The 43,269-nt window shown below is 74.0% G+C and carries 40 protein-coding genes; 21 read left to right on the top strand and 19 right to left on the bottom strand.

Annotated elements, in window-relative coordinates:
- The first annotated feature begins 225 nt into the window (after nt 1-225).
- From ACZ4WH_RS35920 to ACZ4WH_RS35895, 6 genes are all read left to right on the top strand, one after another.
- Nucleotides 226-1,842, top strand: a complete 1,617-nt coding sequence (locus ACZ4WH_RS35920; protein ID WP_468188764.1) for an adenosine deaminase family protein — start codon at nt 226-228, stop codon at nt 1,840-1,842.
- Nucleotides 1,843-2,043: 201 nt separating this feature from the next.
- Nucleotides 2,044-2,700: a maltokinase N-terminal cap-like domain-containing protein gene (locus ACZ4WH_RS35915; protein WP_468188752.1), complete on the top strand. Its 657-nt coding sequence runs from the start codon at nt 2,044-2,046 to the stop codon at nt 2,698-2,700.
- Nucleotides 2,701-3,292: 592 nt separating this feature from the next.
- On the top strand, nt 3,293-5,152 hold the full coding sequence (locus ACZ4WH_RS35910) for a M1 family metallopeptidase (RefSeq protein WP_468188750.1): 1,860 nt from the start codon (nt 3,293-3,295) through the stop codon (nt 5,150-5,152).
- Nucleotides 5,153-5,240: 88 nt separating this feature from the next.
- Complete coding sequence (locus ACZ4WH_RS35905) at nt 5,241-6,098, top strand: lysozyme (protein WP_468188748.1); 858 nt, start codon at nt 5,241-5,243, stop codon at nt 6,096-6,098.
- Nucleotides 6,095-7,270, top strand: coding sequence for a PP2C family protein-serine/threonine phosphatase (locus ACZ4WH_RS35900; protein ID WP_468188746.1), 1,176 nt, complete (start codon nt 6,095-6,097; stop codon nt 7,268-7,270). Before ACZ4WH_RS35905 ends, ACZ4WH_RS35900 begins: the two co-directional genes overlap by 4 nt.
- A gap of 44 nt (nt 7,271-7,314) precedes the next feature.
- A complete protein-coding gene (locus tag ACZ4WH_RS35895) occupies nt 7,315-7,830 on the top strand; it encodes a molybdenum cofactor biosysynthesis protein (RefSeq protein WP_468188744.1) in 516 nt (171 codons plus the stop codon).
- A 40-nt stretch (nt 7,831-7,870) separates the two neighbouring features.
- On the opposite strand, the gene ACZ4WH_RS35890 is transcribed toward ACZ4WH_RS35895, so the two are convergent.
- Complete coding sequence (locus tag ACZ4WH_RS35890; RefSeq protein WP_468188741.1) at nt 7,871-9,019, bottom strand: FUSC family protein; 1,149 nt, start codon at nt 9,017-9,019, stop codon at nt 7,871-7,873.
- Between the two features lie 735 nt (nt 9,020-9,754).
- Nucleotides 9,755-12,079: a heavy metal translocating P-type ATPase gene (locus ACZ4WH_RS35885; protein WP_468188761.1), complete on the bottom strand. Its 2,325-nt coding sequence runs from the start codon at nt 12,077-12,079 to the stop codon at nt 9,755-9,757.
- Nucleotides 12,080-12,179: 100 nt separating this feature from the next.
- On the opposite strand from ACZ4WH_RS35885, the gene ACZ4WH_RS35880 reads away from it, so the two are divergent.
- Both ACZ4WH_RS35880 and ACZ4WH_RS35875 read left to right on the top strand, forming a co-directional pair.
- The gene (locus tag ACZ4WH_RS35880) at nt 12,180-12,578 is read left to right on the top strand and encodes an ArsR/SmtB family transcription factor (RefSeq protein WP_468188739.1); all 399 of its coding nucleotides are present in this window, start codon (nt 12,180-12,182) and stop codon (nt 12,576-12,578) included.
- A 41-nt stretch (nt 12,579-12,619) separates the two neighbouring features.
- On the top strand, nt 12,620-13,168 hold the full coding sequence (locus ACZ4WH_RS35875) for a hypothetical protein (protein WP_468188737.1): 549 nt from the start codon (nt 12,620-12,622) through the stop codon (nt 13,166-13,168).
- 340 nt (nt 13,169-13,508) lie between these two features.
- On the opposite strand, the gene ACZ4WH_RS35870 is transcribed toward ACZ4WH_RS35875, so the two are convergent.
- Nucleotides 13,509-14,666, bottom strand: coding sequence for an FAD-dependent monooxygenase (locus ACZ4WH_RS35870; RefSeq protein ID WP_468188734.1), 1,158 nt, complete (start codon nt 14,664-14,666; stop codon nt 13,509-13,511).
- An 87-nt stretch (nt 14,667-14,753) separates the two neighbouring features.
- Here ACZ4WH_RS35870 and ACZ4WH_RS35865 point away from each other — a divergent pair, with 87 nt between their 5' ends.
- Nucleotides 14,754-15,311: a TetR/AcrR family transcriptional regulator gene (locus tag ACZ4WH_RS35865; protein ID WP_468188732.1), complete on the top strand. Its 558-nt coding sequence runs from the start codon at nt 14,754-14,756 to the stop codon at nt 15,309-15,311.
- 73 nt (nt 15,312-15,384) lie between these two features.
- On the opposite strand, the gene ACZ4WH_RS35860 is transcribed toward ACZ4WH_RS35865, so the two are convergent.
- The 4 genes from ACZ4WH_RS35860 to ACZ4WH_RS35845 all read right to left on the bottom strand — a co-directional run bounded on the left by ACZ4WH_RS35860 (nt 15,385) and on the right by ACZ4WH_RS35845 (nt 19,104).
- The gene (locus ACZ4WH_RS35860; RefSeq protein ID WP_468188759.1) at nt 15,385-16,560 is read right to left on the bottom strand and encodes an AI-2E family transporter; all 1,176 of its coding nucleotides are present in this window, start codon (nt 16,558-16,560) and stop codon (nt 15,385-15,387) included.
- A gap of 360 nt (nt 16,561-16,920) precedes the next feature.
- Nucleotides 16,921-17,379 carry an ANTAR domain-containing protein gene (locus ACZ4WH_RS35855; RefSeq protein WP_468188730.1) on the bottom strand — a complete coding sequence of 153 codons (459 nt, stop codon included), beginning with the start codon at nt 17,377-17,379 and terminating at the stop codon, nt 16,921-16,923.
- A 238-nt stretch (nt 17,380-17,617) separates the two neighbouring features.
- Nucleotides 17,618-18,052, bottom strand: coding sequence for a DUF2267 domain-containing protein (locus ACZ4WH_RS35850; RefSeq protein WP_468188727.1), 435 nt, complete (start codon nt 18,050-18,052; stop codon nt 17,618-17,620).
- Nucleotides 18,053-18,612: 560 nt separating this feature from the next.
- Nucleotides 18,613-19,104 carry a DUF1360 domain-containing protein gene (locus tag ACZ4WH_RS35845; RefSeq protein WP_468188725.1) on the bottom strand — a complete coding sequence of 164 codons (492 nt, stop codon included), beginning with the start codon at nt 19,102-19,104 and terminating at the stop codon, nt 18,613-18,615.
- Nucleotides 19,105-19,260: 156 nt separating this feature from the next.
- Between ACZ4WH_RS35845 and ACZ4WH_RS35840 the strand changes: the two genes are divergently transcribed.
- The 10 genes from ACZ4WH_RS35840 (at nt 19,261) to hypE (ending at nt 30,143) form a co-directional block, all read left to right on the top strand.
- Nucleotides 19,261-20,520 carry an FAD-dependent oxidoreductase gene (locus ACZ4WH_RS35840; protein WP_468188723.1) on the top strand — a complete coding sequence of 420 codons (1,260 nt, stop codon included), beginning with the start codon at nt 19,261-19,263 and terminating at the stop codon, nt 20,518-20,520.
- 529 nt (nt 20,521-21,049) lie between these two features.
- Nucleotides 21,050-21,574 carry a hypothetical protein gene (locus ACZ4WH_RS35835; RefSeq protein ID WP_468188721.1) on the top strand — a complete coding sequence of 175 codons (525 nt, stop codon included), beginning with the start codon at nt 21,050-21,052 and terminating at the stop codon, nt 21,572-21,574.
- A gap of 167 nt (nt 21,575-21,741) precedes the next feature.
- Nucleotides 21,742-22,110, top strand: a complete 369-nt coding sequence (locus ACZ4WH_RS35830; RefSeq protein ID WP_468188718.1) for a hypothetical protein — start codon at nt 21,742-21,744, stop codon at nt 22,108-22,110.
- 66 nt (nt 22,111-22,176) lie between these two features.
- Nucleotides 22,177-23,886: a hydrogenase maturation protein gene (locus ACZ4WH_RS35825; protein ID WP_468188717.1), complete on the top strand. Its 1,710-nt coding sequence runs from the start codon at nt 22,177-22,179 to the stop codon at nt 23,884-23,886.
- Nucleotides 23,883-24,461, top strand: a complete 579-nt coding sequence (locus ACZ4WH_RS35820; protein ID WP_468188715.1) for a hydrogenase maturation protease — start codon at nt 23,883-23,885, stop codon at nt 24,459-24,461. Before ACZ4WH_RS35825 ends, ACZ4WH_RS35820 begins: the two co-directional genes overlap by 4 nt.
- A 58-nt stretch (nt 24,462-24,519) precedes the next feature.
- The gene (gene hypB, locus ACZ4WH_RS35815; RefSeq protein ID WP_468188713.1) at nt 24,520-25,239 is read left to right on the top strand and encodes a hydrogenase nickel incorporation protein HypB; all 720 of its coding nucleotides are present in this window, start codon (nt 24,520-24,522) and stop codon (nt 25,237-25,239) included.
- The gene (gene hypF / locus ACZ4WH_RS35810) at nt 25,236-27,635 is read left to right on the top strand and encodes a carbamoyltransferase HypF (protein WP_468188711.1); all 2,400 of its coding nucleotides are present in this window, start codon (nt 25,236-25,238) and stop codon (nt 27,633-27,635) included. Before hypB ends, hypF begins: the two co-directional genes overlap by 4 nt.
- Before the next feature lie 3 nt (nt 27,636-27,638).
- Nucleotides 27,639-27,929 (top strand): HypC/HybG/HupF family hydrogenase formation chaperone, encoded by a 291-nt coding sequence (locus tag ACZ4WH_RS35805; protein ID WP_468188709.1) that lies wholly within the window; start codon nt 27,639-27,641, stop codon nt 27,927-27,929.
- Nucleotides 27,926-29,071 carry a hydrogenase formation protein HypD gene (gene hypD, locus ACZ4WH_RS35800; protein ID WP_468188707.1) on the top strand — a complete coding sequence of 382 codons (1,146 nt, stop codon included), beginning with the start codon at nt 27,926-27,928 and terminating at the stop codon, nt 29,069-29,071. The genes ACZ4WH_RS35805 and hypD overlap by 4 nt, the downstream gene beginning before the upstream one ends.
- Entirely contained in the window at nt 29,064-30,143 is a 1,080-nt protein-coding gene (hypE, locus tag ACZ4WH_RS35795) for a hydrogenase expression/formation protein HypE (protein WP_468188705.1), read from the top strand. The genes hypD and hypE overlap by 8 nt, the downstream gene beginning before the upstream one ends.
- A gap of 20 nt (nt 30,144-30,163) precedes the next feature.
- Here hypE and hypA read toward each other — a convergent pair whose 3' ends face one another.
- From hypA to ACZ4WH_RS35745, 10 genes are all read right to left on the bottom strand, one after another.
- Nucleotides 30,164-30,520, bottom strand: coding sequence for a hydrogenase maturation nickel metallochaperone HypA (hypA, locus tag ACZ4WH_RS35790; RefSeq protein WP_468188703.1), 357 nt, complete (start codon nt 30,518-30,520; stop codon nt 30,164-30,166).
- A 7-nt stretch (nt 30,521-30,527) separates the two neighbouring features.
- Entirely contained in the window at nt 30,528-30,662 is a 135-nt protein-coding gene (locus ACZ4WH_RS35785) for a hypothetical protein (RefSeq protein ID WP_468188701.1), read from the bottom strand.
- 95 nt (nt 30,663-30,757) lie between these two features.
- A complete protein-coding gene (locus ACZ4WH_RS35780; protein ID WP_468188700.1) occupies nt 30,758-30,964 on the bottom strand; it encodes a hypothetical protein in 207 nt (68 codons plus the stop codon).
- A 26-nt stretch (nt 30,965-30,990) separates the two neighbouring features.
- Nucleotides 30,991-31,578 (bottom strand): DUF5947 family protein, encoded by a 588-nt coding sequence (locus tag ACZ4WH_RS35775; RefSeq protein WP_468188698.1) that lies wholly within the window; start codon nt 31,576-31,578, stop codon nt 30,991-30,993.
- The gene (locus ACZ4WH_RS35770; protein WP_468188696.1) at nt 31,575-32,117 is read right to left on the bottom strand and encodes a NifU family protein; all 543 of its coding nucleotides are present in this window, start codon (nt 32,115-32,117) and stop codon (nt 31,575-31,577) included. The genes ACZ4WH_RS35775 and ACZ4WH_RS35770 overlap by 4 nt, the downstream gene beginning before the upstream one ends.
- Nucleotides 32,110-33,909, bottom strand: a complete 1,800-nt coding sequence (locus ACZ4WH_RS35765; protein WP_468188694.1) for a nickel-dependent hydrogenase large subunit — start codon at nt 33,907-33,909, stop codon at nt 32,110-32,112. Before ACZ4WH_RS35765 ends, ACZ4WH_RS35770 begins: the two co-directional genes overlap by 8 nt.
- Nucleotides 33,910-33,957: 48 nt before the next feature.
- Nucleotides 33,958-35,046, bottom strand: a complete 1,089-nt coding sequence (locus tag ACZ4WH_RS35760) for an NADH-quinone oxidoreductase subunit B family protein (protein WP_468188692.1) — start codon at nt 35,044-35,046, stop codon at nt 33,958-33,960.
- A complete protein-coding gene (locus tag ACZ4WH_RS35755) occupies nt 35,043-35,588 on the bottom strand; it encodes a hemerythrin domain-containing protein (protein ID WP_468188690.1) in 546 nt (181 codons plus the stop codon). Before ACZ4WH_RS35755 ends, ACZ4WH_RS35760 begins: the two co-directional genes overlap by 4 nt.
- Nucleotides 35,575-37,095, bottom strand: a complete 1,521-nt coding sequence (locus ACZ4WH_RS35750; RefSeq protein WP_468188688.1) for a hypothetical protein — start codon at nt 37,093-37,095, stop codon at nt 35,575-35,577. The genes ACZ4WH_RS35755 and ACZ4WH_RS35750 overlap by 14 nt, the downstream gene beginning before the upstream one ends.
- A gap of 116 nt (nt 37,096-37,211) precedes the next feature.
- Nucleotides 37,212-38,108, bottom strand: coding sequence for a LysR family transcriptional regulator (locus ACZ4WH_RS35745; RefSeq protein ID WP_468188686.1), 897 nt, complete (start codon nt 38,106-38,108; stop codon nt 37,212-37,214).
- Between the two features lie 62 nt (nt 38,109-38,170).
- Here ACZ4WH_RS35745 and ACZ4WH_RS35740 point away from each other — a divergent pair, with 62 nt between their 5' ends.
- On the top strand, nt 38,171-38,521 hold the full coding sequence (locus ACZ4WH_RS35740; protein ID WP_468188757.1) for a DoxX family protein: 351 nt from the start codon (nt 38,171-38,173) through the stop codon (nt 38,519-38,521).
- A 396-nt stretch (nt 38,522-38,917) separates the two neighbouring features.
- On the opposite strand, the gene ACZ4WH_RS35735 is transcribed toward ACZ4WH_RS35740, so the two are convergent.
- Nucleotides 38,918-39,496 (bottom strand): P-loop NTPase family protein, encoded by a 579-nt coding sequence (locus ACZ4WH_RS35735; RefSeq protein ID WP_468188684.1) that lies wholly within the window; start codon nt 39,494-39,496, stop codon nt 38,918-38,920.
- 538 nt (nt 39,497-40,034) lie between these two features.
- On the opposite strand from ACZ4WH_RS35735, the gene ACZ4WH_RS35730 reads away from it, so the two are divergent.
- Nucleotides 40,035-41,573 (top strand): hypothetical protein, encoded by a 1,539-nt coding sequence (locus ACZ4WH_RS35730; protein ID WP_468188754.1) that lies wholly within the window; start codon nt 40,035-40,037, stop codon nt 41,571-41,573.
- A gap of 40 nt (nt 41,574-41,613) precedes the next feature.
- Here the strand turns inward: ACZ4WH_RS35730 and ACZ4WH_RS35725 are convergent, their stop codons facing one another.
- The gene (locus ACZ4WH_RS35725; RefSeq protein ID WP_468188682.1) at nt 41,614-42,930 is read right to left on the bottom strand and encodes a hypothetical protein; all 1,317 of its coding nucleotides are present in this window, start codon (nt 42,928-42,930) and stop codon (nt 41,614-41,616) included.
- Between the last annotated feature and the right edge of the window lie 339 nt (nt 42,931-43,269).

The following is a 43,269-nucleotide window of genomic DNA, read 5'->3' as shown; positions in this document are numbered from 1 at the left end:
ACCCCCCCCCCCCCACAGCAACCCCAGCCACCCCCCCCCCCCCCCCCCCCCCCCCCCCCCCCCCCCCCCCCCCCCCCCCCCCCCAGGCCTGTGCGGGAAGTGTGCGGAACAGGGGCGGTACCGGATGCCGGGGTTCACGGCGATGCGCCGGTGCGTCACCCGGTCGGGTGCTCTCCGGCCGGTATGCGCCGGATCAGAGCACGCCGCCGTGATCTTTCCGTGATCATGCCCCCTGTGAGTCTGCAACGTCGAAGTGCCCTGAGCCGGCCGGTCGTTCCGGCCGTGCTCGGCACCCTCAGTGTCCTGTCCCTGCTCACCGCCCTGCCCGCCGCCGCCCAGCCGGCGCAGCGGGACCCCCGGCCCGCCGCGCCACCGCCCCGGCACGTCACGGCCGCGGAGGCGCGCACGGACGCCCGTCTCCGCTCCCTCCACGACCGGCCCGCGGCCCTGAGGGAGTTCTTCCGGCAGCTCCCCAAGGGCGGAGACCTGCACAACCACCTCTCCGGCGCGGTGTCCACGGAGTACCTGATCGAGCTGGCCGCCGAGGACGGGCTGTGCGTCGACACCACGACGCTGACCGCGGTGGCCCCGCCCTGCGGGCCCGGCACCCGGCCCGCCGCCGACGCGCGCACCGACCGCGCCTTCCACGACGCGCTGGTCCGCGCCTGGTCCATGGAGGACTTCCCGCCCGGCGAGAGGGGGCACGACCACTTCTTCGACACCTTCGGCAGGTTCGGCGAGGTCACCTGGCGGCACCGGGGCAAGCTGCTCGCCGACGTCGCCGACACCGTCGTCCGCAACAACCAGTCCTACCTGGAGACGATGGTCACCCCGGCCTCCGACGGCGCGAAGAAGCTCGCCGCCGAGGTCGGCTGGGACGGCGACCTCGCCGCCCTGCACCGCGCGCTGGTCGCGGACGGCAAGCTGGACAAGCTGGTCGCCGAGGCCCGCGAGGAGGCCGACGACGGGGACGCCGAGTTCCGCGCCACCGAGCGGTGCGGCACCCCGCGGGCGCGGCCCGGGTGCGGCCTCACCGTCCGCTGGATCTCCCAGGCGTCCCGGGGCAGTTCACCGGAGCGGGTCTTCACCCAGCTCGCCCTCGGTATGCGGCTGGCCGAGGCCGACCCGCGGTTCGTCGCCGTCAACCTCGTCCAGCCCGAGGACTGGGACAGCTCCCTGCGCGACTACGGCCTCCAGATGCGCATGGTCGGCTATCTGCGCACCCAGTACCCGAAGGCGCATGTCACCCTGCACGCGGGCGAACTGTGGCCCGGGCTGGTCAAGCCGGAGGACCTGAAGTTCCACATCCGGGAGGCCGTGGAGGTGGCCCGTACCGAGCGCGTCGGGCACGGCGTCGACCTCGTGCACGAGGACGACTGGCGGAGCACCGCCCGCAGCATGGCGGACCGCCGGGTGGCCGTGGAGGTGCCCTTCTCCAGCAACGCCCAGATCCTCGGCGTCAAGGGAGCCGACCACCCCTTCAGCACCTACCGCCGCTACGGCGTCCCGGTCGTCCTCGCCACCGACGACCCCGGGGTGTCCCGCATCGACATCAGCCACGAGTACCAGTACGCCGCCGCCACCTACGGCCTGCGCTACCCCGAGCTGAAGGACCTCGCCCGCGCCTCCCTGGAGTACGGCTTCCTGCCGGGCGCGAGCCTGTGGCAGGGCAACCCCACCGCCAGGGGCTACCAGCCGGTCCCCGCCTGCCGTGCCGAGCAGCCCGGCCTCCCCGTGCGCGGCGCGGCCTGCCGCCATCTGCTCGCCGACAGCGCCAAGGCCCGCCTCGAATGGCGCCAGGAGGCCGCCTTCGTGGCCTTCGAAAGGACACACAGGGGCTGACCGCACCCGACCGGCGCCGGGACAACCGACCGACGGCCGTCCCGGCGTCCCCGCGGCCCTCGTCCGGGCCGGTGACGGGTGAACCTCCCGACTTCTGGGCCGACTTGACGCCCGCGCCGGCCGGGGCGGACCGCTGAGTCGCGGAACCGGTGTGCGAGGCTGCGAGGGTCCGCGTCCGCCGCACGGAAGAGAGCCGCAGGCATGGCCGTCGTGCACCACACCACCCTCAGGCCCAGCAAGCTCGAACTGCTCACCGGCTGGCTGCCCGGCCGCCCCTGGTACCACGCCGGAACCGGCCTCCCGGCCCTGGAGAAGTCCGGCGGCTTCCGGCTGGACGACCCCGCCGGCGAGGTCGGCATCGAGTTCCTGGTGATCACCGACACCGCCACCCCCGAGCCGACCGTCTACCTGGTGCCGCTGACCTATCGAGGCGCGCCGCTGCCGGGCGCCGAGCACGCCCTCGTCGGCACGATGGAGCACGGGGTGCTGGGCACGCGCTGGGTGTACGACGGCTGCCACGACCCGGTGCTGGTCGCCGAGTTGCTCGCCCTGATCGAGGGCCGGGCCGAGGCGCAGGACCAGAACGTCAGCGAGGCACCCGCCCGGGAGGTGACCCGCTCCTGCACCGGCGCCCCGCTCACCCGGGACCCGGTCACACCCGAGCCGGCCGACGACGCGGACTGCACGCGTCTGCCCGCACCTCACGGCACGGTCCTCCGCGTCCGCCGGGTCCTCACTCCACGGCCGGAGCACCCGCCCGTGCGGCCGGACGGGGCGGTCGGCCATGTGGCGAGCGGCTGGCAGGCACCGGACGGCAGCCGGGTGCGGGGGGTCATCGCGGTGCTCGCTCCGAACTGAGCCACGGCCCGCCGATGGGGCCGGGGCATGGCCGTGCTCGATCGGCACTTGGCCATCGAGCGCCGTCGTGCTCGATGGGCACTTGGCCACTGAGCGCCGCTGTGCTCGAACAGAACTGAGCCACCGAGCGCCGCCGTGCTCGATCGGCACTGAGTCATCCAGCGCCGCCGTACTCGATGGGCACTTGGCCATCGAGCGCCGCTGTGCTCGAACAGAACTGAGCCACCGAGCGCCGCCGTGCTCGATCGGCACCGAGGCATCCAGCGCCGCCGTACTCGATCGGAACCGAACCGCGGGCCGCCGCCGTGGTCGATCCCCCTCAGCCGGCGTCCTGCCCGTACTCGATCGGCACCGAGCCACCGCCCGCCGCCGTGCCACCGAGGCGTGCACGGCCCCGATCGCGGTGACCGACCATCTGGCATGGCCCCGACAAATCTGTCACTCTTTCGGCAGTCCGCGCCCCGACCCACAGAGGCGCGGCGCACCTCCGCACGGCGATCGCGCAAGCCCCACCCCGACCGCCCCGGCACACCCCAGCCGGCCGGGCGGTCCTCGAGCAGGCCGGACCCCGGCCGCCGCAAAGGAGTAGCGTGTGAGACCGACCCCGCACAGGGCCCTCGGCGTCGGCGCGGTCGTCGTCGCGCTGGCCGCCCTCTCCCTCCCCGGTACCTCCGCCGCCGCCCGGCCCGCCACGGCTCCCGTGGCCGCCGCCTGCACCCCGGCGCAGGTGGTCGCCAACGGCGGCTTCGAGAGCGGCACTTCGCCCTGGACGCAGTCCGCGTCCACCGTCATCACCAGCCGCTCCGGACAGACCGCCCACGGCGGCAGCTCCTACGCCTGGCTGGACGGTGTCGGCGGCACCCACACCGACACCCTCGGCCAGAGCGTGACCATCCCGTCCGGATGCGGCGCCGCCACCCTCACCTTCTGGCTGCACATCGACACCGCCGAGACGACGTCGTCCACCGCCTACGACAAGCTCACGGCCAAGCTCGGCAGCACCACGCTGGCCACCTACTCGAACCTGGACAAGAACACCGGCTACGTGAAGAAGTCGATCGACGTGTCGTCCTTCGCCGGCCAGACCGTGAACCTGTCCTTCACCGGCACCGAGGACTCCAGCCTCCAGACGAGCTTCGTCCTGGACGACATCGCCCTCGACACCTCCGGCGCCACCACACCGCCGCCCACCGACTCCACACGGACGCCGTCCGCGCCCTCGTACACCGTGAACCTGAGCAGCGACACCAGCGGCACCGTCTGGACCGGGCGCGAGAGCGTGACCTTCACCAACGCCTCCGCCACCGCGCTCGGCGAGGTCTACCTGCGGCTGTGGGACAACTACCACGGCAGCTGCGACGCGATGCCCATCAAGGTCGGCAACGTCAGCGGCGGCACCGCCGGCGCCCTCTCCGTCGCCTGCACCGCGCTGAAGATCGACCTGCCGAGCCCGCTCGCCCAGGGCCAGAGCGCCACCCTCGGCTTCGACCTCGGCATCACCGTGCCCAGCGGCGCCGACCGCTTCGGCCACGACGGCGCGTTCAGCTTCGTCGGCAACGCCCTCCCCGTCCTCGCCGTCCGCGACAGCGCGGGCTGGCACCTGGACCCGTACACCAACAACGGCGAGTCCTTCTACTCCCTGGCCGCCGACTTCAAGGTCACCCTCGACCACCCCAGCACCCTGCTGGTCCCGGCCACCGGCACCTCCACGGACACCCCCGGCTCCAGCGGCCGTACCGTCACCACCGCCACCGCCTCCAAGGTCCGTGACTTCGCCTGGGCCGCGGGCCCCTTCACCAAGATCTCCGGCACCTCGGCCGCCGGCGTCCCCGTGAACGTCTACTCCGTCTCGGGGATCAGCTCCACCAGCGCCCAGTCGATGCTCAGCACCGCCAGGACCGCCGTCGACGCCCACGCCTCCCGGTTCGGCGCCTACCCGTACGGCGAACTGGACGCCGTCATCGACAACAACTACTGGTTCGGCGGCATGGAGTACCCCGGCTTCGTCCTCGACGTGGTCAGCACCACCGCGCTCACCCACGAGATCGCCCACCAGTGGTGGTACGGCATCGTCGGCGACGACGAGTACACCAGCCCCTGGCTGGACGAGTCGTTCACCGACTACGCCACCGACCTGGCCCAGGGCAGAACCGGCAGCAACTGCTGGAGCGGGGTCTCCTGGACCTCCAGCGCCGAGAAGATCAGCAACTCGATGGCGTACTGGGACGCGCACTCCTCCCGGTACTCCACCGTCGTCTACGGCTACGGCAAATGCGCCCTGCACGACCTGCGGCGCGTCCTCGGGGACACCGCCATGGCCACACTGCTGAAGGACTACGCGAGCGCGCACTGGTACGGCGTGTCCACCACGGCCGAGTTCAAGGCGGCGGCCCAGGCCGCCACGAGCACGGACCTGACCTCCTTCTGGACGCAGCACCGCATCGAGGGATGACGGACGGACACCCACACGGGTTGAAACCGGCCGCGGACGGGCCCGTTGGGCGCAACCCCGAGTGCGCGAGGACCCGGCCCCGGGTCAGATGGATTCCGTGCGAATCCCCATATCCCGCTTCCGCGGCCGGTCCCGCCTGCGCCTCACCGGCACCCTGACCTGCCTGCTGCTGTTCCTGTCCAGCCCCCCGGCCGCGTCCGACGCGGCCGGGGGCGCACCCGTGCGCGGCAGCGCCTACATGGGCATCGGCGTCCTCGCCCACGACGGCGACTTCGGCGACCCGCCCCCGGACCCCCGCGCCTCCCAGACCGAGGGAGTCGACGTCTCCAGCCATCAACGCGACGTCGACTGGCCGACACTGTGGGACGACGGCACCAAGTGGGCGTACACCAAGGCCACGGAGGGCACGACCTACACCAACCCCTACTTCACCCAGCAGTACGACGGCTCGTTCGACGTCGGCATGGTCCGCGGCGCCTACCACTTCGCCACCCCGGACACGGGCGGCGGCGCCGCCCAGGCCGACTGGTTCGTGCAGCACGGCGGCGGCTGGTCGAACGACGCCCAGACCCTCCCCGGCGCCCTGGACATCGAGTGGAACCCGTACGGCGACGCCTGCTACGGCAAGTCCAAGAGCGGCATGGTCAGCTGGATCCGCGACTTCCTGGACCGCTACAAGTCCCGCACCGGCCGGGACGCGGTCATCTACACCGCCACCAACTGGTGGGTCCAGTGCACCGGCGACTACGCCGGCTTCGGCGAGACCAACCCGCTGTGGGTCGCGCGCTACGCCTCGACGGTCGGGCCGCTGCCGGCGGGCTGGACGGCGTACACGATGTGGCAGTACACCTCCAGCGGAAAGACGGTCGGCGACCACGACCGCTTCAACGGCTCCCCGGACGGGCTGCGGGACTTCGCCACCGGCGGAGCGCCGGCCGTGTCGTGACGGCGGAGCCGAGCGGGGCGCCGCTGGAGGAGTTCCTCGCCGACCCCGCCAACTGCATCCTCGACCTGTCGGCCGCCGTCTCGCAGTGCGCGAAGTCGCTCGGTCTGCGGCACGCGGTGGTCTACCTCGCCGACCTCCAGCAGCGACACCTCGTGCCGCTCACCGACGTGGCCCCCACCCTGCCCATCGACGACTCGCTCGCCGGGTGGTGCTACCGCACCCAGGCCCTGCGCGTCGAGGAGTCCGACCGGGACGGGATGACGGCCTGGTTCCCGCTGCTGGACGGCGCCGAACGGCTCGGCGTCCTCGCCGTCCACGCACAGGCGATCACCGCGGCCTCCCTGCGCCAGGGCCGCGCCCTCGCCGCCCTCCTGTCGATGATGACCACCTCGAAGCGGGCGTACGAGGACTCCTTCGTACGGCGGACCCGTACCCAGGCCATGCACCTGCCCGCCGAGATGCTGCGGGCCTTCCTGCCACCGCGCACCATCGGCAACGGCCTGGTCGTCTCCACCGCCGTCCTCGAACCCGCCTACGACATCGGCGGCGACGCCTTCGACCACTCCCTCACCACCAGCGCCCTGCACGCCGTCGTGCTGGACGCCATGGGGCACAACCTGCTCTCCGGACTGACCAGCGCCGTCGCCCTCGCCGCCTGCCGCAACGCCCGGCGCACCGACGCCGATCTGCGCACCCTCGTGGACAGCGTGGACGAGGCGCTCACCCAATGGCTGCCGGACCAGTTCTGCACCGGCATCCTCGCCCGGCTCGACTTCAGCACCGGGGTGCTGCAATGGAGCAACTGCGGGCATCCCGCGCCGCTGCTCATCCGTGACCAGCGGCTGATCGTCGACGCGCTGGCCCGCGAGGCCGACCCGCCCATGGGCCTGCGCTCCCTGCTCTCCTCACGGGGCCGGCGGGTGCACGAGACCCGCCTACGGCCCGGCGACCGGGTGCTGCTCCACACCGACGGCGTCACCGAGGCCCGGATGGCCGACGGCAGACTGCTCGGCCTGGAACGCTTCGCGGACTACGTCATCCGGGCCAGCGCCACCGGCGAGATCGCGCCCGAGACACTCAGACGCCTGATCCACTCACTGCTGGACTCCCAGGACAGCCGGCTCCGGGACGACGCCACGATCCTGATGTTCGAGTGGCAGCCGGACCGCTGAGCACCGGGCACCGGAAACGGACCGGCCCTGGTTAGGCTCGAGGCGTGCCGCATGTCGAGATCCTCCAGCTGCTGGTGTCCCCGGTGCACCGCTTCGCCGGCCGGCCGGGCGACGGCCCGCCCGAGCTGCCGCCCGGCGAACTGGTCACGACGGCCGAGGTCCGCGCGGGCCTCGGCATCGTCGGAGACCGGTACTTCAACCACCCCGCCCACCGCAACGCGTCGATCACCCTCATGGCCGTCGAGCGACTGCCGCAGTCGGGGCCGTACCCCGCCGACCTGCTGCGGACCCGGCGCAACGTCCTGCTGCGCGGGGTCGACATCGACGCCTGGATCGGCAAGACGGTCTTCCTCGACTCCGGTTCCGGACCGGTGGAACTGGACGTGCGCAGCGCCGCCCGGCCCTGCGCCTGGATGGACACCACCCTCGGCCCCGGCGCCCAGCGCGCCCTGCGCGGCGGCGGGGGAGTGCGCTGCCGGCCGCTGACCGACGGCTTCCTCACCGTGGGCCCGGCCGTGTTCGGGGTGCGGGAACCGGGGGACACGACGCCCGGCGTGTGAGAACGACGACGCGTGCGGCGGCGACCGACCGGGACGGCGCTCACGCGCCCGAGGTGACCAACTGGTCGGCCAGCCGGTGGGCCTGGGCGAGCAGCGCGCCGTAGGTGGCGACCTCGTCGGGGTCGTCCGTCGTCGAGCGGGCCAGGTCCCGGCGCAGGTCGCCCAGCGTGCCGCGCAGCCGCGCCACCGCCTCGCGCAACTCGTCCTCGCACTCGTCGCCGAACCGGCTGTGGCTGTAGAGCCGCAGCGCGCGGGCGGTCTCGCACAGGAACTCCGCGTACCGCTTGGCGAGCCCCGGGTCGGGCCGGGGCGCCGCGCGGTCCTCGGCGGCGGCCTCCAGCACCGTGCGGGTCACCCCCGCGGTGTGCACGGCCGCGTAGTCCAGCACCACGAGCGCGTCGTCGTACTCCTTGCCGGGCAGCGGCACGGCGAGCTTGCGGCGGCCTCGCAGGTTGACGCGCAGGCTCTCCCGGCTCCACTCGACCGCCGAGCGGGCCTCCTCCACCAGCCCGTGCAGCCGCAGCGCCCGCCCGTGCCAGGCGTCGGCCTCCTCCGCGTCCCAGCGGCTCTCGGCCAGCCCGTCGGCCACGTCCCGCAGGATGTCGTGGGCCTCCTCGGTCGCGTCCCGCAGCACCGCACGGGTGTCGCGCAGATACAGCGGCGGCCGGACCAGCGCGTTGACGGCGATGCCGACCACCGCCCCGAACAGGGCCTCGGCGAGCCGGGCCGCGGAGGTGGCCACGGTGACCGATCCGTTGGTGAGGACGAACAGGGCGCCCGTGGCCGCGTAGATGCCCTGACTGCCCAGGCGCCGCCACTGGCCCAGCAGCATCGCGAGGGGCAGCACCACCGCCATCGCCGCCACCGTGCTGTGCAGCAGCAGTCCGACCGCGGTCGCCGCGACCGTGCCGGCCGCGATCGCCGCGAGCTGTTGCAGACCGTGCGCGATCGACCGGTACACGGTCGACTCGACCAGGACGACCGCCACCCACGGCGCCACGAACGCCACCGGCGCCCGCAGCCACCAGCCCGCCACCGCCCACGCCACCCACGCGGCCAGCGCCGCCTTCCCCGCCTGCACGGCCAGATCCCGCTCCCGGCACGGCCCCGCCCAGGCCCGCCGCGCCGCACCCACCGCGGCCACCGCATCCCGCCGCACGCTCTGCCAGCTCAGTCGAATCCCACGCACGGCGCCCCGGGTGCCACCGTGGACACCACCTCATGCCGCCGACACCAAACGGAGCGCCGGCGCGGCGGGTAGGGGGCGGCCGGGAGCGTCCGGTCGGGCGGGGTGCGTGGCTGCCGATGTCGTCTGGGTTCAGGGCGAGTGTCGCGGGGGATGGGGGCGGGGCAATCGGCACTGTCCGGTGGGACGGGGGCCGTGCGTGCCGACGTCGTCTGGGGTCAGGTCGAGTGCTGCGCGGGGGCAATCCACTGTCCGGTCGGGCGGGGTCCGCGCCTGCCGGCGCAGCCTCGATCCAGGCCGAGCGTCGCGCGGGCGGGTGGGTGGGGCTGTCGGGATGGTCCGGTCACACGGGGCCGCGCCGCCTCAGCCGAGGTCGAGCGTCGTACCGGCGGTGGGGAACGTCCGGTCAGGCGGTTCGTGCCCGCCCGCGTTGCCTCGGTCCAGGCCGAGCGTCGCGCGGGCGGTGGGGCTGTCGGGACGGACGGTCCGGTCAGGCGGTTCGTGCCCGTCGGCGTTGCCTCGGTCCTGGTCGAGCGCCGCGCGGGCGGTGGGACTGTCGGGACGGACGGTTCCGTCAGGCGGGGTTCCTGCCCACCTGCGCCGCCTCGGTCCAGGCCGAGCGTCGCGCGGGCGGCAGAGCTGTTGGAAACGTCCGGTCGGGTGCCGTCCGCACCTGCGCTCACCGCCTCTGTCCAGGTCGAGCGTCGCGCGGATGGCGAGGCAGTCGGGGCCGCCCGGTCAGACGAGGTCCGTGCCCGCCCGTGCCGCCTCCGTCCAGGCCGCCTCGCGCAGCAGCCGCAGGCCGTTGAGGCCGACCAGGACGGTGGAACCCTCGTGGCCGAGGACGCCCAGCGGCAATGGGAGCGTGCCGATGAGGTCCCAGACGACCAGGCCGGAGATGAACACCGCCGCGATGACGAGGTTCTGCACCACCAGGCGGCGGGCGCGGCGGGAGAGGGCGACCACCGCGGGCACCGCCGCCAGTTCGTCGCGCACGATCACCGCGTCGGCGGTCTCCAGCGACAGATCGGAACCGGCGCGGCCCATCGCGACGCCGGTGTGCGCGGCGGCCAGCGCGGGCGCGTCGTTGACACCGTCCCCGACGACCAGCACCCGGTGGCCGGCGTCCTGCCGCTCGCGCACGGCGGCCACCTTGTCCTCGGGCAGCAGCCCGGCCCGGACGTCCCGGATGCCGACCTCGTCGGCCAGCCGGGCGGCGGCCCGCGCGTTGTCCCCCGTCAGCAGCGTCGGGCGGGTGCCGGTGAGCGAGGAGAGCGCGGCGACGGTGGCGGCGGCGTCCGGCCGCAGCCGGTCCGCGATCCCGAGCACCCCGACCGGAACACCGTCCACCGCGACGAGCACGGCGGTACGGCCACCGGCTTCGATCTGCGCGACGCGGGCCGGGGCGGCGCGGTCGTGGGCGTGCCGGGTGGCGACTGGGGAGCCGGTGGTGGCCTGCGCGGCGGTGGCGGGGGTGAGGGAGCGAGTGGCTGCGGAGTCGCCTTGCCGGGCGGTGACGGTGGTGGCGTCGGCCTGTTCAGCGATGATCGGGACGGTGGCGTGGCTGCGGGGCTCGTTCGCCGCGGAGTCGCCATGCTGAACGGTGACCGGGGAGTCGCCGTGCGGCGCGGTGACTGGGGTGTCGGCGTCGCTGCCCCGCCCGGTAGCCGTGGAGTCGTCCTGCCGGGCCGTGTTCGGGGCGGCGGCGCGGGCGGGCGGTGGGTCGGTCGGTGTGCCGTCGTCCGGCGTCGCGTTCGTATCGCTCAGCAGGCGGGCCGGGGTGCCCACCGTGACCGTGCGGTCCCCGACCGTGGCGGTGACGCCGACGCCCGGCGCGGAGCGGAAGCCGTGGGCGGTGGGGACGGTGAGCCCACGGGCGCGGGCGGCGTCCACCACGGCCCTGGCAAGCGGGTGCTCGCTCGGATGCTCGGCCGCCGCCGCGAGCGTGAGCAACTCCCGCTCGGTGAGACCGGCACCGGGCAGCGGTACGACGTCCGTCACCCGCGGGGTGCCCTCGGTGAGGGTGCCCGTCTTGTCCAGCGCGACCGCGTCCACCTGCCCGAGGCGTTCCATCACCACCGCCGACTTCACCAGCACCCCGTGCCGCCCGGCGTTGGCGATCGCGGACAGCAGCGGCGGCATCGTCGCGAGCACCACCGCGCACGGCGAGGCGACGATCATGAAGGTCATGGCCCGCAGCAGCGACCCGGTCAGCGCGGCGCCGAAAGCGAGCGGCACCGCGAACACGGCGAGCGTCGCGGCGACCATGCCGAGCGAGTAACGCTGCTCGACCTTCTCGATGAAGAGCTGGGTCGGCGCCTTGGTCTCGGACGCCTCCTGCACCAGGCGCACGATCCGGGCGATCACCGAGTCGGCGGCGTCCCGGCCGACCCGCACCCGCAGCGCGCCGGTGCCGTTGAGGGTGCCGGCGAACACCTCGTCGCCGGTCTCCTTGGCGACGGGCAGCGGTTCACCGGTGATGGTGGCCTGGTCGACCTCGCTGGTCCCGTCCAGCACCCGGCCGTCGGCGCCGATCCGCTCCCCGGGCCGCACCAGGACGGTGTCGCCGACGGTGAGGTCCGCCGGCGCGACCGTCTCCTCGGTGCCGTCGGCGCGGAGTCGGGTCGCGGTGGCGGGGGCGAGGTCGAGCAGGCCGCGAACCGAGTCGGCGGTCCGGGCGGTGGCCAGCGCCTCCAGCGCCCCGGAGGTGGCGAAGATGACGATCAGCAGGGCCCCGTCCATCACCTGGCCGACCGCTGCCGCCCCGAGCGCCGCCACGATCATCAGCAGGTCGACGTCCAGGGTCCTCCCGGCCAGCGCCCGCAGCCCCGCCCACGCGGGCTCCCAGCCGCCGGCCACGTAGGCGAGCGCGTATGGCACGCCCCAGGCCCAGCCGGGCGCGCCGGTGAGCTGGAGGGACAGGGCGAGCAGGAACAGCACCGCGGCCGCCGCCGCCCAGCGGGCCTCGGGCAGTGCCAGGACCCGGGTGCGGCGCCGGGGAGCGGCGGGCGCGGTGCGGGCGGCCCCGGGGGACAGGGGGCGGTCGGTGAGGACGGAGGGCATGGCGCGGGAACCCTTCGGCAGGACGGACGATCTGGCAGCGACGTCCACCATACAGGTACATATGAAGAACTCTTCAAGTGTCATCTGTATGATGACTGACATGGGCCATGGAGCAACTCCCGCGCGGACGGCGGTCCCCCGCACGCGCCTGGACGCGGACAGCGCCACGCGCGTGGCGACCACCCTCCAGGCCCTCGCCACTCCGTCGCGGCTCCTGATCCTGTCCCGGCTGCGCGAGGGCCCCTGCGCGGCCACCGAACTCGCCGCCGAGGTCGGCATGGAACAGTCCGCGTGCTCGCACCAGTTGCGGCTGCTGCGCAACCTCGGTCTGGTGGTCGGCCGCCGCCAGGGCCGTTCGGTGATCTACGCCCTGTACGACGGCCATGTCGCCGAACTCCTCGACCAGGCCGTCTATCACATCGATCATCTGCGGCTCGGCCTGAGCGACGGCGCGGACGCCGGTCTGCCGGAGGAGACGCCGTCCGGCACCGCGCGGTAGCGGTTCACCGGAAAGGGATTTCGCGGGAGGGGAGTCGGGCGATGGGCTGGGGGACACGGAGCGCCGAAGCGGACGAGGAGGCGCTGCGCAGGGCCGAACAGGCCGCCGCCGCCCACGGGTTGGGCGAGCGTACGCACACGCAGCGCATCGGGAGCCGGATCACCGGCCTGGGCTGCGTGTCGCTGATGCCCGCGCTGCTCTGCCTGATCTTCGGCGTCGGCACCTTGACCGGCCCCTACGGCCCCGGGGCGAAAGCCGTCGCCGTCGGCCTCCTCCTCCTGATGGTCGCCCTTCCCGTGGCCGGTTTCCTGATCGAGGGCCGGCTCACCCACCGGGACACCCGGCTCCATGTGTTCGCCGGGGGCGTCGTCGTGACCGTGGGCGTGGCCCGTACCAACGCCCTCACCTGGCTCCGGCTGAGCGTCACGGAACGGACGGAGACCACGTCGTACGGCCAGAACAGCCATGGTCCCACCGTCCACTGGCTGTATCTGACCGGCCCGGACGGCACCCCACTGGCCCGGATCAGCACCCGCAACCCCGCCGGCGCGGCCATCGCCCGCGCGAAGGCCGAACGGAGCGGGACCTGATCGGTTGAACCGGTGCCGGGTGGGCGTGCCGCCGGCCTGCGCGGTGTCGCTGAAGCCGGCCTGCGTCCGTCCGAGCCGGGAGGAGGTGGACCCGCCGGCATCGAGGGACAACCGGCACTGAGGAGCAACCGGCGTCGAGGAGCAACCGGCACCGAGGGGCCGCCGGCGCCGAGGAGCGACGGAACCGGGTGAGCGCAGGCGCCCCGCGCAGCGGCGACCTGATCCGCGCCGCCGGTCTCGTCGCGGCGGCATCCCGCCCGCGCTGCCCGGCGCTCCTGGCCTGGAGCCCGCGGATCCGGCACGACCCGCACAGCCCACCCGCACAGCCCCCAGCCGCTCGTCACCCCAGGCTCGGCGGCGTCCAGTCGGCGTGCCGCAGGATGGCCCGCATCGTCGCCCGGGACGGGGCGAGGCGCAGCCCGGTGTCGCGCAGGGCGACGGCCAGCGGGTGGGACAGTTGCTGCCCCAGCCGGCCGGCCTGCCGGGCGGCGCGGGCGACCGCCTGGGCGCGGGGGCGGCGCTCGGCGTCGTACCGGGCCAGCGCCGCGCCGACCGAGGGTTCCCCGGCGAGCGCGGCGGCCAGGGTGACCGCGTCCTCCAGGGCCTGGCAGGCGCCCTGGCCGAGATGCGGCGTCATGGCGTGGGCGGCGTCGCCCAGCAGCGCCACCCGTCCCGCCGTGAACGACGGCAGGGGCGTGGCCAGTTCGTGGATGTCGTGGTGCAGCACGGCCTCGGGCCGGGTGGCGGCCAGCAGCGCGGGGACCGGGTCGTGCCAGTCGCGGAAGCGGTGGCGGAGCATGCCGAGCGGGTCGGCGTGGCGGACCCCGGGCGGCGCGGTGAGGACCGCGTGCCACTCGGCGCGGCCGTCGGTGAATCCGATGTGCCCGAACTCGGCCCCCGCGCCCCAGGTCAGCTCGAAGTCGGTGGCCACCTCCAGCGGGCCCTCGGTGAGGGCTCGCAGCACCGTCGAACCCGCGTACACCGGACCGGGATGGTCCGGGAACAGCAGCCCGCGCAGCCGGCTGTGCACGCCGTCCGCCGCGACGACCAGGTCCGCCTCCAGGACGCCGTCCCCGACGGGCACGGCCACCCGGTCGGGGGCCGAGAGGCCGAGCGTGTCCACGGTCGCGCCGACGAGCAGGCACTCCTCGGGCAGCGCCGCGCGCAGCAGACGGTGCAGCACCGCGCGCGGGATGCCCACGATGGAGGAGCCCAACTCGCGCTCCAGCAGGGCGCCGTCCATCCGCGACAGCCACCGGCCCGCCGGGGTGCGCGTGCCCCCGGTGTACTGGGGGCGCGCCGCCGCCCGGACCGCCGCGCCGACGCCCACGGCGTCCAGCGCGCGCAGCCCGTTGGCGTGCAGCGAGATGCCCGCGCCCGCGTCGGCCAGGACGGCGGCCCGCTCCACCACCCGGACCTCCCAGCCGATCCGGCGCAGCCCCAGTGCCGCGGCCAGCCCGCCGATCCCGCCCCCGACCACCACCGCCGTACCGCCCATGCCGGTCCCCTCCCGTGCGTTCTACATCTGTAGAAGCACCGTAGCGCGCCGCTCTACAGCTGTAGAAGGCGGGTGTAGAAAGAGGGGGTGGCCACAGACCGACGTACTCTCCTCGCCGACACGGCGATCACCGTGCTCGCCGACAGCGGCATGCGCGGGCTGACGCACCGCGCCGTGGACCGCGCGGCCCAGCTGCCGCCGGGCACCACCTCCGCGTACTACCGCACCCGGCAGGCCCTCCTCACCGCCCTCGTCCGGCGTCTGGTGGCGCTCGACCAGGCGGAGCTGGAGGAGAGGGGCGCCGCCACGCCCGTACCGCGGACCGCCGACGACCTGACGGCGGGCATCGCCGCGCTGGTCGCGGTACGGCTCACCGGGGAGGGCCGCCGGCGGTCCCTCGCCCGCTACGCCTGTGCCGTCGAGAGCGCGCGCCACCCCGAACTGCGCGAGATCCTCGTGCCGCGCGACAACCAGGGGCGGCGGGTCGTGCGCGACTTCCTCGCCGCGCAGGGCGTCGCCGACCCGGAGGACCGCACGGTGACCCTGCTGACCTGCGTGGACGGGCTGGTCTTCGACCGCCTGGTGTACGGCGGGAGCGTCCAGGAGGAGGAGATCCGCGGCCTCGTCGCGGCCGCGCTGCGCTGAGCCGTACGGCGGCGTCGGCTCCTTACGACGACGGCGCCGCGCCTCTTCGGAGCCCGCCCCGCCCGGGTTCCCGTCACGGTGGCCTCGCGCGCAGCGCGCGCAGGACCGCCCAGACGACCGAGACCAGCGGGACCGCGACGACGGCGCCGATCACCCCGGCGACGATGCTGCCCGCGATGACCGACACGGCCACGACGAGCGGATGCAGCCGCACCGCCCAGCTCATCACCAGCGGATGCAGTACATGCCCCTCCAACTGGCCGATCACCACGATCAGCACCAGCACGCCGACGGCCGTCAGCGGGCCCCGCCCGGCGAGCGCGACGATCGTGGCGACCCCCAGCGCCACCGGTGAGCCCACCAGCGGCACGAACGCGGCGAAGAACTCCAGCAACGTCAGCGGCAGCGCGAGCGGCACCCGCAGGGCCAGCAGGACCACTCCCACGAGTACGGCGTTGGTGGCGGCCACGATGATGATGCCGCGTGTGTATCCCGCGAAGGTCCGCCAGGCCGCCCGCCCCGCCCGGTCCCACACCGGACGGGCACCGCTCGGCAGCAGCTCGTCCCGCGCCCAGCTCCACAGGTGCTCGCCCGAGTGCAGGAAGAAGACCGAGGCGAACAGTGCCAGCGCGCCGCCCGTGACCAGCTCCACCACCCGGCCCAGCTCGCTGACCGCGCTGCTGAGCAGGGCCGCCCGGTGCGTGGAGATGTAGTGCGTCACCTGGCGCTGGAGCCCGGCGAGCGCGTCGGCACTGAGCCGGAACGGCGGCCGGCGCAGCCACTCCTCGATGCGGTGGACACCGCCCCGGAACTCACCCGTCAGCCGGGCCGACTCGCCCGCCACCGCGCTGCCCACCATCGCGAGCAGGCCCAGCAGCAGCACCAGACTGCCCACCAGCGCGATCGCCACGCTCAGCGGCCTCGGCAGGAACCGGCTCAGCAGATCGGTCAGCGGGCGCAGCACGGACGTCACGACCAGCGCGAGGAACAGCGCGACGGCGATGAGTTGGAAGCTGCCGAGGACGCTGAAGACGCCGTAGACGACGACGCCGACGAGAATGAGCCGCCAGGCGTAGGCGGCGGCGATCCGCAGCCACGGCACCGTCCGCTCGGCCCGCGGCACGCGCGGCTCCGGGCGGGTGAGGGCCGGCGGCCGTACGGAGTACGCCGGACGGCTGCCCAGTACCGCGCCCGCGGCCCGGCGCCCGCCGCTCCGCCCGGCCTTCCGCCGGCGCGCATCGCCCACCACCGCTCCCGCCTCCTCTCCGCCCCGCGAGTCACCCGGCTGACGGCCGGTCACCTTCACAGCACGGTAAGCACACAGCGTGGAAGGGGCGCGCCGAACGCGCCCGGGCCGTGGCTCGGCGCGTACGCAACGAGTCGCCCCGGCGGGCGCCGGCGAAGCCTCGGCCCGCGCGCGGGTGGGGGGTGGGAGCCGGTGACGGCGTGCCGGTCGGTGAGCGGCTGGACACGGCCGCGCGAGCAGCGCGGCCACAGGACCTTCACAAGCCGCGAGGGTGGAGGCGTCGCGTCCGGGCACTCGCCGGGTGTCGTCGGCAGGAGGGGGTACCTCCAGTGATCACCGTCGCGCTTCTGCTGCTCCCGGTGCTCAGTCTGCTGCTGTACGGGCTGGACCAGGTCGAGGACCGCTGGCTGGCGCGGCCCCGGACGGCCCGTCGTCCCCGGCACCGCCGGCCGACGCGGGCAGACCGTCACTGAGCGCCGCCTGCTCCTCGCACCGGCGATAGCGGACGATCGCCTTTCCGAGTTCGATCCGTTCGGGCTCGGGAAGCGTGCCGCCCTGCGCGTAGCCCAGGATGTGCTCGGCGACCGTGCGCAGTTTGACGTTCGTACGCTGGGAGACGTCCCGCAGCGCACGCCAGGCTTCCTCCGGGGCTATCCGCCCCAGGACGACGACGGCACCGATCGCCTGGTCGATCACGGCGTGCGAGGTCACGGCGCGCTGCAACTGCCGGTTCTGTTCCTGCAACCGGTGGTATTCCGACGCCAGGTCGGTGGCCGAGAGCAGGACCAGTGGCTGGTGCCGGGAGAGGGCGAAGAAGGCCATGGAGCACCTTTTCGGGGTGGGGGGCGTCACTGCTACGCCTGCCCCCAGTGGGCGCGTGCACACGAATTCAACCAGCCTCGAAGATTCCGGTCACGCTGTGGGGCCCGCGCGGTGCGGCGCACCCCGCCCCGAACACCCGTCTCCCGGCGCCGCCGGACGTCGGCGGCTCCCGTGATCCCGTACTCCGTGTGAGCCCGACCCCCTGTCAGCCCGACAACTCTTCGTCTGGACGACTCCGTCAGCCCGACCTCCCGGTGTCCTGTGCCGCGCGCTCGACCGGCAGCAGTTCGCGGATGTCCGCCGGCAGTGCCCCGGCCATCCGCTCGGTCAGTTCCGGGGCGAGGGCGGCGTCCAGCACCTCCATCACGGCGGCGGCCTCCCGCAGCGCCGTCTCCTCGTCGGTGCCGGCCCGGACGGCGACGCGTCCGGCGAACGCCGTCAGCCCGAACCGCTCGGGCGCCGTACCGGAGTCCGGTCCGGCGGACGCGTCGGCCGCCTCCCGCATGGCCGCCGCCATGTCCGGCGGCAACTGGGCGGCCACATGCCGGGCCAGCCCGGACGGCAGCCGTTCCGACAGCGTGCTGACGACCGCGTGCGCGGCCCGCTCGGCCGTTCCCCGGTCGGGCAGCTGGGCCAGCGCCTGCACCTTTCCGATCATCTCGTCGTGCCGCATGAAACCGGTCCCTTCCGCGCGACGTGCTGACGGTACGCCCGTCCCCCGGGCGTAGCGGCACCGGGCGAGTACCCCGCACCCGCTCCGGGTCACCGGCGACGGCGTACGGGCTCCGGTGGCGTCGGGCGCCCGTCGCCGGGGTACGCGTCGGGCCGAACCGTCGGCGCCGCCGCTGTCGAGCCTGATCGGCTGGGAGCGCGCGGCCCAGCAGAAGAGCGCGGCGCAGATCGTCTCCGGGATCGGCTTCATCGGCGGCGGGCTCGTCTTCGTACGACGGGACGCCGCGCGGGACCTGCGACCGACGGAACGCCGTGCGGGGCCTGGCCGCTGCCGCGACGATCTGGCTGACCTGCGCGTCGGCATGGCCTGCGGCGGGGACTGCCGGTCCTCGCCGCAGGCGGTGACGGCGCCGCACTTCCTGGTGGTGCGCGGCTGTCCCCGGTTCACGTCCCGTCCGATCCCCGGCACGGCCGTCGCTCCCTTGGAGGCACCCCTGACCTGCCGGACCGTTCGGCGCCGCTGCCGCTCCCGATGCAGACCCGCACCCGGCGAGGCCCGGCTCAGCTCTCCGTCTTCTGCTGGGTCCACGTCCACGCGTACTGCAACCAGTCCGCCACCGTCAGCGCGCCGAAGCCCCCGCACACCAGCCGGGTGAACCGGGGCGCCGCCGCGTAGGAGCACACCAGGGTGCCGGTGGTCCAGGCGGCGACGCAGAACGGGCAGGACACCAGGTCCCCGACCGCGCGCCGGACCCCGTCGCCCCGGGGCTCGTCCATGACCTCATTGCCCTCGCCCTCGTCCGCGCGGTGGGTGAACGGCGCTCGCAGAAAGCTGGTGACCTTGTCCTTGGCCAGCAGCCGCGAGGTCTTGTACGCCGCCGCGCCCAGCAGCGCCACGTCCCAGGGCGGCACCTGCTGCGGCAGTCGGACACCCCGGCGCCGGGCCAGCAGCGCGAAGGTGCCGGCGCTCGCCGCGAACACGGAGGCGAGGGCGGCATAACCGCCCAGTGGGACCTCGCCCTGGTCGTCGTAGCGTGCGGCGTCCGTGGCCATGCGACCTCCCAGCCTCCCGGTGCGTCTCCAGCCCTGTTCCGGGCGTGCGACGAGTTCCCCCCTGCGTGGCGGCGACACGTGACCTTTCGCCCCGCTCGGGGTATAGTATTCATCACCTGATGAATTACTGCTCTCGACGAGAAGGGCAGAACCACCATGGAAAAGACCACATGCTGTGTCGTGGGGGGCGGCCCCGCGGGCATGGTGCTCGCCCTGCTGCTGGCCCGCGCCGGGATCACGGTGACCGTGCTGGAGAAGCACGCCGACTTCCTGCGCGACTTCCGCGGCGACACGGTCCACCCGTCTACCCTGGCGCTGCTGGACGACCTCGGTCTGGCCGAGGACTTCGCCCGGCTGCCGCAGCGCCGGGTGCGCACCGTCCAGCTGCCGCTGGGTGCCGGCCGCTCGGCGGTCACCGTCGCGGACCTCTCCACGCTCCCCGGTCCGCACAACTACGTGGCGATGGTGCCGCAGTGGGACCTGCTGGACCTCCTCGCCGACCAGGCCCGGCGCGAGCCGTCCTTCGAGCTGAGGATGAACACGGAGGCCACCTCCTTCATCGTCGAGTCCGGGCGGGTCACCGGGGTGCGCTACCGCACCTCCGACGGCCGCACCGGCGAGCTGCGTGCCCTCCTCACCGTCGCCTGCGACGGGCGCGGATCACTGGCCCGCTCCCGCCCTGAACTGGGCCTGCGCCGTTTCAGCTGCCCGATGGACGCCTGGTGGTTCCGCCTGCCGCGGCGCGAAGGCGACCCGAGCGGGCTCGTCGGCGGCGCCGGTGAGGGCTTCCTGACCGCGATGATCGACCGCGGCGACTACTGGCAGTGCGCCGCGCTCATCCCCAAGGGCACCGACGCCGAGCGCCGCGCCGCCGGCCTGGACCGCTTCCTGGCCGCCTTCGCCGACGCCGTCCCCTGGATCGCCGACCGGACACACACCCTGCGCTCCTGGGACGACGTCAAGCTCCTCGACGTCCACCTGGACCGGCTGCGCCGCTGGCACCGCCCCGGTCTGCTGTGCATCGGCGACGCCGCGCACGCCATGTCCCCGGTCTTCGGCATCGGGATCAACCTCGCCGTGCAGGACGCCGTGGCCACCGCCCGCCATGTGCTCGGCCCCCTGCGCCGGGGCAGCGTGGGGCTGCGCGACGTACGCGGTGTGCAGCGCCGGCGCTGTCCCACCACGGTCGTCACCCAAGCGCTACAGCGGGCGGCCCACGCCCGCGTCATCGCGCCGGTCCTGCGGGGCCGGCCGCCCCTGGGCGGCGCGGAGCGGGCCCAGCGCCTCGCGGACCTGGTCACCGGCGCACCCTGGCTGCGCCGCGTCCCCGCGTACTTCATCGCCTACGGCGCCCTCCGGGAACGCCCGCCCGAGGAGGCGATGCGCGGACCGACGGCGGGCGGACACTCCCGGTGAGGGGGGCCGGGGTGGACGGACACGCCCGGTGAGGGGGCCAGCGGCGGACAGAGACCCCCGGTGAGGGGCCAGCGGCGGTCGCCCCGGTGACCGGGTCAGAGGCGGGCGGACCCGACCGGTGAGGGGGGCAGGGATGGACGGGCACGCCCGGTGAGGGTCGGTGGCGGTCGGACCCCCGGTGAGGGGGGTAGGGGTGGACGGGTACGGGCCAGTGGCGGTCGCCCCGGTGACCGGGTCAGAGGCGGGCGGACCCGACCGGTGAGGGGGTCAGGGATGGACGGGTACGCCCGGTGAGGGGCAGCGGCGGGGGACACTCCCGATGGGCGGGTCAGCGGCGGACGGACACCCCCGGTGAGGGCGTCACGGGCGACCGGACACCCCCGGTGAGCGAGTCAGCGGCGGGCGGACACCCCCGGTGAGTGGGTCACGTCACATATGACCTGGTACGCATCCCCTCCCGGCCGTGCCCGACGCGGGGCTACCGTTGCGTGGAGCCCCTGTACCCCTTCGCACCTCGGACGGCCCGGCTGTGCTCACTGATCTGTCCCCCCTGATAGCCGCGACGGCACGCTGGCTGACGGTCGCCTACCCGCCGTCCGGCGGCGCGCTGGCCTCCGCGCTGTGCGAGGCGCAGGCCCGGCAGGCGGTGACGGTCGCGGCCTGGCTGCGGTATCCGACGGCGATCGACGCCGGCCTGGTCACCATGGCGGGCCCCGGAGGGGCGGCACGCCTCGACTGGATCACCGGCGCCGAACGGGCCGGCGACCACCCGGGCGAGGACTGGGCCTGGCGCACCTGGGTGGACGAGGTCGTGGCCAGCTGGGCCGCCGCCCTGCTCACCGACCCCGAGCTGGCCGATCTGGCCGTCGCCGCACTCGCCGGGAGCGAGCACGCCGCCACGCCGACCGAGTTCCGCCGGCTGCTCACCCCCGACGACGGCGACCGCCGCGCGGCGGCCCTGCTCCGCCACCCCGACCTGCTGTGGCCGGTGGCCGAACTGCACCACGACCAGCTCGTGGACCGCCTCGCCCCGGGCGAGCCCCTCGCGGCCTGAGCCATCTGAGCCGCCTGAGCCGGCGGGGCTGGAGCGGTCCGCGTCCGTGCCCGGGGACTCACCGGCACCCGCCCGGGCCACCCGCCCGGGCCCCCGGTGTCGTACGCCCCCCACCGGGGTACTGCGGACCTGATGCGGGAGCCGCCCGTCGCGGGAAAGGCTCGGCCATGACCTTCAAGAACCCCGTCCACCGCGGCGGCGCGCGACGCGGCCGGTTCGAGCAGCTCGCCGAATACGCCTCGAACTTCACCAGCTCACCGCTGTTCTTCCTGTTCTGCCTTCTCCTCGTCAGCTTCTTCGTCGCCTCCCACGTCGCTCATCTGGCGCTCGAGGTGCTGCTCTTCGCGGGCGGGTCCATGACGGCGGTCACCCTGCTGCTCCTGGCCCTGCTGAAGAACTCCGAGATGCGCGCCGAGCACGCCATCCAGCGCAAGCTCGACGCGATCGCCGCCGCCCTGCTGGAGACGCACCAGGACGACCGGAGCCAGGCCTTCGAGGATCTGCGGAATGCGATCCGGATGGAGGAAGAGACCTGACCGAGGCCGGCGAAACGCCGCGGCGGTCCTTCCCGGCACCCGGGCGGGCGACGAGCATGCCGTGTCATGAACATCCTGCTCGTCGCCAGCGCGTTCAACAGCCTCTCCCAGCGCCTGTACGCCGAACTGTCGGACCACGGGCACCAGCTGGACGTCGCGCTCGCCGCGCACGGCCCCGACCCGGTCCGGGCCGCCGTGCGCGAACTGCGCCCCGACCTGGTCATCGCCCCGATGCTCAGGACGGCCCTGCCCGAGGACGTGTGGCGGGAGCACACCTGCCTGATCGTGCACCCCGGCCCGCCGGGTGACCGGGGCCCGTCCTCGCTGGACTGGGCCATCGCCGGCGGGGCCGAGCAGTGGGGCGTGACCGTGCTCCAGGCCGAGGCGGCGATGGACGCGGGCCCGGTCTGGGCGGCCGAGCCGTTCCCCGTGCCGCCCGTCGGCAAGAGCGACCTGTACCGCAACGAGGTCTCCGACGCCGCCGTCACCGCCGTCCTGACGGCCGTACGGCGCTACGCCGACGGCGGGTACAAGCCCCTCCCGCAGACCGACGAGTCGGTCACGGCCGTCTGGCGCGACGCCTTCCGGCAGGAGCGGCGGCGGATCGACTGGGAGCACGACGACACAGGGACGGTCCTGCGCAAGCTTCGCGGCGCGGACTCCCAGCCGGGCGTCCTGGACGAGCTCCTGGGCCATGAGGTGTTCCTGCACGGCGGGCACCCGGAGGACGAGCTGCGCGGCCGTCCCGGCACCCTGCTGGCCCGGCGCGCGGGCGCCGTCTGCCGGGCCACCCGGGACGGCGCGGTCTGGATCCCGGAACTACGCCCCCGCAGGAACTCCGGCGACCCGGCGCCCTTCCGCCGGCCGGCCGCCTCGGTGCTCGCCGCGTACCAGCCCGGTCTCGCGCTCCCGGAGGTCCCCGCCCCGCTGGACCTCCCGCCCGGCCGGCGCACCTGGACCGACATCCGCTACCGGCAGCGCGGCGACGTCGGCTTTCTCGCCTTCTCCTTCCCGGGCGGCGCGATGAGCACCGACCAGTGCCGCAGACTGCTCGCGGCCTACACCGAGGCGCTCACCCGCCCCACCCGTGTCCTCGTGCTCGGCGGCACCCGCGACTTCTTCTCCAACGGCATCCACCTGAACGTCATCGAGGCGGCCCCCGACCCGGCCCAGGAGTCCTGGACCAACCTCAACGCCATGGACGACCTCGTGGCGGCCGTGCTGCGCACCACCGACCGGCTGGTGGTCGCCGCGCTCGCCGGCAACGCGGCGGCCGGCGGTGCCATGCTGGCCCTCGCCGCCGACCAGGTGTGGTGCCGCACCGGCGTCGTCCTCAACCCGCACTACCGGCGCATGGGCTTGTACGGCTCCGAGTTCTGGACGTACACCCTGCCGCGCCGCGTCGGCCCGGAGCAGGCCGAGCGGCTGACGACGCAGGCCCTGCCGGTCAGCGCCGCGACCGCCGCACGGCTGGGCCTCGTGGACCGGCTGGTGCCGGCCGCACCGGGGGACTTCGCGGCCGAGGTCGAGCGCCTCGCGACCGGGCTCGCCACCACCCCGGACCTGGACCGGTGGATCGCCGCCAAGGCGGCGGCGCGCGCCGCCGACGAACGGGAACGGCCCCTCGCCCGGTACCGGGAAGCGGAACTTGCCCGTATGCACGCCCTCTTCTTCGACCCCGAGGCCCCCTACCACGCCCTGCGCTCGGCCTTCGTCCGCAAGACACCGGGCGGCTCGCCCCGGCCCCTCGCCCCGGCCGCCGGAGACCTCCGGTGACGCCGCGACTGCTGGTGGCAGGCGTCGGCAACATCTTCCTCGCCGACGACGCGTTCGGCCCCGAGGTGATCCGCGCCCTGGAACAGCGCCCGCTGCCGCCCGGGGTCCGGGTCCACGACTACGGCATCCGAGGCCTGGACCTCGCGTACGACCTGCTGTCCGGCTGCGCCACCGCCGTCCTCGTAGACGCGGCCCCGCGCGGACACCGCCCCGGCACCCTCTCCCTGATCGAGGCCGAACCCCCCGACGGGACCGTTCCGCCCGAGGCCCACGGCATGGACCCGGCGAAGGTGCTGGCCCTGGCCGCCCACCTGGGCGACGAGCCCCTGCCCAGGGTGCTCGTCCTCGCGTGCGAACCCGGCGTCCTGCCCAGCGACGACGACATCCTCCCGGGCCTCAGCACACCGGTGCGGGAGGCGGTCGACCGGGCCGTCGACGCGCTGCACTCGCTCGTCCCCGCCCTCCTCGCCGACCCCGCCGGGCCCCTGCCCCCGTTGGGCTGCCCGATGGAATCCGGGAGCCTGTCCTCGGCTGCGCTGCCCGGTACGGCGCCCGGCGCAGCCCAAGATCGGTGAGACCCCCGGGCCGCACGGGACGCGGCCGGGGCATCACCGCACCCGAGGAGCAGCGCCCATGTGCCGGTCCGACGTCAAACAGGCCGTGCTGGCGAAGAACGACGGCCTGGCCGCGAGTCTGCGCGACGACCTAGCCCGGCAGGGCGTCACCCTGGTCAACCTGCTGTCCAGCCCGGGCAGCGGCAAGACCGAACTCCTCGCCCGGGTGCTGGCCCGCGCCGGGGAGCGGGGAGTCCCGGTGGCCGCGCTCACCGCGGACCTGGCGACCGAGAACGACGCCGTGCGGCTGGCCCGGTCCGGCGCGCCCGTCCAGCAGCTGCTCACCGACGGGCTGTGCCACCTGGAGGCCCGCCAGGTCCGCGACCGGCTGACCGGCTGGCTGCCGCAGGACACCTCCGTGCTCTTCGTGGAGAACGTCGGCAACCTGGTCTGCCCGGCCGCGTACGACCTGGGTGAGACCCTGCGGATCGTGCTGATGGCGGTCACCGAGGGCGAGGACAAACCGCTGAAGTACCCGACCGCGTTCGGCTCCGCCCACCTCGTCGTGATCACCAAGACCGACCTGGCCGGACCGGCCGGCTTCGACGAGAGCCTCTTCCACGAGAACGTGCACCAGGTCAACCCGGGCGTGGAGATCATCCGGTCGTGCGCCCGCACCGGCACCGGCGTCGGCACCCTGCTCGACCGCGCGCTCGCCGCCCGCGACGGCGCCCCGCCGCACCGGCCGCCACTCGCCCCGCGCCCGCACCACCACCCCGCCTCCGCCCCCGTCTCGTGACCGCGCCCGTCACCGGCCCGGTCCGCCGCCGGATCACCGTGCGCGGCACGGTGCAGGGCGTCGGCTTCCGGCCGTACGTGCACCGGCTGGCCGCGGGGCTCGCGCTCGCCGGGTTCGTGAGCAACACCGCGGACGGTGTGCTCATCGAGGTCGAGGGCCCGCCGGACGACGTGGACCGGTTCGCGGGCCGGCTGACCGAGCAGCCGCCCCCGCTGGCGACCGTGACCGGCGTCGGCTGCGAGGACGTCCCCGCCACCGGCGCCACCGGCCCCTTCACCATCCGCCCCACCGAACGCTCACCGGGACGCACCCAGCTCCCGCCCGACACCGCGACCTGCGCCGACTGCCTGCGCGAACTGGCCGATCCCGGCGACCGCCGGCACCGCCATCCCTTCGTCACCTGCACCCACTGCGGCCCCCGCTTCACCATCGCCACCGGGATGCCCTACGACCGGCCGGCCACCACCATGGCCGGCTTCCCGATGTGCCAGGCCTGCGCCCGCGAGTACGGCGACCCGGCCGACCGGCGCTTCCACGCCCAGCCCGTCGCCTGCCCCGGCTGCGGCCCGCGCCTCGCCCTCGTCCCGGCCACGGGCCTCGGGGTCCGCCCGGCCCGGGACGCGGAGGCCCTCGCGACGGCACGGGCGCTGCTCGCCGCCGGACGGATCGTCGCCGTCAAGGGCGTCGGCGGCTACCACCTCGCCTGCGACGCGACCGACGCCCGGGCCGTCGCCACCCTGCGCCGCCGCAAGGAGCGGGGCGGCAAGGCCTTCGCCGTGATGTGCGCCGACCTGGAGACGGCGGAACGCGTCGCGGTGCTCTCCGCCGCCGAACGGGCCGCGCTCACCGGCGCCCGCCGCCCCATCGTCCTGCTGCGCCGCCGCACACGCCCGGACGGCATCCGCCTCGCCGACCAGGTCTGCCCGGGCAGCCCGCACGTCGGCCTGCTGCTGCCCTACACCCCGGTGCACACCCTGCTCCTCGGTCTGCCCGGCGACCCACCCGGCCCCCGCGTCCTCGTCATGACCAGCGGCAACCGCTCCGGCGAGCCCATCGTCACCGACGACGCCGAGGCGCTGACCCGGCTGGCCGGCCTCGCCGACGCCTGGCTCACCCACGACCGGCCCATCGCCTCCCCCTGCGACGACTCCCTGCTGCGGGTCCGCCCCGACGGCACCGAACAGGTCCTGCGGCGCTCCCGTGGCTACGTCCCCCGCCCCCTGCGCCTCCCGCTCCCGGTCCGCCCCACGCTCGCCACCGGCGGCGACCTGAAGAACGCCCTGTGCCTGGGGGAGGGCGACCAGGCCTGGTTCGGGCCGCACATCGGCGACCTCGGCGACCTGGCGGGCCTCGCCGCCGCCGAACGCGCCGAACGGCACCTCACCCGCCTCACCGGAGTCACCCCCCGGCTGGTGGCCGCCGACCGCCACCCCGGCTACCACTCGACCCGCCGGGCCGCCCGGCTCGGCCTGGGCGAACCGGTGCTGGTCCAGCACCACCACGCCCACATCGCCTCGGCGATGGCCGAACACGGCCTCGACGGCGGCACACCCGTGATCGGCGTCGCCTTCGACGGCACCGGATACGGCGACGACGGCACGGTGTGGGGCGGCGAGATCCTGCTCGCCGACTACATCGGCTACCACCGGCTCGCCCGGCTGACCCCCGCCCCGCTGCCCGGCGGCGACACCGGCGTCGCCAACCCCTGCCGGCTCGCCCTGGCCCGGCTGTGGGCGGCGGGACTGCCGTGGGAACCCGGGCTGCCGAGCGTCCGGGCCTGCACGGAGACCGAACTCACCGTACTGCGGCAGCAGTTGACGCGCGGCCTGGCCTGTGTGCCGACCTCCGGCATGGGCCGGCTCTTCGACGCCGTGTCGTCCCTGGTGGGACTGTGCCACCGCGCCGGCTACGAGGCACAGGCGGCGCTGGAACTGGAGGCGGCGGCGCTGGAGGCCTGGGACGCGGACACGGGCGCCTACCCGTTCGGCCTCACCCCACTCCCCGGGATCGGGGGCGGCACCCCGTGGCGTCAGCCGCCCGGCCGACAGATCCCGGCGGGTGGGTGGGAAATGAACCCGGCCCCTGCCCTCCGCGCCCTGCTGCACGACCGGGCCCGCCACACCCCCGTACCCGTCCTGGCCGCCCGCTTCCACCGGGGTGTCGCCCGGGCGGTGACGGATCTCTGCCGCCGGACCCGGGCGGAGACCGGCCTCACCACCGTCGCCCTCACCGGCGGTGTCTTCGCCAACGCCCTGCTGGAGGAGGAGACCGCCGCGCTGCTCACCACGGCCGGCCTCACCGTCCTCCGGCACGGCGAAGTCCCCCCGAACGACGGCGGTCTGGCACTCGGCCAGCTGATGGTCGCGGGAACAGCAGCCCACCACGAGACGGAGTGACCCATGTGTCTGGCAGTGCCCGGCAAGGTCGTGTCCATCGACCACCGTGCCGACCCGCTCACCGGCCTGATCGACTTCGGCGGCGTACGCAAACAGGCCTGTCTGGAGTACCTGCCCGACATCCGGGTGGGGGAGTACGTCATCGTCCACGTCGGCTTCGCGCTCCAGCGCCTGGACGAGGAGTCGGCCCGCGCGTCCCTGGAGCTGTTCGGCCAACTGGGGCTGCTGGAAGAGGAGTTCGGTGACGCCTGGGAGCAGGCGGCACGGCAGGAGAGCGGAACGGAGGCCCGGTGAAGTACCTCGACGAGTTCAACGACCCCGATCTGGCGCGCCGGCTGCTGGACGAGATCCGCGCCACGGTCACCCGGCCCTGGGCCCTGATGGAGGTCTGCGGTGGCCAGACCCACTCCATCATCCGCCACGGCATCGACCAACTCCTCCCCGAAGAGGTGGAGTTGATCCACGGCCCCGGCTGCCCGGTGTGCGTGACCCCCCTCGACGTCATCGACAAGGCCCTGGAGATCGCCGCGCGCCCCGACGTCATCTTCTGTTCCTTCGGGGACATGCTCCGCGTGCCCGGCACCGGCCGGGACCTGTTCCGGGTCAAGGGCGAGGGCGGTGACGTACGGGTCGTCTACTCGCCGCTGGACGCCGTGGACCTGGCCCGCAGACACCCCGACCGGCAGGTCGTCTTCTTCGCCATCGGCTTCGAGACGACCGCCCCCGCCAACGCCATGGCCGTCCACCAGGCCCGCCGGCTGGGCCTCGCCAACTTCAGCCTGCTGGTGTCCCACGTCCGGGTCCCCCCGGCGATCGAGGCCATCATGACCGCCCCCGCCTGCCGGGTCCGGGGCTTCCTCGCCGCCGGGCACGTGTGCAGCGTGATGGGCACCGCCGAGTACCCGGACCTCGCCGAACGGCACCGCGTCCCCATCGTCGTCACCGGGTTCGAACCGCTGGACATCCTCGAAGGCATCCGGCGCGCCGTCCACCAGCTGGAGCGCGGCGAGCACCGGGTGGAGAACGCCTACCCCCGCGCCGTACGCGACCAGGGCAACCCGGCGGCCGTCCGGATGATCGAGGAGGTGTTCGAGGTCACCGACCGCAACTGGCGGGGCATCGGCCGCATCCCCGACAGCGGCTGGCGGCTGGCCGACGCCTTCCGCGCCTACGACGCCGAACACCGCTTCGACGTCACCGGCATCCGCACCGAGGAACCCGCCGTGTGCCGCGCCGGCGAGGTCCTGCAAGGGCTGATCAAACCCACCGAGTGCGCGGCGTTCGGCACCTCCTGCACCCCGCGCACCCCGCTCGGCGCCACCATGGTCTCCAGCGAGGGCGCCTGCGCGGCCTACTACCTGTACCGCAGGATGACCGACAGCCCGGCACCACAGGGATCACGTATCCCGCGCGAGGAGATGAACCCCGTTGGCTGACCTCGCCACCACGGACACCACCCCCGTCGACCCCGCGAACTGGACCTGCCCCGCACCCCTGCGCGACCAGCCGGTCGTCGTCATGGGCCACGGCGGGGGCGGCGCCCTGTCGGCGGAGCTGATCGAGCAGGTCTTCGCCCCCGCCTACGGCAACCCCACGCTCGCGGCGCTCACCGACTCGGCCGTCCTCGGCCTCGGCGGCGCCCGGCTGGCCTTCTCCACCGACTCCTACGTCGTACGCCCGCTGTTCTTCCCCGGCGGCAGCCTCGGCGATCTCGCCGTCAACGGCACGGTCAACGACCTGGCGATGAGCGGCGCCCGGCCCACCCACCTCTCCGCCGCCTTCATCCTGGAGGAGGGCGTGGAACTGGCCGTGGTCGAGCGCGTGGCCCGCGCCATGGGTGACGCCGCCCGGGCCGCCGGCGTCACCATCGCCACCGGCGACACCAAGGTGGTCGAGTCCGGGCACGGCGACGGCGTCTACGTCACCACCGCCGGCGTCGGCCTGGTCCCCGAGGGAGTCGACATCCGCCCGCAGCGGGCCCGGCCCGGCGACGCCGTCCTCGTCAGCGGACCGATCGGCCTGCACGGGGTGGCCGTCCTGAGCGTCCGCGAGGGCCTGGAGTTCGGCGTCGAGATCACCTCCGACACCGCGCCGCTCGCGGACCTGGTGGCAGCCATGCTCGCGGTCACCCCGGACCTCCACGTGCTGCGCGACCCCACCCGGGGTGGCCTCGGCGCGTCCCTGAACGAGATCGCCCGCGCCTCCGGCACCGGCGTACGACTGCGGGAGCGGGCCGTCCCGGTCCCGGACGAGGTCGCGAACGCCTGCGGCTTCCTGGGCCTCGACCCGCTGTACGTCGCCAACGAGGGCCGGCTCGTCGCCTTCGTCCCCCCGGAGCACGCCGACGCCGTCCTGGCGGCCATGCGCGCCCACCCGCAGGGCACGGACGCCGCCCTCATCGGCGAGTGCGTCGCGGACCACCCCGGCATGGTCGTCGTCGCCACCGGTCTCGGCGGCACCCGGGTGCTGGACCTGCCGCTGGGCGAGCAGTTGCCCCGGATCTGCTGAAACCGCCCCCGGCCCCGCCGTCAGGCCGGGGCCGGGACCGGCTCCACATCCGTGATCTCCAGCTCCCGTCCGCCGCGCAGCTCCTGCGAGGGCCGGTCGCAGCGCGGGCACCAGAAGAACGGCGGCATGCCGACCGCGAACTCCTCGGCACACCCGCCGCACCAGGCCCGCGCCGTCACCTGCTCCACGATCAGCCGGGCCCCCGCGAGCGCCGTGCCGTCACGGGCCACCTCGAAGGCGAAGTGCAGCGCGTCCGGCACGACACCGGCCAGCTCCCCGACCCGGACGGTCACCGAGGCCACGCCGTCCGCGCCGTCCGCGCGGGCGATCTCCGCCGCCTGTTCCACGATCGCGGTCGCGATCGACAGCTCGTGCACGGCCGGCTCAGCGCGGGCGCCTGGCGCCGGACCGCAGTTTGATCATGCGCCAGATGCGCACCTCCCGGACGATGCCCGGGATTTCGAGGACGAGCAGCCCGAACGTGAGGGCGCCGAGCGCGACACCCTGCGCGATCAGCACGCGCTGTGCCGTCGTCCTCGTCCTTACCGGCGTGGCCGTCATTCCCGCTGGACGCGTCCTCATCGCGATGCCCTTCCGCTGTCTCATCCTGTTCCTCATCCCGGAGAGATGTTCGGCATGATCTTCATGATGGCGTCGTGCCGCTTCCAGTGGATCCCGGTGGAGCGGCGCGCGTCGGACGTGCCGTCCTTGTGGTGTCCGGTCTGGCGCTTGTACGGCCCGCTGTTGCCCTGGTGCAGCCCGTGCACATGTCCCGGTGTGTCGGGCTTCGCCTGGGGGCGGCCCACTCGGATGGTGCTCATCGCTGTTCTCCTCTCGTGTCAGGCCCTCACGGCCGCTCGGTCAGCTCCGTGAAGAACCGCTCCACGGCCGGCCAGACCCGGCCGCCTCCGGCGAGGCCGCGCCACTCCCGGCGGACCAGCGCGACCATCCGGAAGCAGTCGTCCACCGGCACGATCCAGTGGTGGTCCAGGCCCCGCACGGTGTTCACCAACAGAGCCTCCACCTCGGGTGCCATGGTCGCCAGCGGAGGACACGCGGCGCACATCTCCGCCCAGCGGTCCGCCTCCACCTCCCAGCGCATCGCCCCGGCCGGGCTCGGGCCCTGCGCGGTGACGGTGCCGTCCGCGCGCGGCACGAAGAACACCAGCCCGACCGGCACCCCGAGCGGCCCGGTGTCCACCGGGGCCAGCCGCACCCGGCGGCTCGGCACCAGCAGATACCGGCCGCCGCCCGCACCGTCACCGGCGAACAGCACCGCACACGCCCCGCAGGCGCACAGCAGCTCCTCGCGGTCGGCGGCGTACAGATGGCGGTGTTCCTCCGGCACGGCTTCCGCGCACAGGTCGCACCGCTCGGGGCCGTCCCGTTCGGCGGCCGAGCGGATGACCCGGGCCAGCGCACCGTCCACCCTCACCGCGCCTCCCGCACCAGCAGCGAGTCCAGCGGTACGAAGGCGGGGGCGGCCGGCGCGGACAGCTGCTCGACCGCCGTCAGCTCGGGGGCGGCCGCCAGTACGGCCTCCCGTACGGCGTCGGCGACCGTCGGCCCGCCGCCGCAGCCGGACCCGCAGCCACCCGCCTCGGTGACCCGCACCCGGGCCACCTGCCCGTCGACGCCGACCAGTTCGACGTCGCCGCCACGCTCGCGGATCGCGGGCCGCAGCCGGTCGACCGCCCGCTCGGCGCGCCGCGCGGGCGGTTCGGGGTGCAGCTCGTGCAGCACCAGCAGATGTCCCAGCAACTCGTCCTCGGCGAGCCGTGCGGCCGGCTGCTCACCGGCCAGGTCGAGCACCCGGGCCAGGGCCTCGCCGTAGATCTCGGTCAGCACCCGCACGGCCTCCACGGCGGTGGCCGCCGCGGGGCCGGGCGCGGACTCCAGCCCGGCCAGCAACTCGTCCAGCCGGGCCAGCCGCGCCTCGACGACCGGGTCGGCGAGCCGTCCGGCGTCAGCCATGGTTCGCCCCGTACGTCGGTGAGTGCACGGTGCTGAGCGTCCTGCCCTTGCCCATGTACATGTGCACTCCGCAGGGCAGACAGGGGTCGAAGCTGCGCACGGTGCGCATGATGTCGACGCCCTTGAAGTCGTCGGGGCCGTTCTCCTCGAAGATCGGCTGTCCCTGGACGGCGTCCTCGTACGGGCCCGGGGTGCCGTAGATGTCGCGCGGGCTGGCGTTCCACGGGGTGGGCGGGTACGGGTGGTAGTTGGCGATCTTCTGGTCCCTGATCACCAGGTGGTGCGAGAGGACACCGCGCACCGCCTCGTGGAAGCCGCAGCCGATCGCCTCGTCCGGCACCTCGAAGTTCTCGAAGATCTTCGTCTCGCCGGCCCGCACCAGCGCCATCGACTCCTCCAGGAACTGTAGGGCCATGGCGGCGGCGTAGGCGACGAAGTAGGGCCGGGCGCGGTCCCGTTCGATGGTGTTGCTCCACTTGGGGATGCGCCACTCCAGGGTGGTCTCCGGCAGTTTCTCGCCCCTGGGCAGGGAGATGCGCACGCTGTCGCCGGTGGCCTTGATGTACGGCGTGTCGACCAGGGCGCTCAGCGCGGTCGACCACAGCCGGGCGAGCGGGCCGCCGCCGGTGTCCAGTGCCAGGTGCTGACCTGTCTCGGGGTGGTACCAGCGCGGGCTCATCACCCAGCTGTAGTTGCCGGTGAAGTCCCGCTTCTGCGGCACCGGGACGGTGGTCTGGTTCCAGGGGTGCCGCATGTCGACGGGGTTGCCGAGCGGGTCGTGGGTGACGAACGGCTGCTCGTTGACCCAGTCCTCGTAGAAGGAGCTGCCCAGCAGGACGCGCAGGCCGAGGTTGATGTCGATCAGGTTGTTGGTGACCAGCTTGCCGTCGACGATGATGCCGGGGGTGACGTACATCGCCTTGCCCCAGCGGTTCATGTTCTCGTACCGGTAGTCGACCACGTCCGGGTTCTGCCAGGCGCCCCAGCAGCCCAGCATGACGCGGCGCCTGCCGACCTCCTCGTAGCCCGGCAGGGCCTCGTAGAAGAAGTCGAAGACGTCGTCGTTCATCGCCACCGCCTTCTTCACGAAGTCGATGACGCGCATCAGCCGGGTGAGGTAGTCGGTGAAGGTGTTCGGCTGGGGCATCGTGCCGACGCCGCCCGGGTAGAGCGTGGAGGGGTGGACGTGCCGCCCCTCCATCAGGCAGAACATCTCCCGGGTGACCCGGCTGACCTTGAGCGCCTCCTTGTAGACCTCGCCCTCGAAGGGGTTGAAGGCCCGCATGATGTCGGCGATCGTCCGGTAGCCGTGGATGTCCCCGCGGGGCGCGTCGGTGCGCTCGGCGCGGGCCAGCACACCGGGGTTGGTCGCCTTGACCATCGCCTCGCAGAAGTCCACGAAGACCAGGTTGTCCTGGAAGAGCGTGTGGTCGAACATGTACTCGGCCGCTTCGCCCAGGTTGGTGATGTTCTCGGCCAACCGCGGCGGCTTGACGCCGTAGGCCATCTGCTGGGCGTAGTTGGAGCACGTGGTGTGGTTGTCGCCGCAGATGCCGCAGATCCGGGAGGTGATGAACCCGGCGTCGCGCGGGTCCTTGCCCTTCATGAACACCGAGTAGCCCCTGAAGAGCGACGAGGTGCTGTGGCACTCCACGACTTCCTGGTTGGCGAAGTCGATCTTCGTGTAGATGCCGAGGTTGCCGATGATCCGGGTGATCGGGTCCCAGGACATGTCCACGATCTGCGCGGGCTTGCGCCCCGTGACCCGGGTCGGGTCCTCGGTGGTCGTCATGTCGCTTCCTGCCCCTCGTTCGTCGTAGGCGTGGGTGGGTGCCGGCGCTCAGGGACGCCAGTACGGGTCGTAACCGGTGGTCAGTTCCGGTCCGTTGTGGTGCCACTTGGGTTCGCGGTTCACCGCGATGCTGGTCAGGCCGCGCAGCCGTCGGATGACGGCGCCGTACGGCTTGAGCAGCGTGGACGACAGGGCACCGCCGGTCGGCTCGTCCATGAACGGCATGAACGCGTCGGGGAAGCTGGGCATGGTGCAGCCGATGCAGATGCCGCCGACGTTCGGGCATCCGCCGATGCCGGCCATCCAGCCGCGCTTGGGCACGTTGCAGTTCACGACCGGCCCCCAACAGCCGCTCTTCACCAGGCACTTGGGGGAGTTGTAGTCCTTCGCGAAGTCCGCCTGCTCGTAGTACGCGGCCCGGTCGCAGCCCTCGTGCACCGTCTTGCCGAACAGCCACTGCGGACGCAGCATGTGGTCCAGCGGGGGCGGCGGCGCGGCACCGGCCGCGTGATAGAGCACCCAGATGAGGGTCTCCATGAAGTTCTCCGGCTGGATCGGGCAGCCCGGCACGTTCACCACCGGCAGCGCGCCCTGCGACTTGAAGTCCCAGCCCAGGTAGTCCGCGAGGCCCATGCAGCCGGTGGGGTTGCCCGCCATGGCGTGGATGCCGCCGTACGTGGCACAGGTGCCGGCGGCCACCACCGCCCAGGCCTTGGGTGCCAGTTGGTCGATCCACCAGTTGAGGGTCTGCGGCTCGCCCGTGTCCGGGTCGTTGCCGAACGACGTCCAGTAGCCGTCGCCCTCGATGATGTTCTGGTTCGGGACCGAACCCTCGATGACGAGGATGAACGGCGACAACTCCCCGCGTGCCGCCGCCCGGTAGGGAGCGAGGAAGTCCTCGCCGCCCAGGCTGGGGGAGAGGACCTTGTTGACCAGGTTCACTCTCGGCAGGCCCGGGATGAGTCCGGCGACCAGGTCCTCGATGCCGGGCTGCCCGGCCGCCGTCATGGACACGGTGTCGCCGTCGCAGCTCATGCCCTCCGAGATCCAGAGGATGTAGATCTCGTCGAACCCGTTCCGCGCCTCGGACCGGCTGGGTTCACGCGTCACTTCCGTGGTGCCGCTCTGAGTGGTCATGTCGTCGGCCTCCGCTGGAGTCGGTCTCGGAGTCGGTCGTAGGCCGCGGCCAGGGGGGCCGCGAGGGTCAGGGCGGGCGGCTGGTCGGGGGCGTGCGGGTGCGGGCGGGTCGGCGCGACGGCCTTGGCCTGCCCGATCAACTCGCCCAGCCGGTCCAGTTCCTGCTGGGAGACGGCCTCCCGCAGCCGGGGCATGAGAGTGCCCTCCTCCTCCTGGATGTGCTCCGTCACCTCCCGGCGCAGATCCGCCACCAGTTCGCCGGTCCGCTGGTCGCCCTCGCCGAGCCGGTCGAGCGCGAGGAGGGTCTGCTTCACCCCCATGTGCTCGCTCAAGTGCTCGTCGATCTCCCGGTCGCCGTCCGGCAGCACCTTCCTGGCCAGCGGATACAGGAGCATCTCCTCCAGAGCCGCGTGCTTGGACAGTTCACGCACCAACAGCTCCACGACACCGCGCCGCTGTCGGTCGGAGGCCGCGGCCTCGTAGTCGCGGAACAACTGCTCGACCATCCGGTGGTCGTGCTTGAGGACGTCAAGGGCGTCCATCGAACCGTCCCTCCTCCGGCCCGCCGGCCGGACGCTCGGGCGGCCGCGGGGACTGCGGCCGGATCGGCCGGCCCGGACCCGGTGGGGCGTCGGGGCCGAGCGTTTCGACCTCGTCGGGCCGGAAGTAGTGGAAACGGCCGTACCAGCCGTGGAGTTCGGCGGCCGGATCGTCGTCGACCGTGACCGCCAGGTGCGTGCTGCCGTCCACGTCGTGGAAGACCGCGGCCACGTGCGCGGTGCGCCCGGCCAGGAACATGTCCTGGGCGTCGGCGCCCCGGCCGCGCGGGCACAGCCGCACCCGGCTGCCGCCGCCCACGGGCACGCCGTCCACCAGCACGGTGTCCGTCGCCGGGGACAGCCCGTCGTCGCCGCCCTCCTGCCACCAGGCGGGCCGCTCGGCGGCGGGGGTCGGCGGCCGTTCGGCGGCGGGGGTCCGCGGGGTCAGGGAGCGGATGGCGCCGTGCAGCCGGGCGAAGACCTCCCGGGGCATGGTGTCCACCCGGTCGAGGATGCGCGCGGCCCGTGGATCGGTGGCCCGGGCCTCGGCCTTCTCCTCGTCGGTCAGCAGCATCGTGCGCAGCGTGAGGATCTCGTCGATCTCCGCCGCGTCGTGCAGATCGCCCGGGCTCTCCGGCGCCACCTGGGGGTGGTCGGGGAGGATGATCGGGGCGGAGAGCAGGAGCGGGCCCGTCGCCCCGTCACCGCTCCCTGACTCCGGCGGGGCCCCGCCCAGCACCGGGAACGTGAACGCGTTGCGGCAGCCGCGCACCTGCTCCGCGAGAGCGGCCGGCGGGTCGATCAGCGAAACGAACTCCACTCCGTCGCCGGTGAGGAGAGTGTGCGTGGCGAGCAGCGCCTGCCCCAGCACCGCGTCGCGGCAGGCCCGCGGGTCGGGCGCGTCACCGGTGTTCTCGGTGCGCACCCGCAGCCGGCACAGGCCCGGCCCGAGCCGTTCGGCCGTGACCGTCGTCCCGGCCCGCACCTCCCGGCGCCGGCGCACCGTCCGCCCCGCCCCCGCCGGCAACGCCTCGTACTCCGCCCCGGCCGGCGCACCCACGGCGACGGTCCGGCCTTCCCGCGGCGACTCCTCCAGCGGCAGCACCAGCTCGGTCTCGCGAGGCACCGCCTCCTCGAACGACAGGTGGGCGGTCCCGTCGGCCGTCCGCAACGACTCCACCGGGCGATGCGCCCCGTCGCCGTCGGCCGCCTCCACCTGCTTGTGCTGGAGTTGCAGGTACCGCACCCGCACCCGTACGGCCGCGTCGGCGCGCCGCACCCGCAGCAGACACTCGGTCTGCTGGTACCACGAGTCGGCGGAACCGGAGATCCCGGGCGTGACCGGCCCGTACCGCTCCACCCAGTTCCGGGGCAGCAGCACTCCGAACTGCCAGCGGACCCGGTTCTTCGCCGAGGACCGGCGATAGGGATAGAGCAGATAACCCTCGTACAGCACGGCGTCCGCGACGGCACTCAGCTGCGCACAGGCCTCGCCGGTTCCGTTCGCCATGCCCTCTCCTCGCCACTGGTGCGTCCGCGGACTCCACCCCCACGGTCACACCGGTCACGCCCGCCCGCCCCTCCGGCGCACCGTCATTGCGCCGGACAGGGGAGAACACGCGTCCGTCACGTGGTGCGGGCCAGGTCCAGGCAGCAGCGGACGAAGTCCCGTACGACCGGGTTCCGGTCGTCGGCCGGTGCCCAGGCCACGGCCACCCGGGTCGGGCTCACCCCCGTGACCGGGCGGTAGACCACGCCGGGGCGAGCGTAGAACCGGGCGGCGGACGCGGGCGCGAGGGCGATGCCGTACCCGCTGGCGATGGCGCTCAGCCAGTCGTCGGGCTGCTCGGTGACCGCGCCGATCCGGACCGGGCGGCCCTCGCGCTCACCGGCGGCCAGCCAGTGGTCGCGCCAGGCGCCGGTCTGTGGCGGCGCGGCCACGAAGGGCTCGTCCCACAGCTCCCGGAAGGCGATCTCCGCCCGCTCCGCGAGCCGGTGCGTGCTCGGCAGCGCCACCCAGCGCTCCTCGCTGAACAGCACCTCGACCCGCAGCGCGTCCTGGCCCGGGAACGGCAGCCGCAGCAGCGCCGCGTCCACCTCGCCGTCGGCCAGGCCCGCGCTCGGGTTCGTCCAGGCCGCCTGCCGCAGTTCGGCACGCCACCCGGGCCGCCGCCGGGCGAACTCGGCGACGATCCCCGGCGTCGCCTCGTTGGCCGCGCTCGCCACGAACCCCACGCGCAGCACCCGGGCCGTGCGCCGGCCGGCGGCCCGCGCGGCGCGCAGGGCGTCGTCCCAGGCCGCGAGGACGTCCGGGGCCCGGCGCGCGAGTTCCCGGCCGGCGTCCGTCAGCGCCATGCCGGTGCGCGAACGCTCGAAGAGCCGCACGCCGAGCCGGCTCTCCAACTGCCGGATCTGCTTGGTCAGCGCCGGCTGGGACACGTACACCCGCTCGGCGGCGCGGACGAGGCTGCCCTCCTCGGCGACGGCCAGGAAGGAGCGCAGCAGACGGGAGTCGACGTCCATTCCAGAAGGTTATGAACGCTGGTATTGGACGGCGCGGCGACCCTCCGGCGAGCGTGGACAGCATGAACCTCGCCTATCTCACCGTCACCTGTGCGACCGTCCTGGCCAACGCGGGCATCGCGGCGGCCGACCTCGCGAAGGCGCCGTTCGTCCTCGCCAACTCGGCCGACGTCGGCGTGGCGCCCCGCCGGCTTCCCGCACTCGCGCTGCTGAAGGCCGCCGGAGCGGCCGGGCTGCTCCTCGGGCTGCTGGGCGTACGCCCCCTGGGCATCGCCGCCGGCGTCGGCCTGGTCCTGTTCTACGTCGGCGCGGTGGCCGCCCATGTGCGGGCCCGGGTGTTCCGCACGATCATCTTCCCGGTCCTGTTCCTGGCGCTGGCGGCCGGAACCCTGGCACTGGCGGCGGCCCGGTGAACGGCCGGGCTCAGCGGGGGAGTGGATCAGGGTCGGCGCGGGAGTGGATCAGGCTCAGCGCGGGAGTAGATCCCGGCTCAGCGTGGGAGTAGATCAGGGATCGGCACGGCAGTAGTTCGGGCTCAGCGCGGGAGTAGATCCTGGCTCAGCGCGGCAGTCGATCTGGGATGGGCGCTGCACTAGATCCGGGCTCAGCGCGGGAGTAGATCCCGGCTCAGCCGCCAGCAGGTCAGGGATGGGCGCCGTAGCAGATCAGGGATCGGCACGGCAGTAGTTGGGGCTCAGCGCGGGAGTAGATCCCGGCTCAGCGCGGCAGTCGATCCGGGATGGGCACCGCGGTAGATCCGGGCTCACCGTGGGAGTAGATCCCGGCTCAGCGCCGCAGTAGATCCTGGCTCAGCGCAGCAGCAGATAGCGGGTGACGAGGGACTGCGCCCGGTCGGCGTCGATGCCGAGGGCCCGGCCGAGGGCCTCCCAGCGCTGCTCGCCGTCCTCCTCGATCACGCAGGCCGCCTCCCGGCCGGCGCGCCGGGTCAGCCGGTCCAGCGCGGTCACGGCCCGCAGGGCGGCGGCCGGCGCGTCCTCGGCCAGCGTGTACAGCTTGTCCTCCAGGGCGCTCAGCAGCTGGACCAGGTCGGCCGGCAGCGGCACCGTCCGCCGCTCGACCGTACGGATGTGCTCGCTCCAGTCCCGGCGCGGCCCCGAGACGTCCAGCTCCTCCAGGCCGTCGTCGTCCAGCTCGTCCCACGGGACGGGGCTGCTCGGCCCGCGCCAGCCGCAGCTGCACGCGGCGCGCACCGCCGCCGCCCTCGGCCGGGTCGTCCTGCCGTCGTACACCCACCATTCGCTGGTCCGGTACATCTCTGCGCCGCTGCCGATGTCGAAGTACGCGGGCTTCGGCTCGCTGCCGTCCTCCAGGACGGCTCCCACGATGCCCTCGTGGGACTCCCCGAACTCCTCGGTCGTCCATCCCACGGCCGCCTCCCTCCCCGCGCCGGCTCTGTCCCGCCCATCATGGGCGACGCCGTGCGCGGCCCGGGAGCGGACGGGAAAAAGGGTCCGAAAGAGGGCTGTTCACGGCGCGGGCGCGCCTGTGCGGGGTCACGTCGGTCCGGCGATGACCGGCGGTGCGCCCGGCCTCTCGGGCAGCCGCCGTACCGCAGGGCGGCGGAGACCGTGCGGACCACCGTCGTCTCGACGATGAGCAGCGCCGCGGCGGTGCCCGGTACGGGGCGGGCGTGTGCAGCAGCGCCGTACAGGTCTGTCAGGTCGGCCCGTGGCCACGGTTGCCCGGGCGCCTCGGAGCAGTCGGTGCGTCCGAGGCGTCTCATCCGTGCCGGCAGAGCGGCCACCGTGCGCCGCGCATGCCGTCCTCGCCCCTCTGTCCGGCATGCGCCCGCGCCCGTACACTGCGAAGCCACAGACATGCGGGCGCGGTTGACCGGGGGGAGCCATCATGTCCGGAGGTCCGTACGGTCCGGGTCAGGGGTTCGGCGGGCCGCCGCTGCCGCCCATGCCGCCGGGTCCCCCACCCAGACCGGCGGGACCGCCGCCGGCCCCGCCGGACGCCTTGCGGGTCGCCGCGATCGCCCTGCTCAACCTGAGCGGTCTCGGCCTCGGTTACGCGCTCCTGCGCCGCTGGGTGGCGATGGCCGCCTGCTGGGCCGCGACCGGCGCGCTCCTGCTCGTCGCGCTTCCCGCCGACGCCGACGGCGTCCCCGGAGCCGCGCTCGCCGGCTACGCCGCGCTTCTGCTGGTGGTGGCCGTCCACGGCGGAATCGCCGGACTGCGCACCCGGCTCGCCCGGCCGGGCGGCGCGTCCCTCGCGCTGCTGCTGGGCGTCCTGCTGCTCGCCGTACCGGCCGGTGGCGCCCTGTGGTACGAGGACGCCCACGACGAGGCCGTCGAACAGGCGCTCCTCGGCCGCCTGGAGCGCGCCGACGACCTGGTGGCCGAGAGCGGCCGTCGGTCCTTCGGCGCCGCCCGGTCCGACTACGGGACGGCCCTGGGGGTCTACCGCGACATCACCGCGCACCACTCCGGCTCCCGCGCGGCCCGGCAGGTCCCCGACAGCCTGCGGACCTACTACACGACGGTCGGCGCGGCCTACGGACACCGGGAGTACTGCGACGCGATAGAACCCCTGAAGTACCTCCGCACCGTGCCGGACACCATGCCCGAGGAACAGCTCGGCTCGCTGGCGCGGTGGCCCGACGACCGGCTCGCGACCGCCTTGTACGAGTGCGGTGCGCGGCACCTGGCGACCGGCGAGACGGACTGGGTGAACCGCTTCGGCGACCTGCTCGACACCTTCCCGAGGTCCGGGGCGGCGGCCAAGGTGGCGCCGGCCGTCGACGCGGCGGTGAAGAAGGCGGAGAAGGCCGTCGGCGGGGACGAACCCTGCACGGCCGTCGAGAAGTTGCGCGACCTCGACACCCGGATCGCCGACCTGTCCAGGTCGGCCGGGGACACGGACGGCCGGCTGACGAAGGCGGCGAGCCGGGCCGGCCGCAGCGGCGACGCGGGCGTGTACGCCTGCGGGGTCGACCAGTACAGGGACGGCGACTTCGACGCGGCGCAGAAGACGATGGAGCAGTTCGCCGCCGACCACAAGCACGACAGGAACCGCGCCCGCGCCCAGAAGATCGCCATAGCCGCCGAGGTCGCCCGGACCCTCCCCGCGGCCGGCAAGAAGCTGCCCACCCTGGCCTCCGGCGGCAGCATCTCCGTCACGGTCAAGAACGACAGCCCGGACGACATCACCGTCCTCTACACCGGCCCGGTCACCGGCAGCTTCACCCTCAAGGGCTGCGGCGGCTGCAAGGCGTACACGTTCGCCGACACGGCGTTCTCCACCTTCAAACCCTGCAACGACAGCGGCAGGCACTACCCGCAGCGCACCATCAGCCTGCCCGTCGGCACCACGTACTTCGTGCACAAGCCGAACGGCGGCAGCACCGCGACCCCGGCCTCGGACACCGCCAAGCTCCGGTCCGGCTACATCTACACGGAGTGCGCCTACTCGACCCAGCGGCTGGGGTCCGGGTACTGACCGGCGGCCGGGGCGCGCGGGCCGGCACCCCGCCGCCCGGTCAGCGCTGCCGGCCGGCCCGGCGTCGTACGGCCACGAGCGCCCCGGCGCCGACCAGCACGGCCCCGCCGGCCGCCGCCGCGACGGGCAGCAGCGGGCCGGAGCCCGTGTTCGCCAGGTTGCCGCCCGTCGCCGAGGACGAGCCGCCGGTGGAACCGTCCGTCACGCCGGCGGTCGTGGCCGAGCCGGACGTGCCGCCCGCCGTCGAGCCGGAGCCGCCGGTGCTCCCGCCGGTGGAGCCACCACCGGAGGACGTCGTGCCGCCCTCAGTCGTGCCGCCTTCCGTCGCGCCGCCCCCGGAGGAACCACCGCCGCCCGTCGCACCGCCGTCGCTCACCACGAGCTTGATCGCGGCGGTGTCGTTCGCCCGGTCCGGGTCGAACGGGCGGGGCTCACCCGCGAGGGTCACCGAACCCTCCGCCCCGGAGACCGCCTTGTCGATGCGCACCTTGAACGTGTAGGTCTCGCCGCCGCCCTCGTTCACCCAGCGCTGGCTCGTACCGCAGTCGTAGTCGCCCGCACCGGTCTCGTCGCAGTACCCGTCGGCCTTGGTCACCGACGTACCGGCCGGCATCGAGATCAGCACGCGGGTCGCCGGGGTGTCGAGCTTCCGGAGCACCCAGGCGGGCCCGGCGTTGGCGAACGTCACCTTGAGGTCGACGGTGGCGCCGACGCGGCCCCGCAACCGGGCGCCGGTCACCTGGAAGTCGGCCGTGTTGTCGGTCGTGACGGTCGTGTCGGCCGCGTCCCAGCCGTCGTGCCGGGCGGAGCCGGGGGCGGCCGGCTTCTCGTCGGGCCGCTCGACCAGCTTCACCGCCGGGGCCGTACCGCGCACCGGTTCGGAGGCGCCCTCCGTCGGGGCCGGGTCGTACGCGTCGACCGACACCCGCAGTTCGTCGTGGAGCGCGTGGGCCAGGGCCTTGAGGGTGACCGGCCGCTCGGGGGCGTACACCACACCCGGCTCGATCGCCTGGTCGAACGCGCAGACCAGGTGGGAGGTGCTGGGCGCCTCGTCGAAGGAGGCGACCTCGTAGCGCAGGCAGTTGGACGGTATCGCGGTGTGGCTGAGCCCGCGCGTGACCGAGTACGACATCCATACCTTGCCGAGCGCCGTGCCGCCGGTGTTGGTGAAGGTCGCCGGCACCTCGACCTCGCCGCCCGGCTTGACCCCGTCGACCGGCGCGACGGCGCCGAGCACCAGACCGGTCCCGGGGTCGTCGGCGGAGGCGGGGGCGGCACCCAGCGCGAGCAGGGCGGCGGCGCCGATCGCACCGGCGGTCTGCCGGAGTGCGCGGGAGCCTGGCGTGGTGAACGGCATGGAATCCTCTGGGGGGTGTGACGGTGGCGGATGAACGAACGCTGGGGGAACGTGCGTTCCGCACGAGGAGACTGCCGCCGCGCGGGAATGGTTGCACGAGACACCGACGAATCTCCGCGCCACCGACTACGCCTCCGGAGTGCCGACCGAGAGCGGGCTGCCGACCGAGACCGGACCCCGACCGCGCCTCCGAATTGCCGACCGCGCCCCTGGACTGCCGACCATGCCCTCGGACTGGCGATCACGCCTCCGGAGTGCCGACCGAGAGCGGGCTGCCGACCGAGACCGGACCCCGACCGCGCCTCCGAATTGCCGACCGCGCCCCTGGACTGCCGACCA

The sequence above is a fragment of the Streptomyces sp. NPDC029138 genome (genome assembly GCF_055564375.1).
Note: the sequence above shows the minus strand (reverse complement) of the source record. Positions and strands in the feature narration are given on the sequence as shown.

What these genes read in the sequence shown, in the direction of transcription:
- ACZ4WH_RS35840 (WP_468188723.1), top strand. Translation starts at nt 19,261, where the DNA reads ATGGAAAAGACCACATGCTGTGTCGTGGGGGGCGGCCCCGCGGGCATG.
- ACZ4WH_RS35830 (WP_468188718.1), top strand. Translation starts at nt 21,742, where the DNA reads ATGACCTTCAAGAACCCCGTCCACCGCGGCGGCGCGCGACGCGGCCGG.
- ACZ4WH_RS35880 (WP_468188739.1), top strand. Translation starts at nt 12,180, where the DNA reads ATGGGCCATGGAGCAACTCCCGCGCGGACGGCGGTCCCCCGCACGCGC.
- ACZ4WH_RS35770 (WP_468188696.1), bottom strand. Translation starts at nt 32,117, where the DNA reads ATGGCTGACGCCGGACGGCTCGCCGACCCGGTCGTCGAGGCGCGGCTG.
- ACZ4WH_RS35765 (WP_468188694.1), bottom strand. Translation starts at nt 33,909, where the DNA reads ATGACGACCACCGAGGACCCGACCCGGGTCACGGGGCGCAAGCCCGCG.
- ACZ4WH_RS35755 (WP_468188690.1), bottom strand. Translation starts at nt 35,588, where the DNA reads ATGGACGCCCTTGACGTCCTCAAGCACGACCACCGGATGGTCGAGCAG.
- ACZ4WH_RS35780 (WP_468188700.1), bottom strand. Translation starts at nt 30,964, where the DNA reads ATGAGCACCATCCGAGTGGGCCGCCCCCAGGCGAAGCCCGACACACCG.
- ACZ4WH_RS35805 (WP_468188709.1), top strand. Translation starts at nt 27,639, where the DNA reads ATGTGTCTGGCAGTGCCCGGCAAGGTCGTGTCCATCGACCACCGTGCC.
- ACZ4WH_RS35745 (WP_468188686.1), bottom strand. Translation starts at nt 38,108, where the DNA reads ATGGACGTCGACTCCCGTCTGCTGCGCTCCTTCCTGGCCGTCGCCGAG.
- ACZ4WH_RS35855 (WP_468188730.1), bottom strand. Translation starts at nt 17,379, where the DNA reads ATGGCCTTCTTCGCCCTCTCCCGGCACCAGCCACTGGTCCTGCTCTCG.
- ACZ4WH_RS35905 (WP_468188748.1), top strand. Translation starts at nt 5,241, where the DNA reads ATGGATTCCGTGCGAATCCCCATATCCCGCTTCCGCGGCCGGTCCCGC.
- ACZ4WH_RS35740 (WP_468188757.1), top strand. Translation starts at nt 38,171, where the DNA reads ATGAACCTCGCCTATCTCACCGTCACCTGTGCGACCGTCCTGGCCAAC.
- hypB (WP_468188713.1), top strand. Translation starts at nt 24,520, where the DNA reads ATGTGCCGGTCCGACGTCAAACAGGCCGTGCTGGCGAAGAACGACGGC.
- ACZ4WH_RS35870 (WP_468188734.1), bottom strand. Translation starts at nt 14,666, where the DNA reads ATGGGCGGTACGGCGGTGGTGGTCGGGGGCGGGATCGGCGGGCTGGCC.
- ACZ4WH_RS35730 (WP_468188754.1), top strand. Translation starts at nt 40,035, where the DNA reads ATGCCGCCGGGTCCCCCACCCAGACCGGCGGGACCGCCGCCGGCCCCG.
- ACZ4WH_RS35885 (WP_468188761.1), bottom strand. Translation starts at nt 12,079, where the DNA reads ATGCCCTCCGTCCTCACCGACCGCCCCCTGTCCCCCGGGGCCGCCCGC.
- ACZ4WH_RS35875 (WP_468188737.1), top strand. Translation starts at nt 12,620, where the DNA reads ATGGGCTGGGGGACACGGAGCGCCGAAGCGGACGAGGAGGCGCTGCGC.
- ACZ4WH_RS35750 (WP_468188688.1), bottom strand. Translation starts at nt 37,095, where the DNA reads ATGGCGAACGGAACCGGCGAGGCCTGTGCGCAGCTGAGTGCCGTCGCG.
- ACZ4WH_RS35920 (WP_468188764.1), top strand. Translation starts at nt 226, where the DNA reads ATGCCCCCTGTGAGTCTGCAACGTCGAAGTGCCCTGAGCCGGCCGGTC.
- ACZ4WH_RS35760 (WP_468188692.1), bottom strand. Translation starts at nt 35,046, where the DNA reads ATGACCACTCAGAGCGGCACCACGGAAGTGACGCGTGAACCCAGCCGG.
- ACZ4WH_RS35725 (WP_468188682.1), bottom strand. Translation starts at nt 42,930, where the DNA reads ATGCCGTTCACCACGCCAGGCTCCCGCGCACTCCGGCAGACCGCCGGT.
- ACZ4WH_RS35845 (WP_468188725.1), bottom strand. Translation starts at nt 19,104, where the DNA reads ATGGCCACGGACGCCGCACGCTACGACGACCAGGGCGAGGTCCCACTG.
- ACZ4WH_RS35850 (WP_468188727.1), bottom strand. Translation starts at nt 18,052, where the DNA reads ATGCGGCACGACGAGATGATCGGAAAGGTGCAGGCGCTGGCCCAGCTG.
- ACZ4WH_RS35915 (WP_468188752.1), top strand. Translation starts at nt 2,044, where the DNA reads ATGGCCGTCGTGCACCACACCACCCTCAGGCCCAGCAAGCTCGAACTG.
- ACZ4WH_RS35825 (WP_468188717.1), top strand. Translation starts at nt 22,177, where the DNA reads ATGAACATCCTGCTCGTCGCCAGCGCGTTCAACAGCCTCTCCCAGCGC.